This is a genomic window from Pseudomonas sp. IT-P218, from assembly GCF_949767605.1.
GTDB classification, from domain to species: Bacteria; Pseudomonadota; Gammaproteobacteria; order Pseudomonadales; family Pseudomonadaceae; genus Aquipseudomonas; species Aquipseudomonas putida_AE.
Genome location: NZ_CATKQQ010000044.1, coordinates 228,766 through 285,612, shown reverse-complemented (window position 1 = coordinate 285,612; position 56,847 = coordinate 228,766). Strand labels below are relative to the sequence as shown.

Sequence of the window (56,847 nt, the reverse complement as noted above, 5' to 3'; positions counted from 1 at the left end):
GCGCGACGGCCAGTACCGAGCTTGATCACGTCTTCGAGCATGCTGTTGAGGATGTAGGTTGTCCGTCCATCGACAATGCGCTCAGCCACGGCAGGCGTTTGCGCTGCCGATTGCTCGCCCGGCGCCTGGCCAGGTGTTGCATTGACCGTAAAGGCTTCGGCGGCAGGTGCGGCGATACCGTCGGTCGCGACAGCGCCTTTTGGCACGCTGGGCGGGTTGGCGACGAACAGCGTGTCGCCGTTGCGGCTTTCGATCTTGTCGATGATGTACGGGGTGATCTTGTAGCCGCCGTTGGCGAAGGTGCTCCAGCCCGTGGCGATTTCCATCGGCGTCAGGGTCGCGGTACCCAGGGCCAGGGACAGGTTGGGCGGCAGGTCCTGCTTGTTGAAGCCAAAGCGGCTGATGTAGTCGATGGTCTTGCCAACGCCCATCGCCTGTAGCAGGCGGATCGAAACCAGGTTGCGCGACTTGTAGAGCGCTTCGCGCAGGCGGATCGGGCCGAGGAAGGTGTTGGTATCGTTTTTCGGACGCCAGACCTTGTCCAGGTACTCGTCGACAAACACGATCGGTGCGTCGTTCACCAGGCTGGAGGCGGTGTAGCCGTTATCCAGTGCCGCGCTGTAGACGAACGGCTTGAAGCTCGAACCCGGCTGGCGCTTGGCCTGAAGGGCGCGGTTGTAGTTGCTCTGCTCAAAGGCGAAACCGCCGACCAGTGAGCGGATGGCGCCGTTTTGCGGGTCAAGGGAGACCAGTGCGCCCTGGGCCTGGGGGATCTGGCTGAATTTCAGCGAGTTGTCCGCCTGGCGCTGCACGCGAATCAGGTCGCCGACCTGGGCTACGTCCGACGGTTGTTTCGGATTGGCGCCCATGCTGTTGGTGTTCAGGAACGGGCGAGCCCATTTCATGCTGTCCCAGCCAACGTGTTCGCTGCCGGTGCGGGTCAGCACCTGCAGGCCGCTCTTGTCGACCTGGGTGACGATGGCCGGTTCAAGGCCGCTGATGGTGCGTTGCTTGGTCAGTTCGGTTGCCCACGCCTCGCGCGTCTTGCCCGGCAGGCGGGACTCGGGGCCCCGATAGCCATGACGCTGGTCATAGGTCATCAAGCCTTCGTGGACGGCGGTGTTGGCCATTTCCTGAAGGTTGCTCGGCACCGTGGTGGTAACGCGGAAACCTTCGGTGTATGCATCGCTGCCATAGCGACCGACCATTTCGGCGCGGGCCATCTCGGCGATGTAGGGCGCGTTCACTTCCGGCGTCGGCACGTGATAGCTGGCGTTCAGGGGCTCGTTGACGGCGGTGGTGTAGTCGGCTTCGCTGATCTTGCCCAGCTTGTACATGCGCCCCAGGATCCAGTCGCGACGCTCCTTGCTGCGGGCCGGATTGGCCAGCGGGTTGAAGCGTGAAGGAGCCTTGGGCAGGCCGGCGATCATCGCCATCTGCGCCAGGCTGATGTCGCGAATCGACTTGCCGTAATACACCTGCGCCGCCGCTTCGATGCCGTAGGCACGGTTGCCCAAATAGATCTTGTTGACGTAGAGCTCGAGGATTTCGTCCTTGGTCAGCTGTCGTTCGATCTGCAGGGCCAGGAGGATCTCGGTGGTTTTGCGCGAGAAGCTGCGTTCGCTGGTCAGGAAGAAGTTTTTTGCCACCTGCATGGTGATAGTGCTGCCGCCGGACTGGATATGGCCGCTTTTCACCAGTTGCGTGGCGGCACGCATCAGGCTGCTGGGATCGACGCCGTAATGGTTGGCGAAGTTGTCGTCTTCAGCACTTAGTAACGCATTAATGAAGTTGGGGGGAATGTCGGCGAAACGGATCGGTGTGCGGCGCATTTCGCCGAATTCTGCGATCAACTTGTTATCGCTGCTGTAGACCCGCAAAGGGATCTGCAACTGGATGCTTCTCAGTGCCTCTACGGACGGTAATCCGGGACTAAGGTAAAGAAACGCCCCACTCAGACCCAGAAGCAGTCCGCAGAATACGGCGACGATGGACCAACCGAAAAATTTCAGCAGACGAATCAAGGCTTTTGGACATCCAGGGTAAAAAATGAATTTGGCATCAGGGTTCAGGCTAAAGGCGAACGACCCGCGCTTGAGAAAAAGCGGAAAAAAACGCTGGGCATTATAAGCATTTTTCCGTCCATGGCGTTATTTGCGCTGCTGTCAAGACGGGTGGTTTGAACGCAACCCCCGTTATGGAGTCCGTAACACACGGAAAGTCATAGGGAAATTGGTAGTGCCAGGACTCTTCAATAAAAAGGCCAGGTCGCTCCTGGGCATCGATATCAGCTCGACATCGGTGAAGCTGCTGGAGCTGAGCCGGCAGGGCAATGGCTATCGTGTCGAAGCCTACGCGGTCGAGTCGTTACCCCCCAGTGTGGTCATCGAGAAAAATATCGCCGAGCTCGATGGCGTGGGCCAGGCCTTGACGCGTGTGCTGGCCAAGGCTCGCACCAGTCTCAAGGGCGTTGCCGTGGCCGTGGCCGGTTCGGCGGTGATCACCAAGACCATCGAGATGGATGCCGGCCTTTCCGACGACGAGATGGAAGACCAGCTGAAGATCGAGGCCGATCAGTACATTCCTTATCCGCTGGACGAAGTGGCCATCGATTTCGAAGTCCAGGGCGCGTCAGTGCGCAATCCTGAGCGGGTCAACGTGTTGCTGGCCGCCTGTCGCAAGGAAAACGTCGAAATCCGTGAGGCAGCCCTGGCCCTGGCGGGCCTGACTGCGCGCGTGGTCGACGTCGAGGCCTATGCCCTGGAGCGATCGTTCAGCTTGCTGAAGAGCCAGGGAGGGGGCTTGCAAGGGCGACTGGTGGCGGTGGTCGATGTTGGAGCAACCATGACCACCCTGAGCGTGCTGCATGACGGGCGGATCATCTACACCCGCGAGCAATTGTTTGGTGGCCGCCAGCTCACCGAGGACATTCAGCGCCGATACGGCCTGACCGTCGAGCAGGCCGGCCTGGCGAAGAAGCAGGGCGGTTTGCCGGACGATTATGTCAGCGTTGTGTTGCAGCCGTTTCGTGAGGCCCTGGTGCAGCAAGTGTCGCGTTCGTTGCAGTTCTTCTTTGCTTCGGGCCATTACACCGCGGTCGACCACATACTGCTGGTGGGCGGGACCGCGTCGGTGTCCGGTCTGGACCAGTTGATCGAGCAGCAATTGGGTACGCCGACCCGGGTGGCCAACCCGTTTGCCGACATGACCTTGAGCAGCAAGGTCAACGCCGCGGCCCTGGCCAGCGATGCGCCCGCGCTGATGATTGCCTGCGGGCTGGCCCTCAGGAGTTTCGACTGATGGCCCGGATCAATCTATTACCCTGGCGCGAAGAGCGGCGTGAGCAGCGGCGCAAGCGCTTTCTCCTGGTGTTGGTGGGTGTGCTGGTGGGATCGGCAGGTGCATTGCTCATGGCCAACCAGGTCATCAGCAGCGCTATCGAGCGGCAGATTGCGCGTAACGATTACATCGGCAAGCAGATCGCCGTGGTCGACGAGCGGATCAAGCAGATCAGTGATCTCAAGGCTCGTCGTCAGCAATTGGTCGAGCGTATGCGCATCATCCAGGATCTGCAGGGCAATCGCCCGATCAGCGGGCGGATTTTTGATCAGCTGGCGCGGACCTTGCCCGATGGCGTGTATTTCACTGAAGTCAAAATGGCCGGCAAGACATTGTCCATCACCGGTGCGGCGCAATCGAACAACCGTGTTTCAGACCTGATGCGTAACTTGGACCAGTCCGACTGGTTCGATGCGCCCAGCCTCACTGAAGTCAAGGCGACGACCGCGGGGCAAGTCGACCAGACCAACGTTTTTCAGTTGACCGTTCGTCAGACCCAGCCTGCGGCTGGGGAGGACAGCGAATGAGTCCGTCCGAATGGATCGAAGGGTTGCGCCGGATCGACATCAACGAGCTGGACAGCAGCAACATGGGTTCCTGGCCGCCCGCGATCAAATTCCTGATGGGCATTGTGGTCGCGATCCTTGTGCTGTCGATCGGCTACAACTTTTCCACGAGCGAGCTGGAACATCAGCTCGAACTCAAGCGCGAGGAGGAATCTACCCTCAAGGAGCAATTTGCCAGCAAATCCCACATGGCGGCGAATCTGCAGCTCTACACCCAGCAGATGAAGGAGATGGAAAACTCCTTCGGCGTACTGTTACGGCAACTGCCCAGCGACACCGAAGTCCCCGGCTTGCTGGAAGACATCACGCGAACGGGGCTGGGCAGTGGCCTGGAGTTCGAAGAGATCAAGCTGCTGCCGGAGGTCTCCCAGCCGTTCTACATCGAGTTGCCGATCCAGATCACGGTCACCGGCGCCTATCACGACCTGGCCACTTTCGTCAGTGGCGTGGCCGGATTGCCGCGTATCGTCACCCTGCATGATTTCGACCTGGCGCCGATCAATCCCGACGCCGGTCCGAAGTTACGCATGAGCATCCTGGCCAAGACCTACCGTTACAACGACAAGGGGCTGCAATGATGAGCCGGCTTCGTGGTTTTTCGTCGGTGATGTTGATGGTCGTATTGGCGGGCTGTGGCGGCGGCGATGATGTCAGTGACCTGGACGCCTACATGAACGAAATGCGCCTGCGGGCACCGGGCAAGATTGAACCAACGCCGACATTCCGGTCTTACCCCACATTCACCTATAACGCCGCCAACCTGCGCAGCCCGTTTTCCCGGCAGATCAAAGTCGATCTGGCACTCAAGCAGGGGGCGCGTTATGTCCAGCCGGACCCCAACCGGGTAAAGCAGTACCTCGAGGGCTTCAATATCGAGCAGTTTGAAATGGTCGGCACCCTCTCCAATGCCACGGGCTCCTTTGCCCTGTTGCGCGGCGCCGGTGGGGTGCATCGGCTGAAAGTCGGTGATTACCTGGGGCGTAACGATGGCCGGATTGTCGCCATCAGCGGTTCGCAAGTCGATGTGGTGGAAATCGTTCCCGACGGCGAAGGTGCCTGGCTGGAGCGACCGCGGACCCTACCTTTGAAAGAGCATTCATAGTGGAACCCGTACGATGAACAGGATTTTCTCCGCCCTCGGAGTATCGCTATGGATAGCGTTGCTGTCGCCGATGGTACAAGCGGCCACCCTCAAGACGCTGGATGTCGCCGCGTTGCCGGGAGATCGCGTCGAGTTGAAGCTGGTGTTCGACGAACCACCCCCGGCGCCCCGTGGCTACACCACGGAATCTCCCGCCAGGATTGCCCTGGATCTTCCCGGCGTGGTCAGTCAGCTGGCGAGCAAGACTCGCGACCTGGGCAATGGCAATGCCCGCAGCGCGACGGTGGTGGAGGCCAAGGACCGTGCGCGGCTGATCATCAATCTGAACCAGCTGAGCCCCTATGACTTCCGGGTCGAAGGCAACAACCTCTTTGTCGTGGTCGGGCAGGGTGGCAAAAGCCCGAGCCCGCGGGCGGCCGCTACCGCCGTCCCGGTTCCGGCGCCCAAGCGCGCGGTTGCGCCGGCGAGCAAGGCCATTCGTGCAGTGGATTTCCAGCGTGGTACCCAGGGCGAAGGCAATGTCGTGATCGATCTGTCGGACCCGTCCATTGCACCGGATATTCAGGAACGCGAAGGCAAGATCATTCTCGGATTTGCCAGAACCCGATTGCCCGAGCCATTGCGCGTACGCCTGGACGTCAAGGATTTCGCCACCCCGGTTCAGTTCGTCAATGCCAGTGCCAGCGGGGATAAGGCGACGATCACCATTGAACCCGGCGGCGCCTTCGATTACTCAACCTATCAGACCGACAACAAGCTGACCGTCAGCGTCCGCCCGATGACGGTCGACGACCTGCAAAAGCGCAACACCGACCGCAATGCCTACACCGGTGAAAAGCTCTCGCTGAATTTCCAGGACATCGACGTGCGCTCAGTGCTGCAACTGATCGCCGATTTCACCAACCTCAATCTGGTCGCCAGTGACACGGTGCAGGGGGGCATTACCCTGCGCCTGCAAAATGTACCCTGGGACCAGGCACTGGACCTGGTGCTGAAAACCAAGGGCCTGGACAAGCGCAAGGTGGGTAATGTGCTGCTCGTCGCGCCAGCCGACGAAATTGCGGCCCGTGAACGTCAGGAGCTGGAGTCGCAGAAGCAGATTGCCGACCTGGCGCCGCTGCGTCGGGAGCTTTTGCAGGTCAATTACGCCAAGGCGGCCGATATCGCCAAACTATTCCAGTCGGTGACCAGTGCCGAGGCGAAAGCCGACGAACGGGGATCGATCACCGTCGATGAGCGCACCAACAACATCATTGCCTACCAGACCCAGGACCGTCTCGACGAACTGCGGCGAATCGTTGCGCAGCTGGATATCCCGGTGCGTCAGGTGATGATCGAGGCGCGCATCGTCGAAGCCAACGTAGATTATGACAAGAGCCTCGGCGTGCGCTGGGGTGGCGCGATCAAGAAAGGCAACTGGAATGCCTCCGGGGTCGGTAACGGCGCCAACGACAGCAGCGCCAGCTCGCCGTTCGTCGACCTGGGGGTCGCCAACAACACTTCGGGCATTGGCATTGCCTTCATCACCGACAACGTCTTGCTGGACCTTGAATTGACGGCCATGGAAAAGACCGGTAACGGCGAAATCGTCTCGCAACCCAAGGTGGTCACCTCCGACAAGGAGACCGCGAAGATCCTCAAGGGCACCGAGATTCCCTACCAGGAAGCCAGCTCCAGCGGCGCAACCTCGGTCTCGTTCAAGGAGGCGTCGCTGTCGCTGGAGGTGACGCCGCAGATCACGCCGGACAACCGGATCATCATGGAGGTCAAGGTCACCAAGGATGAGCCGGACTACCTGAACAAGGTCCAGGATGTGCCGCCGATCAAGAAAAACGAGGTCAACGCCAAGGTCCTGGTCAACGATGGCGAGACCATCGTCATTGGCGGTGTTTTCTCAAATACTCAGAGCAAGGTTGTAGATAAGGTGCCATTTCTTGGCGATGTGCCGTATCTTGGCCGCCTTTTCCGGCGCGACGTGGTTTCGGAGAAAAAATCCGAGCTGTTGGTGTTTCTCACTCCGCGTATCATGAATAACCAGGCGATTGCTGTGAGTCGTTGATTCTGTGCGAAATTTGATACTTGTAGGACCGATGGGGGCTGGAAAAAGCACCATCGGCCGATTGCTGGCCAAAGAGTTGCGCTTGCCATTCAAAGATTCCGATAAGGAAATTGAATTACGCACGGGCGCCAATATCCCATGGATCTTCGACAAGGAAGGCGAACCGGGCTTTCGTGAGCGCGAGCAGGCAATGATCGCCGAGCTGTGCGATTACGACGGCGTGGTGCTGGCGACCGGCGGCGGGGCAGTCATGCGCGAAGCCAATCGTCGGGCGCTGCGCGCCGGCGGACGGGTGGTCTACCTGCATGCCTCTGTCGAGCAGCAGGTCGGCCGCACGTCCCGCGACCGCAATCGGCCATTGCTGCGCACGGCCGATCCGGCCAAGACCCTGAGGGATCTGTTGGCGATCCGTGACCCCCTGTATCGGGAAATTGCCGATCTGGTGGTGGAAACGGATGAACGACCGCCGCGAATGGTCGTGCTCGATATCCTGGAGCGTCTGCAGCAATTGCCGCCCCGTTAAAGCGCCGCCCGAAATGCGCTATCCTCGGCGTCCAGCCATGACCGCTCAAGGTTGTGGCGAACGGCCGACGAACGGCGTCACACAACAGTGGCCGTAGACATTCGTTAACTCAAGGCAGGTTGCCTGATTCCATCTTCACTGTGGGGACACATGCAGACACTCAAGGTCGATCTAGGCGAGCGCAGCTACCCGATTCATATTGGCGAAGGTTTGTTGGACCAGCCCGAGCTGCTGGCCCCGCATATTCGCGGACGGCAAGTGGCGATCATTTCCAATGAAACCGTCGCGCCGCTCTACCTCGAACGTCTGACCCGCAGCCTTGCGCAGTTCTCGGTGATTTCCGTGGTGCTGCCCGACGGCGAAGCCTTCAAGACCTGGGAAACCCTGCAGCTGATCTTCGATGGCCTGCTGACCGCGCGGCATGATCGACGCACCACGGTGATCGCCTTGGGTGGCGGCGTGATTGGCGACATGGCCGGTTTCGCGGCGGCTTGCTACCAGCGCGGTGTCGACTTCATCCAGGTTCCGACCACGCTGCTGTCGCAGGTCGACTCTTCGGTGGGTGGCAAGACCGGGATCAACCATCCGCTGGGCAAGAACATGGTCGGTGCCTTCTATCAGCCGAACGTCGTACTGATCGACACCGCCTCCCTCAATACCCTGCCGGCCCGCGAGCTGTCCGCCGGCCTGGCCGAAGTCATCAAGTACGGGCTGATTTGCGACGAGCCGTTCCTCACCTGGCTCGAAGAAAACGTCGACCGCCTGCGCAATCTGGATCAGCAAGCCCTGACCTATGCCATCGAGCGCTCCTGTGCGGCCAAGGCGGCCGTGGTCGGCGCCGACGAGAAGGAGACCGGCGTGCGGGCAACGCTCAACTTGGGTCACACCTTCGGTCACGCCATCGAAACCCATATGGGCTATGGTGTCTGGTTGCATGGAGAGGCAGTGGCTGCTGGCACTGTAATGGCTCTGGAAATGTCCGCGCGCCTGGGATGGATCACCGAACAGGAACGCGATCGCGGCATTCGCCTGTTCCAGCGCGCCGGCCTGCCGGTCATCCCGCCGGAAGAAATGACGGAAGCTGATTTTCTCGAACACATGGCAATTGACAAGAAAGTGATCGACGGTCGTTTGCGCCTGGTGCTGCTGCGCCACATGGGCGAAGCGGTGGTGACCGACGATTATCCGAAAGAGGTTCTACAGGCCACGCTGGGAGCGGATTACCGCGCCCTGGCTCAGCTTAAAGGTTAATAAGAACGCGATGACTAGTTTGCATGCCGACGAGGCTTTCCTCGGCCACTACCAGTTGAGTCATGACCCTTTTGCTCCACGGGTCCCTGGCTTCAAATTTTTCCCAGCCCAGCGCAAGCCGGTGCTGGGGCAGTTGCACCATCTGGCGCGGTATAGCCAGTTGCTATTGGTGGTTACAGGTCCACATGGCAGCGGCAAGACCCTGCTGCGTCAGGCCCTGGTGGCCAGCACCAACAAGCAGACCGTGCAGAGCGTGGTGGTTTCCGCCCGTGGTGCCGGTGATTCGGCTGGCCTGTTGCACCAGGTCGCCCAGGCACTGAACGTTGCCCAGGCCGAGATCGGTGCAATCCTCAAGCAGGTGGTGCAGCTGGCTCTCACCGGGCAGGAAGTCTATCTGCTGGTCGATGATGCCGAGCAGCTCGACGAGTCCGCGCTCGAAGCCTTGATGGCCCTGGCCGCGGGTGCGCCGGAAGGCCGTCCACATGTATTCCTGTTCGGCGAGTCGTCGATGATCGCCCAGCTCGAGGCTTTGCAACTCGAGGAAGAGCGCTTCCACGTCATCGAGCTGCAGCCTTACACCGAAGAGGAAACCCGCGAATACCTCGACCAGCGGCTCGAAGGCGCTGGCCGGGGTATCGAACTTTTCACCGCAAATCAGATCTCTGATATTCACGAAAGCTCCGAGGGTTGGCCTGGCAACATCAACCAGGTTGCCCGCGATGCGATGATCGAAGCCATGATTGCCAGCCGCTCCGCGGTAAAGCGTCCAAGTATGGGGTTCAATATGCCGAAGAAACACGTATTGGCGATTTCCGCCGTCGTTGTGGTCGCGGTAGCTGCCGCCTGGTTGATGCCGGGTCGCAGCAAAGCACCGACCACGGGGGCGCCTGCCAACGAACAGGCGCAACTGCCGCTCGGCCAGGGTTCGCCACAAGCGGGTGGTGCTCCGGCCGTTGAATTCGCCGGCAACACGCAGCCAACGCCATTGCCGTTGGTCGGCAATTCGCAACCGGTCATGCGTGAGCCGCTGGCCGAAGCGGCGGGTGGCATCACCGAGGGCGATGACGGCGTGCCGGTCGAGGGTTCCAGCGCGACACCGCCGACCGTGACCACCATTGCACCGCCAGCAGGCGTTCCGGCCGGTCCTGCGCCAACGCCAACCGCCAAGCCGGCGCCAGCGCCGACCCAGGTCGCTACCGCCAAGCCAGCGCCAGCACCGGCTGCCAAGCCTGCTCCGGCCCCAGCGCCGGCCAAGCCAGCCGCCGCTGCCGCCAAACCGGCCGAGAAACCAGCGACCGTCGCCAAGGCAGCCGGTGGCACCTGGTACGCAGGTCAAGCGCCGGGTAACTACGTGGTGCAGATCCTCGGCACCAGCTCCGAAACGGCCGCGCAAAGCTTCGTCAAGGAGCAGGGCGGCGAGTACCGTTACTTCAAGAAAGTCCTCAACGGCAAACCGCTCTACGTGATCACCTACGGCAGTTTCGCCAATCGTGATGCAGCCGTTTCCGCCATCAAGGCCTTGCCAGCGAAGGTTCAGGCTGGTAAACCTTGGCCACGCTCTGTCGCCAGCGTCCAACAGGAACTGGCAACAGCTCGCTGAAGATTCGGCGGCCTTACCCAGGCCGCCTCTCCAAGCACCTCAATATTTCTGCACGGCATGCCGCCTCTACAGGCCGCGTGCCTTGTGGTGTCTGCGTCACAGTAGTCTTTGAGTCGTTGCGGTCAAAATTAAAAAAGTTTTGACTAGCACAGCGGATCGCTTTAAACCTTTCGCAAATGCGACATAGATTTGCGACATTTCGTCGCCAAATTTGTGAGGCCAAGTGTCGGTGTGTACAATGACCTCCCTTTTGCCCCCGCAAAGCTGGCGTACGTTCGGCGCGGATGGTAAGTGGTTGAATTGAAAAGAAATTTGCCTCGACAAGAGGCAGCCTGGTGAGAAAGTGTCTATGAAAGCAGGTCTGTACCAACCAGATGAATTCAAGGATAACTGCGGTTTCGGCCTGATTGCCCATATGCAGGGCGAGCCCAGTCATACCCTTTTGCAAACGGCCATCGAGGCCCTGACCTGCATGACCCACCGCGGTGGGATTAATGCTGACGGCAAGACCGGTGACGGTTGCGGTCTGCTGATTCAAAAGCCGGACGTATTCCTGCGAGCCATCGCCCAGGAAACGTTCGGCGTCGAACTGCCCAAGCAATACGCGGTGGGCATGGTCTTCTTCAACCAGGACCCGGTCAAAGCCGAGGCTGCTCGCGAGAACATGAACCGCGAGATCCTGGCTGCCGGCCTGTCCCTCGTCGGCTGGCGCAAAGTGCCGATCGACACCAGCGTCCTCGGCCGCCTGGCCCTCGAGCGCCTGCCACAGATCGAGCAGGTGTACATCGGTGGCGAAGGCCTGAGCGACCAGGACATGGCCGTCAAGCTGTTCACCTCCCGTCGTCGTTCATCGGTGGCCAACGCCGCCGATACCGACCACTACGTCTGCAGCTTTTCGCACAAGACCATCATCTACAAAGGCCTGATGATGCCGGCGGATCTGACCGCCTTCTATCCAGACCTGAGCGATGAGCGCCTGCAAACTTCGATTTGCGTGTTCCACCAGCGCTTCTCCACCAACACCCTGCCGAAATGGCCGCTGGCTCAACCGTTCCGCTTCCTGGCGCACAACGGCGAAATCAACACCATCACCGGCAACCGCAACTGGGCCGTGGCCCGTCGCACCAAGTTCAGCAACGACCTGATGGACCTGGAAGAGCTCGGCCCGCTGGTCAACCGCGTCGGCTCCGACTCCTCGAGTATGGACAACATGCTGGAGCTGATGGTCACCGGTGGCATCGACCTGTTCCGTGGCGTGCGGATGATCATTCCGCCTGCGTGGCAGAACGTCGAGACGATGGACCCGGACCTGCGTGCGTTCTACGAATACAACTCGATGCACATGGAACCGTGGGACGGCCCGGCCGGCGTGGTAATGACCGACGGTCGCTACGCGGTGTGCCTGCTCGACCGTAACGGTCTGCGTCCGGCGCGTTGGGTCACCACCAAGAACGGTTTCATCACCCTGGCGTCGGAAATCGGTGTCTGGAACTACCAGCCTGAAGACGTGATCGCCAAGGGCCGCGTTGGCCCGGGCCAGATCTTTGCCGTGGACACCGAAACCGGTCAGATCCTCGACACCGATGCGATCGACAACCGCCTGAAGTCCCGTCATCCGTACAAGCAATGGCTGCGCAAGAATGCCCTGCGCATCCAGGCGACCATGGAGGACAACGACCACGGTTCGGCGTTCTACGACGTCGATCAGCTCAAGCAATACATGAAGATGTACCAGGTCACGTTCGAAGAGCGCGACCAAGTGCTGCGTCCACTGGGCGAGCAAGGCTACGAAGCCGTGGGCTCGATGGGCGACGATACGCCGATGGCCGTGCTGTCCCAGCGCGTGCGCACGCCGTACGACTATTTCCGCCAGCAGTTCGCGCAGGTGACCAACCCGCCGATCGACCCGCTGCGTGAAGCCATCGTCATGTCGCTGGAGATCTGCCTCGGTGCCGAGCGCAACATCTTCCAGGAGTCGCCGGAACACGCGTCGCGCGTGATCCTCAGCTCGCCGGTCATTTCCCCGGCCAAGTGGCGCTCGCTGATGAACCTCGATCGTCCGGGCTTCGAACGCCAGAAAATCGACCTCAACTACGACGAAAGCATCGGTCTGGAAGCTGCGATCCGCAACGTTGCCGATCAGGCTGAAGAAGCCGTGCGCGCCGGTCGTACGCAGATCGTCCTGAGTGACCGTCACATTGCCCCGGGCAAGTTGCCGATCCACGCCTCCCTGGCCACCGGTGCGGTACACCACCGCCTGACCGAGAAGGGCCTGCGTTGCGACTCCAACATCCTGGTGGAAACCGCAACCGCGCGTGACCCGCACCACTTCGCCGTGCTGATCGGTTTCGGCGCCTCTGCCGTTTATCCGTTCCTGGCGTATGAAGTGCTGGGCGACCTGATCCGTACCGGTGAAGTGCTGGGCGACCTCTACGAGGTGTTCAAGAACTACCGTAAAGGCATCACCAAGGGCCTGCTGAAGATCCTGTCGAAGATGGGTATCTCGACCATCACGTCGTACCGTGGCGCTCAACTGTTCGAAGCCATCGGCCTGTCCGAGGAAGTCTGCAACCTGAGCTTCAAGGGCGTACCGAGCCGCATCAAGGGTGCGCGTTTCGTCGATATCGAAGCCGAGCAGAAAGCCCTGGCCACCGAAGCCTGGAGCCCGCGCAAGCCGATCCAGCAGGGCGGCCTGCTGAAATTCGTCCACGGTGGCGAATATCACGCCTACAACCCGGACGTGGTCAACACCCTGCAAGCCGCTGTGCAGCAGGGCGACTACAGCAAGTTCAAGGAATACACATCGCTGGTGGACAACCGCCCGGTGTCGATGATCCGCGACCTGCTGAAAGTCAAAACCCTCGACACGCCATTGGATATCAGCGAGATCGAACCGCTGGAGTCGGTGCTCAAGCGCTTCGACTCCGCCGGTATCTCCCTGGGCGCCCTGTCGCCTGAAGCTCACGAAGCCCTGGCCGAAGCCATGAACCGCCTTGGTGCGCGTTCCAACTCCGGCGAAGGCGGCGAAGACCCGGCGCGCTACGGCACCATCAAGAGCTCGAAAATCAAGCAGGTTGCCACCGGCCGTTTCGGTGTGACTCCGGAATACCTGGTCAACGCTGAAGTGCTGCAGATCAAGGTCGCCCAGGGCGCCAAGCCAGGCGAGGGCGGTCAGCTGCCAGGGGGCAAGGTCAACGGTCTGATCGCCAAGCTGCGTTACGCAGTGCCGGGCGTGACCCTGATCTCGCCGCCACCGCACCACGACATCTACTCGATCGAAGACTTGTCGCAGCTGATTTTCGACTTGAAACAAGTCAACCCGAAGGCGCTGGTCTCGGTGAAGCTGGTAGCGGAAGCGGGCGTCGGCACCATCGCCGCCGGTGTGGCCAAGGCCTATGCGGACTTGATCACCATCTCCGGCTACGATGGCGGTACCGGTGCATCGCCGCTGACCTCGATCAAATACGCGGGCGCTCCGTGGGAACTCGGCCTGGCCGAAACCCACCAGACCCTGCGCGGCAACGACCTGCGCGGCAAAGTCCGGGTACAAACTGACGGCGGCCTGAAAACCGGCCTCGACGTGATCAAGGCGGCCATCCTCGGCGCTGAAAGCTTCGGCTTCGGCACCGCGCCGATGATCGCCCTGGGCTGCAAATACCTGCGCATCTGCCACCTGAACAACTGCGCCACCGGCGTCGCGACCCAGAACGAGAAGCTGCGCAAGGACCACTACATCGGTACCGTCGACATGGTGGTGAACTTCTTCACCTACGTCGCCGAAGAAACCCGTGAGTGGCTGGCCAAGCTGGGCGTGCGCTCCCTCGAAGAGTTGATCGGCCGTACCGATCTGCTGGAAGTCCTCGAAGGCCAGACCGCCAAGCAGCATCACCTCGACCTGACTCCGTTGCTGGGCAGCGACCACGTGCCGGCGGACAAGCCTCAGTTCTGCGGCGTGGAGCGCAACCCGCCGTTCGACAAGGGCCTGCTGGCCGAGAAAATGGTCGACATGGCCACCTCGGCGATCAACGACAAGAGCGGCGCCGAATTCGCCCTGGATATCTGCAACTGCGACCGTTCCATCGGCGCGCGGATCTCCGGTGACATCGCGCGCAAGCACGGCAACCAGGGCATGGCCAACGCGCCGATCACCTTCCGCTTCAAAGGCACGGCCGGTCAAAGCTTCGGTGTGTGGAACGCCGGCGGCCTGAACATGTACCTGGAAGGCGACGCCAACGACTACGTCGGCAAGGGCATGACCGGCGGCAAGCTGGTGATCGTTCCGCCGAAGGGCAGCATCTACAAGACCCAGGACAGTGCCATCATCGGCAACACCTGCCTGTACGGCGCCACCGGCGGCAAGCTGTTCGCCGCCGGTACCGCGGGTGAGCGTTTTGCCGTGCGTAACTCCGGTGCCCACACCGTCGTGGAAGGTACTGGCGATCACTGCTGCGAGTACATGACCGGTGGTTTCGTCTGCGTCCTGGGCAAGACCGGTTATAACTTCGGCTCTGGCATGACCGGCGGTTTCGCCTACGTGCTCGACCAGGACAACACCTTCGTTGACCGGGTCAACCACGAACTGGTGGAAATCCAGCGGATCAGCGGCGAGGCGATGGAAGCCTACCGTAGCCACCTGCAACGCGTGCTGAACGAGTACGTCGAGGAAACCGACAGCGAGTGGGGTCGTGAGCTCGCCGAGAACCTCGATGATTACGTGCGTCGTTTCTGGCTGGTCAAGCCCAAGGCTGCCAACCTGAAGTCGTTGCTTTCCAGCACCCGTGCCAACCCGCAGTGATATGCGCCTGAAGAGTTTGATGAGGTTTTAAAATGGCTGAACGTCTGAATAATGACTTCCAGTTCATCGAGGTCGGGCGCAAGGATCCGAAGAAGAAACTGTTGCGTCAACGCAAGAAAGAGTTCGTGGAAATCTACGAACCGTTCAAACCCCAGCAGTCGGCCGACCAGGCCCACCGCTGCCTGGGTTGCGGTAACCCGTATTGCGAATGGAAGTGCCCGGTGCACAACTTCATTCCCAACTGGCTGAAGCTGGTGGCCGAGGGCAACATCCTCCAGGCCGCCGAACTGTCGCACCAGACCAATACCCTGCCGGAAGTCTGCGGCCGGGTGTGCCCGCAGGACCGTCTGTGCGAGGGTGCCTGCACCCTCAACGACGGCTTCGGCGCGGTGACCATCGGTTCGGTCGAGAAGTACATCACCGACACCGCGTTCGCCATGGGCTGGCGCCCGGACATGTCCAAGGTCAAGCCGACCGGCAAGCGTGTCGCGATCATCGGTGCGGGCCCGGCGGGCCTGGGCTGTGCCGACGTGCTGGTGCGCGGCGGCGTGACCCCGGTGGTGTTCGACAAGAACCCGGAAATCGGCGGTCTGCTGACCTTCGGCATCCCCGAGTTCAAGCTGGAAAAGACCGTGCTGAGCAATCGCCGCGAAGTCTTCACTGGCATGGGCATCCAGTTCCGCCTCAACACCGAGGTGGGCAAGGACGTGACCATGGAGCAACTGCTCGAAGAATACGATGCCGTATTCATGGGCATGGGCACCTACACCTACATGAAGGGCGGCTTCGCCGGTGAAGACCTGCCGGGCGTGTACGACGCGCTGGACTTCCTGATCGCCAACGTCAACCGCAACCTGGGCTTTGAAAAGTCGCCGGAAGATTTCGTCGACATGAAAGGCAAGAAGGTCGTGGTACTGGGCGGTGGCGACACGGCGATGGACTGCAACCGAACCTCGATCCGCCAGGGCGCCAAATCGGTGACCTGCGCCTATCGTCGTGACGAAGCGAACATGCCGGGCTCGCGCAAAGAGGTGAAGAACGCCAAGGAAGAAGGCGTGAAATTCCTCTACAACCGCCAGCCGATCGCCATCGTTGGCGAAGACAAGGTCGAAGGCGTGAAAGTGGTCGAGACCCGTCTCGGCGAACCGGACGCCCGTGGCCGTCGCAGCCCCGAGCCGATCCCGGGCTCCGAAGAGATCATCCCGGCCGACGCCGTGGTCATCGCCTTCGGTTTCCGCCCAAGCCCGGCGCCGTGGTTCGAGCAGTTCAGCATCCAGACCGACAGCCAGGGCCGCGTCGTCGCCCCGGAACACGGTCAGTACAAGCACCAGACCAGCAACCCGAAAATCTTCGCCGGTGGCGATATGGTGCGCGGTTCCGACCTGGTGGTGACGGCGATCTTCGAAGGCCGTAATGCGGCTGAAGGGATTCTGGATTACCTGGGCGTCTGACCAACTTCCAATCCTGGAATGCAATACCTGTGGGAGCTGGCCTGCCGGCGATGCAGGCACCTCGGTTTATCTGACAAACCGAGGTGTCTGCATCGCCGGCAGGCCAGCTCCCACAGTGTTTTGGGGTGCTGCAAAGCCTGCATTTCAGCGCGACAAATTGACCCGATAGACAAAAGGCTGACCTGCATCCGTGCCTTTTACGTCCGGCTCTGAGAAAATGCCCGCACTTTTTTTCCGGATGCCGACATGACTGCCCTGAAGAACGACCGTTTCCTGCGCGCCCTGCTCAAGCAACCCGTAGACGTCACCCCCGTGTGGATGATGCGTCAGGCCGGTCGCTACCTGCCTGAATACCGCGCCAGCCGTGCCAAGGCCGGCGATTTCATGAGCCTGTGCATGAACCCGGCGTTCGCTTGCGAAGTCACGATGCAACCGCTCGACCGCTATCCGCAGCTGGACGCGGCGATCCTGTTCTCCGACATCCTGACCATTCCCGATGCCATGGGCCAAGGCCTGTACTTTGAAACCGGCGAAGGTCCGCGCTTCAGGAAAGTCGTCAGCACCTTGGCCGACATCGAGGCCCTGCCGATTCCTGATCCGCACAAGGACCTGGGCTATGTGATGGACGCGGTCAGCACCATCCGCCGCGAACTGAACGGCCGCGTGCCGCTGATCGGCTTCTCCGGCAGCCCGTGGACCCTGGCCACCTACATGGTCGAAGGCGGCTCGTCGAAAGACTACCGCAAGACCAAAACCATGCTCTACGACAACCCGCAAGCCTTGCACCTGCTGCTGGACAAGCTCGCGCAGACCGTCACCAGCTACCTCAACGGCCAGATCATGGCCGGTGCGCAAGCGGTGCAGATCTTCGACAGCTGGGGTGGCAGCCTCTCGGCGGCGGCGTACCAGGAATTCTCCCTGGCCTACATGAAGAAAATCGTCAGCGGCCTGATCCGCGAGCACGAAGGCCGCAAGGTGCCGGTCATCCTGTTCACCAAGAATGGTGGCCTGTGGCTGGAAAGCATCGCCGACGCTGGCGCGGATGCACTGGGCCTGGACTGGACCTGCGACATCGGCAGCGCCCGTGAACGTGTCGGCAGCAAAGTTGCCCTGCAAGGCAACATGGACCCAACCGTGCTTTACGCCAAGCCGGAAGCGATCCGCGCCGAAGTCGGACGCATCCTCGCCAGCTACGGCAAGGGCAGCGGCCATGTGTTCAATCTCGGCCATGGGATCACCCCGGAAGTCGATCCGGAACACGCCGGCGCCTTCCTGCGCGCGGTGCATGAGTTGTCGGCGCAGTATCACGAATAATTGCGTTCAAATTGTATATAGCCCGTCCGGCCTGGTGCCGGGCGGGCTTTTTTATACTAAGTTTTTCTCTCCAATCTAATGGTTGCCTCTTGTAAGATTTTTTTCATTTTGTGTCAGATAAACAATTAAATGGAAAAGTCCTCGTGTAAGTAGCGATTTTCCCTACATATAAATCGCTTTCATCCAAGTAGATTTACAGATCAGTGCTCACCATTGTTGAGCTCAATTGCATTTAACGGCGCAAGCAATACGCGCCCTGATCTTCGATAAGCAGTCTGGAATTTATTGGATGAAAAATACTAACTACAAGGGAAGTGCATCGGCCGCCTGCACTTCTTCAATGATCCTGTTATCGGCAATGTTGGCGTCACAAAGTGTTTCCGCGCATGGCTATCTGGAAGTACCGCCTTCCCGTGCACTGCTTTGCCAAAAAGGCGTGAATACCAATTGCGGTGGCGCCCAATACGAACCTCAAAGTGTCGGTGAAACCTTCAAGGGGTTTCCTTCGGGTGTTGGCGGCGCGCCTCTGCAAGGGCCGGTCGATGGCAAGATCCCGAGTGGCGGTCACTCGCTGTTCTCGGCTCTGGACGCCCAATCGGCCACCCGTTGGCAGATGACGGAAATCAAGGATCGCAACATCGATTTCCAGTGGCGCTACACGGCTGTGCACCCGGCCACCAAACATGAGTATTTCATCACCCGCAACGGCTGGAACCCGAACGAAGCACTCAAGCGGGCAACGTTCGAAAGCACGCCGTTCTGCACCATCGATGGCGGCAACCAGAGGCCGGAGTCGGGTGCCAAACACAACTGCAACATCCCCAAGGACAAAACCGGTCAACACGTCATCCTGGCGATCTGGACGGTCGGTGATACCGATGCAGCTTTTTATAATGCCGCGGATGTGAACATCCTGGCCGAGCCGGAACTTCCGGGCGGTTGGTCCTCCGTGGGCAGTATCGCGCCGTCAACCTCGTTGCTGGTCGGTGACAAGGTCAAGGCCCGCGCGTTCACCGCTAATGGCGAAAGCCCCGACTACAGCGTTGAAATCTCCATCAATAGTGCAGAGGAAGGCGCGCCAAACAACTGGTCGTTCAAGTTGGCAGAAGCCATCAACAAGGCTCATGCCCTTATCCGTGCGGGCGTCCGAGATGAAAACGGCACGATCGAACCGGTCAAGGGCAACAACAGCGTGTATGCGCAAAAAGACAGCGGCGTAATACGCTACGAAGTGCAGTTGAAGATGCAGGAAGATGCTGCGGCTCGACTGTCGGTCGCTTCCCGGCAAGCTGAGTATCTGTTGGAAAAAGGTGTGGCCAGGATCGATTTCAGTATCCTTTCCAATCGCAAGATGAACGTCGAAGCGACGCTGTTCGATGAGGGCAACAAGCCGGTAGGTTCCACTTCCGCGCAAGCGGACAGCGGTTCGTCCTGGCTGGCCATAGATGTTCGCAGCAACCCCGGCAAGCACACCCTGACGCTGGTCGGCACGACCCTGGATGGCCGGACCATCCGCCAGGATACCCAGGTGACCCAACTGACCGGTGAAGGCGCCGGTGCCGACTACGACTTCGTGTTCCCGGAAGGCCTCAGCGAGTACACCGCCGGTACCAAGGTGTTGCAGCCGAAGACTAATGAAGTCTTTGAGTGCAAGCCATTCCCCGCGTCCGGTTATTGCAAGCAGTACAGCCCGTCTGCCAATGGTTTCGAACCTGGTACTGGCATCGGTCCGCATTGGCACATGGCCTGGGACAAACTCTAAGTCCCTCGCAGTACTTCAGGTGACCTGAAAAGGTTGCCTGAAGCTTCACTTTTTTATCGAGTTGCGAATGACGGTTTCGGGTTATCGAACGGCTCGAGTGAGCCACTCGTGAAGAATTCGGGGAAGGTGATGAGCCGTCTTGGCCTGCTGGTCATGCCGCTGGGTTATGCAGCGCTGCTGATCTGGCAGGAGTGGCACTTTCGTGAGCGCCTCGCCTCGCCGCCTCTGCCGGTGGTGGCGCCAGCCTCTGTTCCCGCCCCTGTAGCGCTGGATGCTACTGCGGTGGCATCGGTGCTGGGGCTGACGCAAGGCACCTCATTGCTGGCCAGTGCCGAGCCGCTGACATTGCAGGCCAGTTTTATCCTCAGCAACGGTTTGTCCAAAGCGTTGCTCGCCGATGCCCAAGGCTCGCGTATGTACCTGGTGGGCGAACGCTTGCCCGGTGGCAGCGTCCTGCGTCGCGTCGAAGCCAATCAAGTTGTGCTGTGGAACAAGGGGCGGGAAGAGCGATTAACGCTGCAACCGCCTGTCGCGCGTTTCCTTCGCCGACTCGGGTCGCCAGGCGACAGCCAGGCTTCGGCTATTTCTACGCGTTATCTACGCCCGGTTTCCGGGCCGTCAGAGTGATCAACATCATGAACTGTTTCATTGGCGTGCAGGCCTTGCGCTCCATGCTTGTACTTGTCGTTCTGGCGAGCTTGGCCTTGTCGGGTACGTCGCAGGCGGCGCAAGAAAAGTGGCAGCTGGCGATGAACAACGCCGAGCTGCGCGACATCGTCGAAGAGATCTCCGGCATTTTGGGAACCACCGTGGTGCTTGATCCCAGGGTCTCCGGACGCATCACCGTCATGTCTCAACAAGCCCTTGATCGCGAAGGCGTCCGCCGCTTGTTCTACGGGGTGCTCGACGCCCACAACTTCACGGTGATCGATGAAGGTGACCGGATCCTGATCACGCCAGTAACCGAAGCCAGGACGCGCGCCGGCACCAGCCCTGCAAAAAACGCAACGCCCTCGCAATTTGTCACCCGGGTGATCGAGCTCAATAACAGCAGTGCCGCCGACATCGCCGGGCTGGTCCGGCCATTGGTCTCGGCCAACGGTTATGTCGGGCCATCCGTGTCGGCCAATGCGGTAGTGGTCACGGAGACGGCGGCCAACGCGCATCGCATCGTCCAGGTCATCCGCCAACTGGACTCCGGACAAGGCAACATGCACGCGGTGGTGCAATTGCGCCACGCCCGGGCCAGTGACGTGGCCCCCGTGATGGAAGCTTCCCTGGTCAAGCGCACTGCCGAGAGCGCGATCCAGGTATTGGCCGACAGCAGAACCAACCGCCTGATCCTGATTGGCCCGTCAGCCGTTCGCCAACGCTTGGCCGAGTTGGCACGCGGTCTCGATGTTCCTGCCACGGCGACTGCGGACAATGCCCGGGTGATCCGCCTGCGTCACAGCGATGCCAAGCAATTGGCGGAAATTCTGGAAAGCATGGGACAAGGCCGAAAAGCGCCTCCAGCCCTTGGCAGCAGCAAGGACACAGCGCCTGGCACGGCCTTCATGATCAAGGCCGACGAAAGCCAGAATGCGCTGGTGCTGATCGCCGAGCCGGAGCAGGTCAGGACCATCGAAAGCATCGTGCGCCAGTTGGACCAGCCGCGCGCGCAGGTACTGATCCATGCCGCCATCGTCGAGATTTCCGGGGACATCGCCGAGGCCGTTGGCGTGCAATGGGGCTTTAGTACGGGGGATGCGAAAGGCTTCATCAATTTTCCCGGCACCGATATCCCGATTGTTGGCGGCCTGAATTTCGACGAGAAAAAATCCGCACCCGAAGGCGCGATTTTGCGCCTGGGCAGTGATCGTTTTGGCGCGTTGATTTCGGCCCTGGCCAGCAACACACACAGCAACCTGCTTTCTACACCAAGCCTGTTGACCCTGGACAACCAGGAAGCGCACATCATCGTCGGCCAGAACGTCCCGTTCAAGACCGGCTCCTACGCCACCAACAGCAACGGTGCGGACAATCCGTTCACCACCGTCGAACGCAAGGACGTGGGCATCAGCCTGAAGATCAAGCCTTACATCAACGAAGGCTCGACGCTGCGGCTGGAGGTCGAGCAGGAAGTGTCGGACATCGCACCCTCGGTATCAGGCATCGACTCTTCGGACCTGATCACCAACAAGCGCGCCCTCAAGAGCACCATCCTGGCCGACGATGGCGAAATCATCGTGATTGGCGGGTTGATCAGGGACAGCGTCAGGACCCAGAAAAGCGGGGTGCCGCTGCTGCGGGATATTCCCTACCTGGGCGCTCTGTTTCGCTGGAACCGGGACACCCAGAGCAAAAGCAATCTCATGGTGTTCCTGCGGCCCACGATCGTGCGCAGCAAGGAAGACCTGAGCGGCATCAGCCAGCAACGTTACAACGCGCTGCGTGATTTGAGCCAGTCGGGGGCGCTGGATAACAACTCGTTGCTGCTGCCGGCGGATTCACGTCAGCTGTTCGAACCGGTTTCCGATGCGCCGATGTTCGACCTGCGCAAGCCGGCGCCGAACACGCCATGACCCAACTGCCCTTTGGTTTCGCCCGTCGGTTCGGTGTGCTGCTGGAGTGCGAAGGCGGCGAGTCGAGCCTTGCGGTGCGGGCCGATACGCCGCTCACCGCTTTGGCGGAAGCCCGCCGGGTATGTGCTCGCGAGCTGCCGCTGCGGGTGCTGGCCTCCGAGGTATTTGCCACACGCCTGGCGGCCGCCTACCGCGAGGGCCAGAGTGCCGCCGAGCAGGTGGCCCAAGGGCTCGACGAAGAGCTTGACCTGCTCAGCCTGGTGGACAAGGTGCCGCAAACCGCTGATCTGCTGGAACAGCAGGGCGACGCGCCGATCATCCGCTTGATCAATGCGCTGCTCAGCGAGGCAATGCGCGAGCACGCTTCCGATGTGCATCTGGAAACCTTCGAGCAGTACCTGTCGGTGCGCATGCGGGTCGACGGACAATTACGGGAAATGCTCCGGCCTCGACGCGAATTGGCGACGCTGCTGGTGTCGCGCATCAAGGTCATGGCGCGCCTGGATATCGCTGAAAAACGCGTGCCCCAGGATGGCCGGATGGCCTTGCGCCTGGCCGGGCATGAAGTCGATGTGCGGGTCTCGACCCTGCCCTCGGCACACGGCGAACGGGTGGTACTGCGCTTGCTCGACAAACAGGCCGGGCGCCTTGAGTTGTCGCGCCTGGGCATGCCGGAGGACATCCTGCGGGACCTGCGTCACTTGCTGGGCAAACCCCACGGCATTCTGCTGGTGACCGGGCCCACCGGCTCCGGCAAGACCACCAGCCTGTACGCCGCTCTCAACAGTCTGAACGACCAGACCCGCAACATCCTCACGGTCGAAGATCCCATTGAGTACCACCTGCCGGGCGTGGGGCAGATGCCGGTCAACCCGAAAGTCGACATGACCTTTGCCCGGGGCTTGCGGGCGATCCTGCGCCAGGATCCGGACGTGGTGATGGTCGGCGAAATCCGGGACCGCGAGACCGCTGAAATTGCCGTGCAGGCTTCCCTGACCGGTCACCTGGTGCTCTCGACGCTGCACACCAACAGTGCGGTCGGCGCGGTGACGCGCCTGGTAGACATGGGGGTCGATGCCTACCTGCTGGCTTCGTCGCTGGTGGGGGTTTTGGCCCAGCGATTACTGCGCACCTTATGCCCTCATTGCAAGGCGCCTTATAGCGCGGATGCGACTGCCTGCCAGCGTCTGGGGCTGGGCGCGGAGCCGTTGCAACTGTTCCGCGCCGTGGGCTGTGAGCAGTGTCAGCACGGTTATCGCGGGCGCGTTGGCATCTATGAACTGATCAGCGTGACCCCGGCATTGGCCGCGCTGATTCACCAGGGCGCCAGTGAACAGGCCATGGCCAACGAGGCGCGCCAGATGTCGCGCAGTCTGTTCCAGGACGGTCGCCAACGGGTGCTGGACGGGCTGACCAGTCTCGACGAGCTGCTGCGCGTGACTCGGGAGGACTAGTCAGTGCCGACATTCGAGTACCGCGCCGAGGACGATCAGGGCAGGCGGCGCAAGGGGCGGCTGGAGGCCGACAATCCCCGGCATGCGCGGCAACTGTTGCGTGAGCGCGGGTTGTGGCCGCGCGACATCAAGGAAATCCGCGTCGCTGCTGGCGACAACAGGCCTGGACGGTTGAGCGCCGCCGATCTGGCACTGCTGACGCTGCAGTTGTCCACGCTGGTGCAGGCCGGTTTGCCCCTGGAAGAGTCCCTTGAGGCCGTGGCTAAACAGAGTGCCAAGCGCCGGGTTGCCAGTTTGCTCTCAGCGGTCAGGAGCCGGGTCATGGAAGGTCATGCCCTGGCCACTGCATTGGAGCAGTTTCCCAAGGCGTTCCCCGAACTGTTCCGCGCCACCGTGGCCGCCGGCGAGCGTTCCGGTCATCTGGGACATGTACTGGAGCAATTGGCCGCGTATACCCAGGCCCGCCAGGCCTCACGGCAAAAAATCCAGATGGCGCTGGTGTACCCGTTGATCCTGATGTTGGCAAGCGTAGTCATCGTTGGCTTTCTGCTCGGCTACGTGGTGCCGGACGTGGTGAAGATTTTCGTCGACAGTGGCCAGGCGTTGCCGTGGTTGACTCGGGCGTTGATCCGCACCAGTGACGGCTTGCGCCACCATGGCCTGTTGTTGATCGTCGCGCTGGCGCTGTTGATCGCCCTCTGGCGCTGGAGTTTGAGGCAACGGGCCTGGCGCCTGCGCTGGCATCGCCTGGCGTTGAACCTGCCGGTCTGTGGCGACGTGCTGCGCGCGATGGAAGCCGCACGATTTGCCAGCACCCTGGCCATCCTCGGCAAAAGCGCCGTGCCCCTGGTCGATGCACTGGAAATCGCCGCTGCGGTGATCGGCAACCTGACCATCCGCGCGCGCATGGCCGATGTCGCCCGCTCGGTCCGCGAGGGTGGAACCCTGACCCATGGCCTGGAATTGAGCGGCGACATCCCGCCGATGATGCTGCACATGATCGCCAGTGGTGAACGGGCGGGCGAACTCGATCGCATGCTGGCCCGTGCCGCCGAACAACAGGAAAGCAGTCTGGCAGCGCGTATCGCCCTGGTGGTGAGCCTTTTCGAGCCGGCCATGCTCGTGCTGATGGGCGGCGTCGTGCTGCTGATCGTCCTGGCCATTCTGCTTCCGATTCTCAGCCTCAACCAATTGGTGAATTGACCCATGAATGCTCTGCGTCACAGAACGTCCCAGCACGGTTTTACCCTGATCGAGATCATGGTGGTGGTGGTCATCATCGGCATCCTGGGGGCCATCGTGGTGCCGCAGTTTATGAGCCGTCCCGATCAGGCCAAGGTCACCGCCGCCAGAGTCGATCTACAGGCCATCGGCACCGCCCTGGAAATGTATCGCCTCGACAACTTCCACTACCCCTCCACGCAACAAGGGCTGGAGGCCTTGAGCAAACGTCCTTCCGGGGTGCCGACGCCGCGGAGCTGGAACCCGCAGGGTTACCTGAAAAGCTTGCCCGTTGACCCGTGGGGCACGCCCTATCAGTACCTCAATCCCGGCGTGAAATCGGACGATGGCGGCTATGACCTGTATTCCCTTGGCTCCGATGGCGTAGCGGGTGGCGAGGGGCACGCGGCGGAAATCGGCAACTGGGGTGGTTGAAGCATGCCACGCCGATGTCGGGGATTTACCTTGCTGGAAATGATGATCGTGATCGTCGTGATCGGCGTGCTGGTGGGCATGGTGAGTCTGGCTGCTGGCGTTAACCCGGCTCAGCAAGCCAGGCAGGAAGCGGGTGCGCTTGCTGGTTTCATCCGCCAACTGCGTGAACAGGCAGTGCTCGAGGGGCGGGAATACGGTGTGCGACTGAGCGTCGAAGGATACCGGGCAATGCGCCTCGATGGGCGTGGCTGGGAGCCGCTGGCAGCCTTCTACCGATGGCCCGACGGCTTGCGCCTGAGCCTTGAGCAGGAGGGATATTCCATGAGCCTGGGCGCTGATGCCGGTCAACCCCAGATTCAGATGTACAGCAGCGATGAAACCAGCACCTTCTCCCTGACGTTTGCTGGCAAAGACAGAGTCTGGGCGAGCCTGTCCAGCGATGGCGTCGGCGAGGTCATGATCGATGACTGAGCCATCGCGCATGGGTGGCTTCACCTTGCTTGAAGTCATGGTGGCCCTGGCGATTTTCGCGACCCTGGCCACCGCCGTGCTGTCCGCCAGCCAATACGTGGTGAGACAGGCGGGCGCTGCCGAGGAACGCCTTCTCGCGGCCTGGGTGGCGGACAACCAACTGAACGAGTTGCGCCTGCAATCGTCCCCGGTGATTTCACAGTCCCAACGGGTGGTGAGCATGGGAGATCGCGACTGGGTTGTACGTCAATCCGTACGTATGGCGAGTGATCCGCATGGGTTGGCGGTCGAGGTCGAGGTCGGCCTTGCCGGTCGTGACCACAGCCTGTTCCGCGCCACCGGCTGGATGGCCAATCGGCATGAATGAGCAGGGCGGATTCACCCTGCTGGAACTGGTTATTGCCATTGCGATTTTCGCATTGCTGGGGCTGGCCAGCTGGACGCTGTTCGACAGCGTGGTGCGCGTGCAGCAGGGCACCCAGAGCCACGAACGAGAACTCAGAAAGCTGCAACGCGCCGTGGCAGTGATCGAACGCGACCTGCTGCACATCGCCCAACAGCCTGTGGTGCCTGACCCGACGCAGCTGCAACTGGTGCGCAGCAATTGGCGTAATCCACTGGACTTGCCACGCAGTGAGCGCCAGGTGCTGACCTATCGACTCGACAACGGCGTGCTGTGGCGCGACAGCCGGGCAGAAGGGGCGCAGAGCGTACAGCGACAAAAACTGCTGGACGATGTTCGAGACCTGCGTTGGCGCCTGTACGACAGTCAGGTCGGCTGGCGCGGTGATTGGCCGACCGGGCCGAACCAGAAGGCGCCCCTGGCGGTGGAAATGCAGGTGTCGGCAGGGCGTTTCGAAGCGATACGCCGAGTGCTGTCATTGCCGGGGTCATTTCCATGAGGGCCAATCAACGCGGCGTTGCATTGATCAGTGTGTTGCTGGTCATGAGCCTGGCGCTGTTGATCATCGGCGGCATGCTGCGCAGCCATCGCGCGTTACTGCAAAGCACCGGGCAACAGCTGCAGCAGATGCACCTGCGGCAACTTGGCGTCGCCGGGGAAGCCTGGGGCCTGGGCTTGCTCAAGGCCCAGCAAAAAGATAGCGACCCGATTGCCCAGCCATCCAGCGCTTTCGCTATTGAAGACGCGCAGATCCTTGTCGATATCGAGGACCTGGCCGGGCGCTTCAACGTCAATGCCCTGTTGATTCAGGGCCAGATCGACCAAGTCACGCTCAATCGCTGGATGCGTTTGCTGGTGCTGCTCGAACTGCCGCCGCTGCAACTGGAGCAAGTGGGGGCGTTGCGCGAGCTCAGCCAATTGCGACTGCTTCCGGGTGTCGACGGTGAGTTGTTGAGTCGCCTGGCGCCCTGGGTCGCGCTGTTGCCGGTAGAGGCCGCGACGAACATCAACACGGCACCGGCGCTGGTGTTGCGCACGCTCGACGGTATCGAGCCTGCAACGGCCGAAGCCCTGGTACGCCAGCGTTCCACGGCAGGCTGGCCAAACGTTCAAGCGTTTACCCAGGACCCGCTGTTATCCGGCTTGGGCTTGAGCAGCCATGGCCTGGGCGTTGACAGCCGCTGGTACCGGATCACCGTGCAAGTGACCCAGGGCCAGGGCCATCTGCGTCTGGCCACCGATGTCGAACGCGACCCGAAGACGCGACAACTGCACATCCTGCAACGGCGTGTCCTACCCTCGACCCTCAACGAGATACCGCAATGAAAACCTGGCTTTACCTGACGGCCGAAGGCTTGGCCCTGCCCACGCTCGCCTGGCCTTGTTGCCTATGGACCTCGACCGGCGAACGGCAGCTCTTGCCCTTGGACCAAGCGGCACAGGCACTGGTTGGGCAGGAGGTCGATGTGTTGCTGCCCATGGAGCTGTGCAGTTGGTTAATCAGTGATCCATGGCCGTCCAGGCGCCAGCCTGATGCCCAAGCCATCGCCTTCGCCGTCGAAGAGCAACTGAGCGAAGCCCTGGAAAAGCTGCACCTGAGCACCGGTGCGCGCGATGCACAAGGTCGCTACCCGGTGATGGTGATCGACCGCGAACGATTCGCCGACGTGCTCGCGCTGCTTGCCGGAGTGGGTGTTGTAGTGCGATCCGTGTTTGTCGATGCCGATGTGTTGCCCCGTGACCAGGCGCTCGGTATCCGCTGGTTTGGCCGCTGGTTGCTCGGGGGCGGCTTGCCGGCTCGCCTGACCTTGTCGGATGAGGATTTGCTGGCGCTCAAGCCGGGCTTGCCCATGGACGTGCAGTGGCGCGATGAGCGTCAGGACTGCCCTGATATCGATCAATGGCTGGCCTCGGTGCATGGACAGGCAATCAATCTGTTGCACGGTGATTTCGCTGCGCGTCGCAAGCGCCTGCCCTGGCGGCTCGGCGGACTGGTCGTACTGGCGCTGTTGCTGCTCGACTGGGGCGCCAGCGCGGCACGTATCGGTTTTCTCGAAAACCAGACCCGTCAGCTTTACAGCCGCAACGAGCAGCAATTCAAGGCGTTTTACCCGGACCAGACCCGCATCGTTGACCTGGGGTTACAACTCAAGGCCTTGCAAAGCCCGAATGCGGCCTCCCAGGATGGTCATATCGCCGGACTGGTCAAGCTCGTCGAGCAAGTCATCGGTGCCAGCAACGTCGATGTCCAGCGCATTGAGTTTCGCGAAAGCGATGGTTGGAAAGTCCAGCTGACCGCCAACAGCTTTACCGAACTGGAGTTACTGCGCGAGCGTGGCCGTCAGCAAGGTTTGCCTGTGCGACTCGACAGCGCGAGCAAGGAAGGCGATCGGGTGCGGGCGACCCTGACCCTGGAGCAAGGCGCATGACTCTGAATGGATTGATCCCATGGCTGGCGCTCCCGCAGCGCTGGCAACGCCTGTCGCTGCGCGAGCGTCGGCTGTCGCTGATGTTGGGGGTGTTTGTCTTTGGCGTCGCGGCATTCAGCCTGGTCTGGCAACCGACGCAGCAGCGCCTTGCGACTGCCGAGCGTCAGTACCATCAGCAACTGGCACTGGCGGCGCAACTGCAGCTGGCGCGTCCGCGCAGCACACGCGAACCTGTCACCCAGCCGCTGTCGCTGCACGTCAGTGAAAGCGCCACCGAGGCGGGGCTGGAACTGCATCAGGTCAACACCGACGGCGATCAGTTGCGCCTCAGTCTCAGCGGTGATGCCAAGGCCTTGCTGGCCTGGCTGGACCGCATCGAACGCAATGGCACCGTGTTGCAATCCTTGACCCTGGAAAAGCGCAACACGGTGCTGGAGGCGCGGATGGTACTCAGATAGTCGCGCCGGCTCCCGGCAGCGGTGGCAACTTCGCCAGTTTCAACGCCACCAGCAACGCCACCACCAGCAGCCCACCAATGAACAGACCGATGCCATTCCAGCCGCCCAGGTGCCAGAACACGCCGCCCGCCGTACCGGCAATGCTACCCCCGGCGTAGTAGCAGAACAGGTACAAGGACGATGCCTGGCCCTTGGCCTTGATGGCACGGCGGCCGATCCAGCTGCTGGCGACCGAGTGGGCGCCGAAGAAACCGAACGTGAAGATCAGCATGCCGATGATCACCAGCGGCAATGGTGTGAACATCGTCAGGGCGAGACCGCCGAGCATCAGTGCGATCGTGCTCCAGAGCACTTTGCGACGGCCGAGCCGGTCGGCCAGCGAGCCGATTTTCGCCGAGCTGTAGATACCCGAGAGGTACACCACCGAGAGCAGTCCGACGAAGGCCTGTTCCATGTGATAGGGCTCGGCCAGCAGGCGGTAGCCGACGTAGTTGAACAAGGTGACGAACGCCCCCATCAGCACAAAGGCTTCGAGGAACAGCAGCGGCAGGCCGGCGTCGCGAAAGTGCATGGTGAAACCGTCGACCAGGCTACGCGGGTGCAGTGAGCGGGGGCGGAAGTTGCGTGATTCGGGGAGGATTTTCCAGAACACCGCTGCCGCCATCAGCGCCAGGCCGCCGATCACCAGCATTGCCGTGTGCCAGCTGACGAAGTCGATCAGTACGCCGGTGATAAGACGCCCGCTCATCCCGCCAATGGCATTGCCGCCGATGTACAGGCCCATGGCGAGGCCGATGTGCTGCGGGTGAATCTCTTCGCTCAAATAGGTCATCGCCACCGCTGCCAGCCCGCTCAACGACAAACCGATCAGCGCGCGCATGACCAGCACGCCGTGCCAGCTCGGCATCATCGCGCTGGCCATGGTGCACAGTGCGGCGGCGAACAGTGCCGCCACCATCACCGGTTTGCGGCCGATGCGGTCGGATATGGGGCCCGTGATCAGCAGGCCGATGGCAAGCATGCCTGTGGCCACCGAGAGGATCAGGCTGCTCTGCGCCGCGTTGATGGAATATTCGTGGGACAACAGCGGCATCATCGGCTGCACGCAGTAGAGCAGGGCGAAGGTGGCGAAGCCGCCGCAGAACAGCGCCAGTACCGTGCGCATGAACGCAGGCGTGCCTTTTTCAATGTAGATCTCCGCCAGCTCGGCGACGACTTCGCCCTGTGCGGTGGGTGGGACTTCATGGGCGAGTGGAGCAACAGCAGTTTTCACGGTGGACCTCGGAGGAGCGCAGCCGGTCAGGCAATGAAAAAAGCATATAGCCGGCTAATGATTCAATCCAATATATTGTTCGACCTGTTTGATAGCTTTAACGACCTAATGGGGTATTCATGGAATTGCGTCATCTGCGCTACTTCATCGCCGTCGCCGAAGAACTGCACTTCGGCCGCGCCGCGCAGGTGCTTGGCATCTCGCAACCGCCGCTGAGCCAGCAGATTCAGGCGTTGGAGCAGGAAGTCGGCGCACGCTTGTTCGAACGTACCAATCGTCGGGTCGAGCTGAGCGAGGCTGGTCGGCTGTTCCTGGAAGAGGCGCGGTTGGTGCTGGCGCAAGTGGACAAGGCGGCGGATGTCGCGCGGCGGGCACAGCTGGGCGAGTTGGGTGAACTGAAAATCGGCTTCACCTCTTCGGCACCGTTCAACTCGACCATTCCCCAGGCGATTTTTTCATTTCGCCAGCGTTTTCCGGCAGTGCACCTGAACCTACGGGAAATGAGTAGTACCCAGGTGGCCGATGCGCTGGTGGATGAGTCGATCGAAGTCGGCATCATGCGCCCGCTCGGGCTGCCCGATTCGCTCAGTGTGGTCGAGCTGATGCGCGAACCGCTGGTCGCCGTTCTCAGCGCCAAGCACCCATTGGTAGAGGGCAGCGAGGAGGGCTTGTTTCTGTCAGCCCTGGCGCTTGAGCCCTTTGTGTTTTTTCCGCGCAGCTACGGCAGCGGCCTGTACGCGCAACTGCTAAGCCTGGCCCGGGACGCCGGTTTCAGCCCGCACTTCGCCCAGGAGGCCGGCGAGGCGATGACCATCATCGGGCTGGTAGCGGCGGGGCTTGGTGTTTCGGTGCTGCCGGCGTCTTACCAGCGCATGCGCATCGACGGCGTGGTCTATCGGCCGCTGCTCGATCCAGCGGCGGTGTCGGCGGTGTGGCTGGTGCAGCGCAAGGATCAGAAATCGCCGATGGCTCGGGCGTTTGTTGAACTGCTCACACGCAAGGTTGAACCGCTGTAGGAGCGAGCTTGCTCGCGATGAACCAAAGCACACTGCGTGCACCCAGGAACCCCAAGTCATCGTTAACGACCATCGCGAGCAAGCTCGCTCCCACAGGCTCAGATTTTTCGCCGCTGCTCGTGGGACATTTCTGAACTATCCCGGAGAGGCTACAGCGCCTTGCGGCGTTACCTACAACTACTCCAGAATCGGCCGGCTTGTGCGTTTTGAGGGCCATCGGTAGCTTGAACCGGGTCACTGATTGTCAGTGATCGGGTTTAGTAGCCCTTAGCAAATCGAAGTGCACATGCGCTCCTGATAGGCAGGTATGTCCATACCTGCCCTTGACGGTAGCTGTGCGCAGGGCGCCTTCGGGCGCGCCGGTTTTCGCTTTGCCCGGTCTACTAACCTGCGTACAGCTGCCACCCTTTCATCAGTAGCGATTCGGTGTGGCCCCCACTGTCAGGACGCTGAATCATGACCAATAGCTCAAACCCACCGGATTCCGACCCAGACACTCCACACCAACCCAGCAATATCTTCCTCATCGCCCCCGAAATCGACAACCACACCCTGCTGGAGTACGCCTGCGTTTCACTGGCATCAGCCAATGTCATGGCGAGCGACTTCGCGAGGAGCCTGAACGCCACGCAGAGCCACACACTGCTGGGGATTCAGCAATCGATCATGCTGGGGGAACTGGCGGTGAATCGGGTCCTGGATAATCTCGATCCACCCTGAAAAAACCATATTGCACGTTAGAAAAGATCGCAGCCTGCGGCAGCTCCTACAGGTGTACACCATTCCCTGTAGGAGCTGCCGCAGGCTGCGATCTTTTGATTTTGCTTACGCCCAGCGCTTGAAAATCAACGAAGTATTCACCCCGCCAAACGCAAAATTATTGTTCATCACATACTGGTTGCTCATCTGCCGAAACTCGCCACGCAGGTAGTCCAGCTTGCCGCAGTGCGGGTCGACCTCATCAAGGTTCAGGGTGTGTGCATACAGATCGCGGTTCATCATTTCGATGCTGAACCAGGACTCCAGTGCGCCACAGGCGCCAAGGGTGTGGCCGAGGAAGCTCTTTTGCGAGCTGATCGGCATGTGTTCGCCGAACAGGTTGCTGGTGGCGAGGGTTTCGGCGATGTCGCCCTGTTCGGTGGCCGTGCCGTGACCGTTGACGTAGCCGATGTCGGCAGGGCTCAAGCCCGCGTCTTCCAGGGCCAGCTCCATGGCCCGGCGCATGGTGACTTGCTCCGGGCGGGTGGTGTGTTGGCCGTCGGCATTGCTGCCGAAGCCGACGAGTTCGGCATGGATACGGGCACCCCGCGCCAGGGCGTGTTCCAGTTCTTCGAGCACCAGCATGCCGCCGCCTTCACCGATCACCAGGCCGTCGCGCCCTTTGTCGTAGGGGCGTGGGGTGGTGTGCGGGGCGCTGTTTTTCAGGCTGGTGGCGTAGAGCGCGTCGAAGACCATGGCTTCGGTGGGGCACAGTTCTTCGGCGCCGCCGGCGAGCATCAGCGGCAGGCGGCCGAACTTGATGGCTTCGTAGGCATAGCCGATGCCCTGGCTGCCGCTGGTGCAAGCGCTGGAGGTGGGGATCAGGCGGCCGGTGAGGCCGAAGAAAATGCTGATGTTGGCCGCCGTGGTGTGCGGCATCATGCGCACGTAGGAATTGGCGTTCAGGCCTTCGGCCACCGAGTTGAGCAGCATGTTGCCGAATGCCTTGATCTCGTCGGTGCTGCCGGTCGAGGAACCGCAGGCGACGCCCATGCGCCCGTCCTTGATCGATTCGTCACCGAGCAGTCCGGCGTCGGCCAGCGCCTGTTCCGCCGCGCCGACGGCCAGCCGTGAAACACGGCCCATGCTGCGCAGTTGTTTGCGCGTCCAGTGGCTCGGCACCTTGAAGTCATCGATGGGCCCGGCCAGGCGCGTATTGAGTTCGGTGAAGCGGTCCCATTCATCCATTCGACGAATGCCGCTGCGGTTGGCCGCGAAGTGGCCAGCGATGGTTTCCCAGTCGCTGCCCAGGGAGGTGATGCCGGCCATGCCGGTGACGACGACGCGCTTCATCAGCACAGGCCTCCATTGACGGCCAGAACCTGCCGGGTGATGTACGAGGCTTCCGCCGACATCAGGAAATTCACCGCGCCGGCCACCTCTTCAGCGGTGCCCATGCGCCCTGCGGGGATCATTTTCATCAGTTCATCCACCGGCACGTTTTCATCGAGCATGGCTGTGTCGATCAGGCCGGGTGCGACACAGTTGACGGTGATCTTGCGCTTGCCCAGCTCGATCGCCAATGCTTTCGCCGCGCCGATCAAGCCAGCCTTGGAGGCGCTGTAGTTGACCTGGCCGCGATTGCCGATCAAGCCCGACACCGACGTGATGCAGACAATCCGCCCGGCGGCGCGACGACGAATCATCGGCATCATCACCGGGTGCAGCACGTTGTAGAAACCGTCGAGGTTGGTACGCATCACCACATCCCAATCATCCTCGCTCAGCGCCGGAAAAGCACCATCACGCGTCAGCCCGGCGTTGAGCACCACGCCGTAATAGGCGCCATGGGTTTCGACGTCGGCTTCAAGCTTGGCCTTGCAACCGGCGCGGTCGGACACGTCGAATTGCAGGATGCGCACAGTGCGACCCAGGGCCTCGATCTCGCCTTGCACGGCTTGGGCGTCCGCCAGGCCACTGCGGCAATGCAGCACGATGTCATGCCCGGCCCGTGCCAGGCGCAGGGCGATGGCGCGGCCGATGCCACGGCTGGAACCGGTGACCAGTATGGATTCAGTCATGACTGGACTCCTTCGGATTCATGAAGATATTGAGCCGCCTGAGGCGGGCGATACACGTTCAGCCGGGCGCTGGCATGAATGCCGGGTGCGTTGATGTGGCACTCGAACACGCCCATGCCGTTGTCGTCTTCCAGCGAACGGATGCCGTGCAGGGTCAGCTCGGTGCCGGCGGGGAAACGGTCGACGTTGCATTCGAACTTGCGCGAACCGAGCAAAAAGCCCAGCTCCACGGCATCGCCGCGCTGGCGCGCATGGCAACCGGCGAAGGCCGCGACGCTCTGGGCCATCAGCTCGATACCGACCCAGGCGGGCAGGCTGCCGTCGGGCAGGTTGAACAGGCCGTCGGGCTTGACCCTGAGGCGGGTATGAATCTGTTCTTCATCGAATGCCAGGATCTGCTCGATGAGGATCATGTCGCCAGCATGGGGCAGCAGTTCGGCGAGCGGCCAGTCAATCATGGGGCGTCTCCGATAATCAGGCTGACGTTGTTGCCACCGAAGGCGAAGGAATTGCTCATCAGGTAGCGAGGTCCAGTGGACGCCAGGCGATCGGCGGGAGTCACCCATTTCAGGGCCGGCAGTTGCGGGTCGGGCTGGCCGTCCCAGACATGCGGCGCCAGACGGTGCTCGCGGTTGTCGCTGCTCAGGCTCAACCAGCAGAACGCGGCTTCCAGCGCGCCGGCCGCGCCAAGGGTATGACCGGTCATGGGTTTGCTCGAAGAACAGGGCACGCCGGCCGGGAACAACGCCGCCACCGCGTGGCTTTCCATGGCGTCGTTGTGTTGGGTGGCCGTGCCATGCAGGTTAAGGTAGGCGATCTGCTCAGGCTCAAGTCCGGCCCGGCTCAACGCCTTGCGCATCGCCTGCTGGGCGCCACGGCCGGTGGGTTCCGGGGCGGAAATGTGGTGCGCATCGGAACTGGCGCCACTGCCCAACAGGGCAATCGGCTGGGTGTCGCCAGGCTGTTTGCTCATCAGGAACAGCACGGCTGCTTCGCCGATATTGATGCCGTTGCGGTTCACCGAAAACGGATTGCAGCGTTGCCCGGACACCGCTTCGAGTGCCGAGAAGCCGTTGAGGGTCAGCTTGCACAGGGTGTCGACACCTCCGCACAGCACCACGTCGCAGATGCCCAGGTCGAGCAGGCGCTGGGCACTCATCAACGCGCGTGCGCTGGAGGTGCAGGCGGTGGAGATCACATAGGCCGGGCCGCTCAATTGCAGCCAGTCGGCGAGAAAATTCGCCGGCGCGCCGAGTTCCTGTTGCTGGTAGTCGTAGTCGGCGGGGAATTGCTGTTCGCGCACGTAACGCGCCAGGCCCTGGCTGGCTTCGTCGATGCCCGAAGTGCTGGTGCCCAGCACGATACCGATGCGCTCGCGGCCGTAAGTCTGGATGGCCTGGTCGATGTCGTGGCGAATCTGCAGCGCGGCCTCCATCAGCAGTTGATTGTTGCGGCTGCGTTGGCAGCGCAGTTCTTCGGGAATAGCCACGAGCTCGCCCGTGACTGCACCGACCGGTAATGACCGCTCCCCCACCCAGCCGGCCTCGCTGCGCATGCCGGAGCAATCGCCGGCAAACAGGTTGCGGGCGACTTCGTGCTTATCGTGGCCCAGGGCGCAGACGACCCCGAGGGCATTGAGGTAGGCCGTCATGGCGTGTCACCGCTCAGGGACGTGATTTGATATTTCGGGCCTTTGGGCAGGTTCAATTCGAAGCTCAATGGTTGTGAATAACGGACATCCCAGCGCTCTGGCAGCGAGCGTTGTGCGCCATGTTGCCACGCGTCCGGGTAGTTGCCAGACAGCTCATCCCTGGGGGTCAGCGCAAACAGCAGTGCGGCGAACAGCTCCCGGGCTTCCGGGTTCGGCGGCAACAGGCCATCGGCGTGCCAATGGCCGTCGATCAGTTTCTGACGGGCCTGGGGAATGCCCAGCAGGTCCATCATCGACCAGCGTATCGCCGGGCCTTCACGCTGGATGACCAATACCCAGTCCTGGCGCTGTTCGGCCTGCAGGCGCTGGATGTGCAATTGCAACGGCAACGCCACGCTCGGGGTCTGCTCGGGCAGCGGCGCCTGGCTGGCGCAGGCACTCAGCAGCAGGAGGCAACCGAGCAGCAGGCATCGAATCATCAGACGCACCCTTCAACGGGCTGGCGCACCATGTTGCTCATGTCGCATCCCTTGCACAGAGTTCTGACAACATCCGCAGCCGGCGTTTCGGTTCAGCGACGAATGGATTGCGCTCGTCCCAGGCATAACCGGCGAGGATCGAGCTGATCATGCGGCGGATTTCCGGATTGCCATCCGGGTAGTAGATCACGTCCTGGAAAGTCCCGGCGTACCAGCCCTCGACGTAGCAGCGGAACGTATCGACCCCGCGCTTGAGCGGTTCGGCGAATTCACGCTGCCAGTCCACGGACTCGCCTTGCAGCTGGCGGTGCAGGACGCTTGCGGCCATGCTCGCCGAGCGCATGGCGATGGTCACGCCGGAGGAAAACACCGGGTCGAGAAATTCCGCGGCATTGCCCAGCAAGGCGAAACCGCGACCGTGCAAGGTTTTGACGTTGGCCGAGTAACCGCCGATGGTATTTGCCTTCGTATCCCACACGGCGTTGTCCAGTACCCCGGCCAGGCTGGGAGTCTCGGCAATGAAACCGCGCAGACAATCGTCGAGGTTATCGCTGCGACCCTCGAAATGCTCCGCAGCGGCCACCACGCCGACCGAGCAGCGGCCATTGCTGAACGGAATGGTCCAGAACCAGACGTCACGCTGGGTGGGATGGGTGGTGATGAGGATCTTGGTGCGATCGAAGTTCGGGTGGTCGATATGGTCTTCGACATGGGTGAACACCGCCTGGCGCACCGGGAAATTCGACGGTGCTTCAAGGTCGAGCAGGCGCGGCAGGACACGGCCGTAACCGCTGGCGTCGAGCATGAAGTCAGCCTCGATGCGGTACTCGCTGCCGTCTTCGCGCCGTACGCCGAGCAACGGCTTGGGCTGTTCGATATCGACGCTGACGATGGTTTCGCCATAGCGGATTTCCACGCCCTGCAGCGCTGCCTGGTCAGCCAGCAGTTTGTCGAAATCGGCGCGCTGGACCTGGAAAGTCGTGGGTTTGCCCTGGGTGAAGGTGTCGCCGAAATCGAAGGTGCTGTAGCGCTCGCCCCAGGCAAACGCCGCGCCGGTTTTCAACTGGAAACCCGCCGCATTGACGGCGTCGAGCATGCCCGCTTCCTCGACGAAATCCAGGCAGTGGGACAACAGGCTTTCGCCGATGGAAAACCGCGGGAAATGCTGGCGTTCGATCACCAGTACGTCATGCCCCTTGCGCTTGAGCAGCGCGGCGGCGATGGCCCCTGAGGGACCCGCGCCGATGACCACGATCTGACGACGTTGCGTTTCAACGATTGGCATGGGGGCTCCTTGCCTGGGCGGCAGCTATCAATGGGATCCGGTGCATGCCGGCCAATGCCGGCAGCAGGGTCGCGACCAGGCCCATCAGCATTAGCGCAAAGTACAGCGCCGGGCTGATGAGCTGTTGTTGCAGCAGCAGGTTGAGAAAGACGATTTCGCTCAAGCCGCGAATGTTCAGCAATACGCTTTCGCGCCAGCGACTGGCGCCCTGGAACGAGGCGCCGGCCCAGCCAAGGCCGAGCCAGTTGCCCAGCAGCTTGCTGGCGATCGGCAACAGCAGCAGGGCCGCCAGCTGCACCCAGCCGAGGCTGTCCATGGCGCTGTGCACGTTGATCTGCACGATACCGAAGGTGAGTATCAGCGGAATGGCGATGTACGTCTGCAGGCGGTTCATCCAGATCGCCGACAATGGCAGCACCAGCGGCGCCTTGAGCGCCGCCATGACCAGTACATAGCCGATGCCGAAAATCAGCGCATTGAGCTTGTAGTGTTCGGCGACCACCAGCAAGGCGAAAAAGCCCAGGCTGTAGAGCCAGGTTTGCCGCAGGCCCAACAACCGCAGCAGCACGGGCAGGCAGGCGCCGGCCAGGGGCAGCAACAGGCTGCTCAGGTGCAGGCTGCCCTGGGCGATGGCGAACAGGGTCCAGCAGGCCAGGTCGATGATGATCGCGGTCTGCACCAGTCGCCGGGTGGCGCTGTGCGGGTAATTAATATGCCGCAGGTACAGGTATAACACCGGGATCGCGGTGATGGCGAACAGCAGCCCGACCGCCAGCGAACTGATCCAGGATTGCGGCGGCAACAGCCAGATGGCCGTGGCCAGGCCGCACGAGAACGGAATGCAGAAACTCGGCAGGGCGATTTTCAAGCTCTGGCGGTCCAGTTGCAGATCGATCACATCGCTGAGGATATAGCCCAGCAGCAGGGCGAAACTCAGGCTGTAGAGGTTCTTCAGCCAGCCAGGTGATACCAGTGCTGCGCCGCTCAGTTGCCATTGTGGTTCGATCCAGAAGTACATCAGCAGGGGCAAGCCGAGGGTTGCCAGCAGCAACTGGCTGACGATGGGGATCAGGCCGAAATGGCGCCCGACCCGGGTCGCTACGGCGAACAGTACCAGGGCCATCGCCCAGAACAGCCCGATCATCATTGAGTTGGCTCCGTGAGGCTGGCGGCGTGCACCTGGCGACCGGCCCAGGGCGCGAGCAGGAAGCTGAAAATCAGCCCCAGGCTCACCGACAGGCCGAAGTTGCTCACCGCTGGCGTGCTCGATACCGCCAGCAGGCCGAACGACAGCCAGGTGGTCAGCGCGGCCAGCAAGGTGCCCAGCAGGCTCACGGCGGCGCCGCCAACCTGTTCGCGCATGAGGATGGCGTAGTCGACGCTGATCGCCGTCACCAGCAGCAGGCCGAACAGGCTGAACAGGGTCAACGGCTGCCCCAGCCAGCCGAGGCTGGCCAGGCTGCACAAGGCCGCCAGCAAGGGCAGGGAGACGATGCGCAGTGCGCCACCAAGACCGAACGGCAGGATCAGCACCAGCACGATCAGCACGCAGGAGGCGAGTTTCAGTTCGGCGGCGCTGATCTGGGTGGCGGCGAACACGCTGTTCAACTCGCCCAGTCGGTCCACCAGTTTCACGCCTGGCAAATCCTCGGCCTGTACCCGCAACAGGGCAGGATTGTTCAGGCCCTGCAAGCTGACCATCGCTGCCACGCCGTCAGCGGACGGCCCCAGCCACAATAGGCGATACGGCTCGGCCAAGGGACCGGCCAGCGCGCTGTCGATGTCTTCGACGGGCAGCGCCTGCAATTGGCTCAACTCCGCCTGCAGCGCCTGAGCCGGGACGCCGACATCGAGCAACGGCTGCCAGAAAGCCGGCAATTTGCTCAATGCCTCGCGAACCTTGCGTTGTTCGCTGGGCGGGCTGACCAGTTGATTGAGTGACAGGTAGCCCTGGAGTTTCTCCAGGCCAACCAACTGATCCAGGCGTTCACTCAGGGCGCCCTGGCGTTCGAGTAATTGCTGTTGGTCGGCCGCCTGCACCAGGAAGAACTGGCTGGTGGGTTGATAGCCGGTGATTCGCGCAATGGTCTGCGCTTCGTCGGTCAACTGCTGCGGCGCGCCGACCCACTGGCGGATGTCGTTTTTAGTCTGGAGCTGCACCAGGCCGCCGGCACAAAAAGCGATCAGCAATGCCAGCAATACCGGCGTGCTCAAATACCGCAGTAACGCTTCGCGGCAGCCCAGTAAATATTCGCAAAGCCGCAGTGGCCATTGCGCCGGGCGCAGCTCGGCACCCTTGAGCAGCGCCGGCAGCAGGCACACCGCGGACAAATAGGCACCCAGCAGGCCTGCCGCCGAAAACACGGCGATCTGGGTCAAGGCCGGAAAGGGCGTCCAGGCCAGGGCCAGGTAGCCGATGGCGCTGGTGACCAGGCTCAGGGTCAGGCCCGGCAAGGTCAGGCGCAGCGCCGGCCAGCTGTGCCAGGGTTTCAGGCTCCAGCTCTTGGACAAATAATGCAGGGGGTAATCGACGGCGACACCGATCAGGCTCGAACCCAGTACCAGCGTCATCACATGCATGTGGCCGAACAGTGCCACGCAGGCCACCGCGCCGAACAGCATGCCCACCAGCACCGGAACGAACGCCAGCAGGACACGCCAGCGGCGGAAGGCCAGCAACAGCAACAACAGGATCCCGACGGTGGCACCGCCCCCGACCCAGGTCATCTCCCGGGACGCCTGGCGCTGGCCGTTGGCTGCGTACAACAAGCCACTGGCGGCGAGCAGTTGCACGTCGGCCCGGGCGGCTTCATCGCGGCTGTGCTGGAGCAGGTCGGCCACTTGCAGCGGCAGGTTCATGTCGAAGGCGTTGCCGGTGGCCCGCGCCCGCAACAGCACCCAGTGCTTGCCATCGGCCTCGGCGATCAAGGCGCCACTGCCAATGTCCAGTTGCACGGCACCGTGCTGTGGCTGGCTGTTCTGGATGCGCCCGGTCAGGCCCAGCCAGTCATCCTGGCTCGGCACCAGGCTGAAGCCGGTGAAGGGGTCGAATAGCGCCTGCACCCGTTGCTGGATAAAGGCGTCGGGGTGCTCGATCAATTGCTCGCGATCATCGGCCGCGAGCATGGCCAGTCGGCCTTGCAGCAGTTGCGTGCGCAACGCCGGCAAGTCGGCTTGCAGGTTCCATTGGACCTTTTCGAACAGGCCGCTGGCTTGCCACTGATCCCCCAGCGTTTGCGCCATGGCGATGGCTTGCTGCCTATCGCTATGGCCAACCAGCACCAGCATTTCTCGGTTCAGCGGCTCCTGCATGCGTTGTTCGGCGCGCAATTCCAGCGCATCCGGCGCGGTGCCGGGCACCAGTTCCATCAGGTTGGCCGACAGTGGGGCGCCGTTGCGCCATTGCCAGCCGGCGAGCGCCAGCACTGCCACCAGCAGGATCAGGAACAGCCACGGCAGCCTGCGTTCACTCGGCAAAGTCATGCTGCTCCGTGTCGCTCAAGGGTTGCGCGCTGGTGCTGTCCTGCATGCGCAACAGGGTGCTGTCGCCCTGGGTTTCCAGCAACTCGATGCTGTGCACCAGTTCGCCGCCGGTGATGTTGATCTGGTTGAACACCTGCTTGAGCAGCATCGAGCGCGGCGTCAATGTCAGTGTCCAGTTCTGCGCGTCGCCCGCGAGAGACAGCTCGAAGTCCCGTTGCAGCCCGCTGCTGTCGCCTTGCAGGACGGCCAGGAACAAGCGGTTCTGCTCGGCGCCGGCACTCTTGCCCGGCAGCATCTGCCAGCCGCTGGCGTCACGCCGGGCAATGCCTGCGGCGTTGATGCGGTAGTCCTGTTGCAACGGCGTTTTCAGCAGCCACAACAGGCCAAGATTTTTCGCCAGGACGAAAGTGCCCTTGCTGGTCAGTGGCTGGGGCAGGGCGCGCAGGTGTTTTTCCTGGATGAAGTTGCCGTGGATCACCTCGGGCCTGGCCAGTTGCTCGCTGAGTTGCTGCAGGTCGAAGGCGTTGGCCAGCCCTGGAATGCCCAGCAACACGCAAAACACTGTAGGAGCGAGCTTGCTCGCGAAAAACCTGAGAGCACCGCGGAGTGTCAGGTGCCCAGCGTCACCGTTAACGACCATCGCGGGCAAGCCCGCTCCTACAGGGGACACAATCATGGCAGAGCCCTCGCTACGGCATCGGTGAACACCTTGGGCGAGGCCAATTGCATTTCGCGATTGCTCATGTCGACGGCGACCTGCACGGACACGGCGCGGGTCAGGCGTTCGCCGGTTTCCAGGTCACTGATCAGGTAGTTGATCTTCAACCGGTTCTCCCATTCCACCAGATTGGCGCGCACGTTGAGCTTCTGCCCGAACTCCGCACCGCGTACGTAGCGCAATTGCAGGTCGATCACCGGCCACGCATAACCCGACTCGGACATCGCCGTGTAGTTGTGGCCGATCTTGTCGAGCAATGCGCAGCGGGCGATTTCCAGGTATTTGACGTAATGACCGTGCCAGACGACGTTCATCCGGTCGACGTCGAAGAACGGCACGACGATTTGTGTATCGGTGTGAAGCACTCCCTTGCTACGCATGCAGCCTCCAGTGTTGTGCGGCGATTCGTTGCAGACACAGGCGCAATTCGCCTTCCAGCGCGCGGTCTTCGATGACCGGCGGAAAATCCTTGGCCAGTGCTTCGTGCATGGCCGCCAGGGCCGGTGGCAGCGGCCGTGCATCCTCGGCCTGGGCGCGCAGCCACACGCCCTGGTTGGCGGCCAGCAAGGTCGCGGCGGCGACCTGCTCGGTCAGCTCCAGCACGCGGATCGCATCACGGGCCGCGATGGTGCCCATGCTCACCTTGTCCTGGTTATGGCACTCGGTGGAGCGCGAGAACACGCTGGCGGGCATGGTGTTTTTCAGTGCTTCGGCGGTCCAAGCGCTGGTGCCGATCTGCACGGCCTTGAAGCCGTGGTTGAGCATGGCGCGGTCGGCCGTGGCGCCGGACAGGTTGCTTGGCAAACCGTGGTTGTAGCGCTCATCCACCAACAGGGCGAGTTGTCGATCGAGCAGGTCGGCGACGTTGGCCACGAGGTTTTTCAGGCTGTCCATGGCGAACGCGATGTGCCCGCCGTAGAAGTGCCCGCCATGCAGCACGCGCTCGGCCTCGGCATCGATGATCGGGTTGTCGTTGGCGCTGTTGAGCTCGATTTCAATGAACGAGCGCAGCCAGTTCAGGCTGTCGGCCAGCACGCCGAGTACATGGGGCGCGCAACGCAGCGAGTAGCGGTCCTGCAGGCGATGCAGCGGCGCGGTCGGTGCGTCGATGGCCAGGTCCTTGCGCAGCCACGCGGCGACTTGCATCTGCCCCGGGTGCGGCTTGGCGGCGAACAGGCGCTCGTCGAAATGCTCCGGGTTGCCTTGCAGCGCCACCACGTTCAGCGCGGTGATGCGCGTGGCCAGTTGCAGCAGGTAATCGGCGCGGGCGTAGGCCAGGCAGGCGAGCCCGGTCATCACCGCGGTGCCATTCATCAGCGCCAGGGCTTCCTTGGGCCGCAACACCAGCGGCTGCCAGCCGAGTTCGCGGTGTACATCGGCGGATTGCCGGCGCTCGCTGCGATAGATCACTTCACGCTCGCCGGACAGTGTGGCGGCGACGTACGACAGCGGCGTCAGATCGCCGCTGGCGCCCACCGAACCTTCTTCCGGAATCAGCGGCAGAATGTCGTGTTCAAGGAACGCCTGCAGGCGTTCCAGCAGTTCCACGCGCACCCCGGACACACCCTGGCAAAGCGACTGCAAACGGGCCGCCAGCACCGCGCGGGTGGCCTGCGCGTCCAGCAGCTTGCCCAGGCCGCAGCCGTGGAAGGTGTACAGATGACGCGGCAAGGCCTCGACGTGATGCAGCGGTACCGCGACCACGCAGGAATCACCGTAGCCGGTGGTCACGCCGTAGATCACGCCTTCCTTGTCCAGCAGGGAATCGAGGAACTGCGCGCCTTTGGCGATGCGCTGGCGGAACGGCGGGTCGCCCTGCAATTGCGCCGGCGCCTGGCGGTTGGCCAGGGCCAGCACATCGTCGATGCGCAAAGGGCGTTCGCCGAAGATTACAGGCTCAAGCGTTGGCGTCGTCATCGGTCTTCCAGAAAGGGTAAAAGTTGAACCATTGCTGAGGCGCTTCGAGGCAATAGTGACTCAGGCGCTCGGCATAGCGGGAGGCCCACTGATGAATGACCTGTTCACGGTCGCTGCGTTTCCAGGCGATCGCGTCAGCGAAGGGCTCGAGGGTCAGTCGATAGTCGCCATCGGGCTTCTTCAGGCACAGCAGCAGGTTGACCGGGCATTTCAGCAGCCCGGCCAGCAGCCACGGCCCTTGCGGGAATTTTGCCGGGTGACCCAGGAAGTCCACCGTCACACTACGCCCGCCGTGCAGCGGCACGCGGTCGCCGGCAATCGCCAGCCATTCGCCGCGTTCCAGGCGTTCGTGCAGTTGCAGCATAATCACCGGGTCCAGCTCACTGACCTGGATCAGCCGCAGATTGGTCGCACCGGCTTCGCCCAGCAAGCGATTGAAGCGTTCGGCATGCTTGGTGTGCACCAGCACGTTCATGGTGACACGTTCGCCGATCTCCGCCAGGGCGCGGCAGACTTCGAGATTGCCCAGGTGAGCGCCCACGAGCATTTGCCCGCGAGTGCCGCGCAGCTGGTTGCGCAGCAGCGCCGGGTCGATGATTTCGATCTGCTCGATGCTCAGCTTGCCGTTCCACACGTCGAGCTTGTCGAGCAGGGAGTCGGCGAAAGCCATGAACTGGCCGAACACTCGCCAATGGCTCGGGCGCAGTTCGTCGCGACCGCTCCAGTCGGCGAGCCGTTGCTGGTACTGCCAGGCACTGTGGCGGGCACTGCGGCCGAACAGGAAAAAGTACAGGACGATGCCGTACAGCAACGGGCTCAGCAGTCGACGACCCAGCAGTTTGGCGGCGACGGCGGTGAATTTCATCAGCCAGAAGCTGCCGCGTTCCTCGCGATCGGCCCAGTGCTCCTTGTTGACGCTCATGGGCGCCACCGTCGCCAGAGAATCACCGGCGAGCGCAATAACATGCCGAAGAACAACCGGGTGTGCATGCTCGAAATCAGCACGTTGTCGTGGAACATGCGGAAATGTGAAACACCGTCCATCGGGTAATGCACCCTGGTTTGCAGCCATAACATCGGCAGTCCGCGCCAGGCCAGGCGGACCAGGATGTCCGAGTCGAAGTCCATGCGCTTGCCGATCTTCGCCGATTCGATCAGCGCCAGCACCGGCGGCAAGGGATAGACGCGATAGCCGCACATGGAATCGCGAATCTGCAACGACAGGGTGTTGATCCAGACCATGACGTGGGTCAGGTAGCGGGCGTACAAACGACCCTTCGGCACGCTGTCATCGTAGAGCGGATAGCCACAGACTACGGCTTCGGGATGGGCGCGGGAGCGTTCGATAAAACGTTGCACATCCTGCAGGTCGTGCTGGCCGTCGGCATCCACCTGCAAGGCGTGGCTGAAACCCAGGCGCGAGGCTTCGCGAAAACCGGTCATGACCGCTCCGCCCTTGCCCTGGTTGGCGGCGAGGCGGACCAGATGCACGTTGTCGCGCAACGCCAATTGATCGAGCACCCTGGCGCAGGCCGGGCTGCTGGCGTCGTCCACCAGAATGCACTGCAGGTGGCTGGCGAGCAGCGCATCGACCACGGTGGTGATCGCGGTTTCGTGGTTGTAGACCGGCACCACGGCGCAGGGATTATGCATGCGCCGCCACCAGCAGGATCCGCCCGCTGGAGCAGGTGGCGGTTTCGTTGCGATAGGCGAAATACAGTTTGCCGCGGCTCGGGTCGAAGCGCAGGTGCAACTGGACTTCATCGCCGGGACGGATCAGTTGCTGGAACTTGAGCACTTCCATGCCGGCGAATGTCTCCGGCAGGTTCATCAGCTGTTGGCCCAGATGCATTGCCCACTCCACCTGCACCACACCGGGCAGCACCGGCGCGGTAGGGAAGTGCCCGCTGAAATAGGCAAGGTCCGGGGGTACAGCCAGTTGCAGGCTCCACTCACCGTCGGCTTCGACCTGTTCGAGCACCACAGGTGCCTTGGGGCGCGGCGCCAGCAGCAGGGCTTCGACGTCGGCCTGGGGCAGTTTGCCCTGGGCGTTGAGCGGCAGTTGTTGCAGCAGGCGCCAGCGCCTTGGCAAGGCCAGGGTTTCGCAATGCAGGCTCAGGTGTTGCCGCAATTGTTCCGTGAGTGTGCGTCGTCCTTGATTGCGCAGTACATGCAGGCCCGCGTCAGTCAGGACCACCAGCGCGCCCAACGAGGCGCGGTTTTCCTGAACGACACCCAGGCGCGCTTCGGCCACCCAGTCGTGGGCCATCAGCGCCTGCTCCAGCATCGGCAGCGAGATCCGTTTCTCTTCCAGCTTGACGATCCGATCCAGGCGTCCGAGCAGTTCGAAGCGGCCGTCAGCCGCAATTCGCGCGGCATCGGCCGTGTGCTCGATATGGCCGTCAGGCAAGTAGGGCGAGGTGATGAGCAAGGCCCCCTGGTCGTCCTGGCTCAACTGAACGTTGGCAAAGGGCTGCCACAGGGACTGACCCTGGCGCCAGGCGATGCCGCCCGTTTCCGAACTGCCGAAAATTTCCGTCGGCCATTGGTGAAGGCGTTGTTGCAGGCGCTGCGCGGCCTCGGCTGGCAGTGCGCCACCGGAGGAAAATACCCGACGCACCGCGCTCAGCGCTGCCCAGTCGAGGTTGTCGCCCATGCGCTTGAGCAGGGCCGGGCTGGCCACCCAGGCGAAGGCCGGGTACTCGCGACTGGCGCGCTGCAGGTCTTCCGGGAAGGCCAGTTGCCTGCGCACGAACGGGCGCCCCGCGCACAGTGGCCACAGTACCCGGAACAGCAGGCCATAGATGTGCTGGGTGGCGACGCTGCCAATGATGCAAGCCGAACCCAGGTCGGCGCCCCACAGCTGTTCCAGGGCCTCAACTTCATTGACCAGTTGGCCCAGGTTTTTTTCGATGCGCTTGGGTTCGCCGCTGGAGCCGGAGGTGCACAGGCTCAGCGAGCAGCCTTCAAGGTCGAGGGCGGCGGCGCCAAGGGGGGAATCCTGGTAATCGCCCAGGTGTGCATCGTCCGGCTGATCGGTGAGCCATACATCCACTTCGCCGGACCAGCGCTGGCGGGTCTGCGGTTGCAGGTCGGCCGGCAGCAGCACGCCTACCCCGGCACGCCATGCGCCCAACAGGGCAATCGCCAGGTCGGCGGCGTCTTCAAGATGCACGGCAATGCGCCGCACACCGCGGTTTTGCAGGCTGGCGGCCAGGCGCAGGGCCTGCTCGCGCAATTGTGTGTGATCGAGCTGCGGTTCGGCCGTCACGGCACGCTCCGGCTCGGCCTTGAGCAGCAGGTGCTCAAGTTTTATCCAGTTCATGGGCGGCCTCGTACCCGTTGTCGTATCAGCCATTCAATGGCAAACATCAGGCCTATCAATCCGTAGGAGATCAGGCCGGTGTACAGCATCCACCAGCTCAGCGGCGCCCACAGTGTCAGGGCTGCAGCGCAGATCCCGTTGCACAGGAAAAAGACGCACCAGGCGATGGTCACCTGGCGGGTATAGCGGATGGCCTTGACCGGCAAATGCGCTTCGCGCAGGCGGGCCAGGCGTTCAACCATCGGCGGGCCGTATTTCAGGCTCAGCCCGAACAGTCCCAGCATGAACCCGCTGATCAGTACCGGATACCAACGCAGCAGCGACGGACTGTCGAACAGCGCCAGCAACAGGCAGAACAGGATGGCCACGCATGCCATCCACAAGCTGCCTGGTCGTCGCTTGCCGGTCAGCGCGCGGGCCAGCCACAGGCTGCCCAGCAGCAGCCCGAACTGCCACGGCGCGAAATGCTCCATGCCGAAATACACCGCAAAAGGGTATAGCAGGCCCGCCAGCAGCAGGCTGAGGCCGATCAGTCGACTCATGCGGCCGGTTGAACCAGACGGTAGACCGCCTCGACCACGTCGCTGACGGTACGCACCGATTTGAATTCTTCGGCCGCGATCTTCTTGCCGGTCTGGCGCTTGATGTGATCGATCAGGTCGACCGCATCGATGCTGTCGATTTCCAGGTCCTGATACAGGTTGGATTCGAGGCTCACCCGTTCGGGGTCCAGTTCGAACAGCTCGACCAAGGCATCGCGCAGGGTTATGAAAATGTCGTCACGAGTTTGCATGGTCCGGTCTCAAGCTGCCTGTTTTGCGGTGACGAAGGCCGCAAGGCTCGCCACGTTACTGAAGTGATTGCGCGTGTCCTTGGCGTCGGCATCGATCTTGATGCCGTATTTTTTCTGGATGGCCAGGCCGAGTTCCAGGGCATCCACCGAGTCCAGGCCCAGGCCTTCGCCGAACAGCGTCTGCTCGTCGCCGATGTCGTCGGCGCTGATGTCTTCGAGGCCGAGGGCGTCGATGATCAGGGTTTTTATTTCCAGCACCAGGTTATGAGTCTGCAGATCGCTCATCTTTGGCGAGCTCCTTAGTAAAATAGGTGTGCAAGTAATCGTTGAGCTTGCGCGAGGCCTGAGGGGCAGGGCCTAGCGCTGCGAAAGTCTGGGGATCCATATCGGCCCCGACGCGAATACTGAAGTGTACGCGGCGCTTGGGGATCCGATACCAGGGTTCGGCCTTGGTCAGTGTGGTCGGGCTGACCTTGATCACCACGGGGGTGAGGATTTTCGCACCCCGCAGGGCAATTGCCGCGCCCCCCCGATGAAAGGCGGGTGCCTGGCCCGGCTGGGTGCGGGTGCCTTCGGGAAAGATGATCAGGGGCTGGCCTTGTTTGAGCGCATCGGCGGCGGCATCGAGCATGTCCATGCTGCCGTCGTTGCTGATGTATTCGGTGCGACGCAGGGGGGTGCGAGTGAACGGGTTATCCCAAAGGCTTTGCTTGACCACGCAGTTGGCGTGGGGGACCAGCCCGATCAGGAACACCACATCGATCAGCGATGGATGATTGGCGATGATCATCTGGCCCGGTCGCCCGAGTTTGTCCGCACCTTGAATCTCGTAGGTCAGCACGCCAGTGCGGGCCATGAACCGGACGAACAACCAGAAGCAGCGGCTGACGGTTTGTCGCGCGCGCAACCGGTGGGTCCGGGCATCACCCGGCAGGCAGGCCAGCAGCGGGAAAACCACCAGGCGCAGGCACAGGCCGCCCAGCCCGAACAGGGCAAAGCTCGCGGCCGTGGCCAGCAGCCGCCAATAATAGGCATCGCGGTTTTTTTCAGTCACAGGCTGCGTTGCCAGGTCCATACACGATTTTTCCAGGCATGTTGGCAGGTGGTTTGCGGGCCGAGCAGCGTGCACAACAGATTCAACGCGTGAGGCCAGCGAGCTTTGGACAACGCATCCGTGGCGCTGTTCAGGGTCAACTGCCAGTCATTGCCCGGGGTAATCAGCAGGCCGACGGCATAGGGGAAGGGCACATCGTCGATCCAGGTCGAATAGGCCTGCGGTGGCTGCTCTTCGGTGATCACCAGCAATACCGCGGGTGCGCCTTCAGCCAGCAGGGCCGCGGCCTCCAGCATGCCGTGCTCCAGGCCGTCGCCAGCGGCGGCCAGGGCAGTCATTTCGCTGGTTTCACCGCGCATGATCGACCACAGGCCGATGATCGCGTTATGCACTGACAGGCTGAACTGGGTCGGCGACAGCGGCTGGTCGACGGCCAGGTCGCTGAGAATATCGAAGGTCCGTGGGGTTTCGCCGTGACGGGAAACAAAGACCAATGGCAGGTCCTGACGACCTTCGGCCAATGGCCAGCCGACACTGAAGGCCATCCGCGCCAGACGGCTGAGCCGCCGACGCTGCATGGCCGGCAGGAACGAGACATCGGGTGCGGCATCGCTGCCCGGCAACATCGAGGGTTGCCGGCACCAGGCCTGCCAGTCATCCACGCTTTCAAGCCCCGGGGCCCAAGCGCGCCACTGGGCGATGTTGAAATTGATCACAGACATTCAATCCCGCCCTTGCAGGCTTCCTGACGCGGTGAGTGACGCATTGGCACGGCACACCCTACGTGGCGCTTGGCGCCGAGTGGTGCGCATTATCCCGGTGCGGCGAACCTGTAGCAAATGCTGGTTACATTTTGCCCAGTGGGATTTACCGGTCAGTTCGCAAAAACTGAACGATTGGCAATCATTCACGTTTTCATGGGCCGTCTGTCGGCTTTGAACTCGGTTCAATGAGGCGCCAGCGGCTTTTTCAGCAGGAAAAGGCTGATGACCGTGTAGTCCCTGTGTTTGTGAGGTAGCGAAGCCATGCCGTGGACCACTACACTCGGTCATTCTTTGATACACGGAGGTTTTGCAATGCGGCGCGTGGTGTTCAATCAGAAAGGTGGCGTGGGCAAATCCAGTATTGCCTGCAATCTGGCGGCGGTCAGCGCCAGCGAGGGTTATCGCACCTTGTTGGTCGATCTCGATGCCCAGGCCAACTCCACTCAGTACCTGACCGGCCTCACCGGTGACGATATCCCGATGGGTATAGCCGATTTCTTCAAGCAGACCCTGTCCTCCGGGCCTTTCTCCAGGAAGAACCAGGTCGACATCTACGAAACCCCATTCGAAAACCTTCATGTCGTGACCGCTACTGCCGAATTGGCGGACCTGCAGCCAAAGCTTGAGGCCAAGCACAAGATCAACAAGCTGCGAAAATTGCTTGAAGAGCTGGACGAGGATTACGACCGGATTTACCTCGATACCCCTCCTGCTTTGAATTTCTATGCTGTTTCAGCATTGATTGCCGCCGATCGTGTGCTAATTCCTTTCGATTGCGACAGTTTCTCGCGTCAGGCGCTATACGGTGTGCTGGCGGAAATCGAAGAGCTCAAGGAAGACCATAACGAAGGGCTGGAAGTCGAGGGCATCGTCGTCAACCAGTTCCAGGCCCGCGCCAGCCTGCCACAGCAAATTCTCGATGAGCTGATCGCCGAGGGCCTGCCGGTGCTGCCGGTGTACCTGGCCAGCTCGGTGCGTATGCGCGAATCCCACCAGGCGAATACGCCGCTGATCCATCTCGATCCGCGGCACAAGTTGACTCAGCAGTTTGTCGAACTGCACAACCTGCTGGAAAACACCTGAAGATCAAAAGATCGCAGCCTGCGGCAGCTCCTACAGAGATCGTTTCAACACTGATTTCTATGTAGGAGCTGCCGCAGGCTGCGATCTTTTATGGCGGTCTCAGATCCCCTGGCTACGCAACCAGCTCATCAGCTGCGGTAGCGGGAACGCCCCGCTCTGACGCGCCACTTCCCGACCGTTCTTGAACAGAATCAGGCTCGGAATCGAGCGTATGCCTAACTGTGCCGACAATTGCTGGTTCGCCTCGCTGTCCAGCTTGGCCAGGCGACACTTGCCCGCCAATTGCCCCGCCGCCTGCTCGAACACCGGCGCAAACGACTTGCACGGCCCGCACCAGTCAGCCCACACATCCACCAGCAGCGGCAGATCGCCCTTGATCTGACTGGCGTAATCGCCTTGCTTGAGTTCGAAAGGCTTGTTCAGCAGGAGTTCGGCCTTGCAGCGTCCGCATTTCGGATGGTCGTTGAGGCGCTCCGCCGGAATACGGTTCAGGCCGTTGCAGTGGGGGCAGGGGATGAGGAGTGGGTCGGTCATGAGGGAGGTCCTGTTGAGAAGCCGATCACTGCTATTTGGAGACGTTTGCTCATATTTTCAATTGTGCGGTGTCGCTCGATAAAACTAGGCTGAGTCGTACTAAGCGAGACCACTGGTCTGGTTTGGGTTATCGCATATTGCGATATTTTCAGTCTGTGATTAACTCACCATTGCGAAATGCGATAAGGATGTTGCATGCGAGTGTTTTCCGAAAAACGAATCTGGGATGCCAAGGAAAAGTGGCCGCAGGCGGCCAGTGCACTGGACCAGTGGTATCGAACGGTAAAGCGCGTCACGCCAAATGATTTTGCAGCAATGAAGTCTTCATTTCCCGCAACCGACAAGGTTGGTGAGCTTCATGTTTTCGATATTGGTGGTAACAAATTACGGCTGATCGCCTACGTTCGATATCGGCATCAAAAAATCTACATCAAGCATGTGCTGGATCACCGCGAATATGACCGCGGTAAATGGAAGGAGGGTAGGGTATGAGCATTCTGATAAAAAACGCAGCGGAGCACTGGGAGTTTGTAGCGCCATTGCTACGCAAACCCAAAAACGAAGACGACTATGACACGCTGGTGCAGGCACTCGACGAGTTACTCGAGATGACCGGAGTTGACGAGTCGCATCCTCTGATGAGTCTGGTGGACATCATCGGTGACTGGATTGAGGAATGGGATCACAAGCATCACCCAATGCCCCAAGCCACAGGTGCTGAAGTGCTTGGATACATGATGCGCGAACATGGTTTGACTCAAAGCGACCTGCCAGGCGTCGGGCCTCAGTCGGTCGTTTCCGAGATCCTGAGCGGCAAGCGCCAGCTCAACCTGCGGCAGATCCGCTGGTTGGCCGAGCGCTTCAATGTGCCGGTGGACGTCTTTATCTGACGCGTCTCACGACGAACAACTGATCTCCAGATGCTTGCCCCACTCCGGCGGCCGTTCGGCGTAGCTTTCCATCCCCGGCTGTTCCTCGAACGGCTTGCTCAGCACGGCGTGCAGTCGGCGAACCTCCGAGTAGTCGCCACTTTCCGCCGCATCGATAGCCTTCTGCGCCAGGTAGTTGCGCAGGATGTACAGCGGATTCACGGCATGCATCCGCTTGCGACGCTCCTCCTGATCCACCTCGCCTTCTCGGGCCACGCGCGCGACATAGAGCTCGCCCCAGGCATCGAAACCCTTGAGGTCGACGAAGTCATCGCGCAAACGGGAGATAGCCGCTTCGGGTGAGTCTTCACCCAGGCGCCGGAAGAACAGGCTGTAATCGACGCCGCTGTTCTGCATCAATTGCAGCAGATGCTCCAGCAGCTTCTGGTCGTCGTCCTCGGCGGTGGTCAGGCCCAGGCGGCGGCGCATCAGGTCCAGGTAATGGGCCTGGAACAGCGGCAGGTACAGGCCCAAGGTTTCGCGCAGCGCTTCGACGCTGATGAACGGAGTCAGGGCCTGGGCCAGGGCGCTGAGGTTCCACTGGCCGATCGGCACCTGGTTGCTGAACGAATAGCGACCCTGATCATCGGAGTGGTTGCAGATGAAATTGGCGTCGAAGTCATCGAGGAAGGCGAACGGGCCGAAATCGAACGTGATACCGAGGATCGACATGTTGTCGGTGTTCATCACCCCGTGGCAGAAGCCATAAGCCTGCCACTTGGCGATCAGTTCGGCGTTGCGCTCGACGATTTCACGGAACATCGCCAGGTACGGTTCCGGTTGTTCCAGGCACTCGGGAAAGTGCATGGCCAGAACATGCTCACCCAGCACTTTCTGCTGCTCGGGGCGTTTGGTGTAGTAGAAATATTCGAAATGCCCAAAGCGCACATGGCTCGGTGCCAGGCGCAGGACCATGGCCGCGCGCTCCTGTTTTTCCCGCCAGACCGGGGTGTCGGAGCCGATCACGCACAGCGCCCGGGTGGTCGGGATGTTCAGGGCATGCAAGGCTTCGGAGGCGAGGAACTCGCGGATAGAGGAGCGCAGCACCGCGCGGCCATCGCCCATGCGCGAAAAGGGCGTCTGGCCGGCGCCCTTGAGGTGCAGGTCCCAATGCTCGCCTGCCTCGTTGTACACCTCGCCCAGCAACAGGCCGCGACCATCGCCCAGTTGCGGGTTGTAGGAGCCGAACTGATGACCGGAATAGACCATCGCCCTGGGAATCGCGTCGGCCCAGAGTTTGTGGCCGCTGAACAGCTCGGCGAACTCTGGGGTCTCGGCCACTGCGGGGTCGAGGTCGAGTAGGGCCATGGCAGCCGGGCTCGCGACTACCAAGCGTGGGTTGTCGATAGGTTCGGGCAGCACGTGGGCGGAAAACGCATCGCCCAGGCGGTCGAAGCGGTTGTCGAAGGTCAGTTCGTCGAGGGCTTTCAAGGGCCGGCTCCAGCAGAATGTCCGAGCATTCTGCTGGGGATTGGCCGGTTAGTCGAGTTTGGCGGCGGGCGGTTCCTGCGCCGGTTTGCCGTCGACCATTGGCACGATGGTTTTCGTTTCCGGTTCGATCGGCACCAGTTTATATTCCTGGCCGTGAAGGTTCTTGAGGTAGACCTCCATCTGGCGGAACGAGATGTTGATGTGCTGCTTCTTGAACTCGCGGTTGATGAAGCGGTTGACCTCATCGAGCACCGGGTTGCGGTCGCCCAGGTCGCGCACATGCATGCGCAGTTCGTGGTCGAGGGTGCTCTCGCCGAAGTTCAGGAAGTACACGTGCGGCTCGGGTTCCTTGAGCACCCGCGGGTTTTCCCGTGCGGCTTTCAACAGCAGTTCTTTCACCAGGTCGAGGTCCGAGCCGTAGTCGACCCCGAGCTTGAGGGTGACTCGGGTGATGGTATCGGTCAGCGACCAGTTGATCAGTTGCCCGGTAATGAACGTCTTGTTCGGGACGATGATGTCCTTGCGGTCGAAGTCGGTGATGGTGGTGGCGCGGATGCGGATTTTGCTCACCGTACCCGACAGGTTGCCGATGGTGATGGTGTCGCCAATGCGCACCGGGCGTTCGAACAGGATCATGATGCCGGAGATGAAGTTGGCGAAGATCTCCTGCATGCCGAAGCCAAGGCCTACCGACAGTGCCGCGACCAGCCATTGCAGCTTGTCCCAGCTCACGCCGAGGGTCGACAGGGTCGAGACGAAGCCGATGCCGGCGATCACATAGGACAGCAGCGTGGTGGTGGCGTAGGCGCTGCCCTGGGCCAGGTTCAGCTTCGACAGCACGAACACTTCCAGCAGACCCGGCAAGTTACGCGCCAGGGCAAAGGTGATGCCGATGATGATCAGCGCGCCGAGCATGTCGCCGATGCTGATGGGCACCATGCTCATGTTGGCTCCGGTGCCGCTGGTGTATTCGTAGAGGGTGACGTTGTCCAGGTACGAGAACACCGTGATCAGGTCGGCCCAGACCCAGTAGAGCGCGGCGATGAAGCCGCCCAGCAGCGCCAGGCGGATCAGGCGCAGGGACTGTTCGTTGACCTTCTCGATGTCCATCGTCGGTTCTTCGATGACCGCTTCGCCATCGCCGGCTTCCTTCGCCGCCTGGCGTTTGGCCAGGGCGCGCTGGTAGGCCAGGCGGCGTGCCGCCACGCTCAGGCCGCGCACGAAAGTCGCTTCGATCACCAGCCAGAACATCAGCAGGTAAAGGGTGTTGATCAGCCGGTCACTGAGTTTCAGCGCGGTGTAGTAGTAGCCAAAGCACACGGCCACGAACAGCGCGATGGGCAACGCGGTAAACCCGATGCCCAGGACCTTGCGGAACAGCGAGGCGTTCTCGTGGGTCGGGCTGCTGATCAGCAAGCGGCTGAGCAGCCAGGTCATCAGTGCGTAGCAGATCAGCACCACCGGCATGCCGAGCACGTCATCGGCCAAAGCCGCTGGTTGCAGCTCGGCAACCGCCACCACGGTGACCAGCGCCATCACCACCATGCCAAGGCGACGAACCCAGCCGCGGAGGAATTCGACCTGGGGTTTTTCCCAGCGGAAATGCAGTTCCGCTACGCCACCTGGCGCCAGGATGCGGTAGGCGGTGTAGAACACCAGCCAGGCCCCGGCCATTTGCAGCAACGCCGCGCCCATGCTCGCGTTCTGCCCGCGGGCGTCGATTTGCAGGGCCAGGCCACACAGGGCGAGGCCCAGCGACACCGGCATCGCCAACAGGATGTTGATCAGAATGGCCTGGGGCGTGTGCCACTGGCTGTCGCGCTTGAAGTGGCCGATGTCCTGGTGAACCTTGTTGAGGCGCGCATACAGCTGCTTGCGTCGCCACAGCAGTGCGCCAATCAGCAACGCCAGCGGCAGGAACAGCAGGGGGCGCTGGGTCAGGCCGTCGACCAGTTCACTCAGGCTTGAGGCCCAGGGCAGGGTGTCGACCTGACGGTTCAGGCGTTCCGGCACAGCCCGCATCCACTCCAGATCCAGCGGCTTGTTGCTGGGAATCCAGAACATCTGCTCATCGAGGGTCGCGCGCAGGCTCTGCGCCGTGCTGAGCAGTTGCTTCTGGTTCAGTTGCAGGGTAATGGATTCGTTGAGCACCGCGCTCAGTTCGCGGTTCAGCCGCTCCAGCAGGTCGGCGCGGGTGGTGGCCAGTTCCAGCAGGCTCTTGCGCAGCTGCGGCGTGACTTGCTCCGGCGGCTGGGTCGACAGCAGGTTGTCGACGTAGGCGGCCGGGTTGCTGAGCAATTCCCGTTGCTGGCTGACTTCGAACTGATACAGGCGAATGTCGGCGATCTGGTCCGCCAGGTCACGGTCGACCCGAAGGCGCGGCAAGGCCTGTTTCTGTTTGTAGAGAATCTTGGAGAGCAGCAGGCTGCCCTTGAGCACGTTGATCTGTTCGTCCAGGGCGGAATCGCTCTGGGTCAGGCTGTCCAGTTGTTGCTTGGTCTGCAGGTTTTTCTGGGTGACTTCGTTGAGGCGGTCGGTGCTTTTGAGCAGGTAGTCCGAGAGCTTCAGGTTGGCCGTGCTTTCGATGGCCAGCAGGCTGCTGCCGCCGGCCTTCTGGGCTTCGATCGATTGCTGGGTGACCGTTTCCTGGGACTGCGCGAGGCGCTTCTGGTTGATCAGGTTTTGCAGCTCTTGAATTTCCTGGTCCAGGCGATCTGATTTTTCCGAAAGCAGATCATGCTGGCTGTTGCCCAGGTCTTGCAGCTGAGTGTTGCCCGCCAGTTCCTGGCGGCGCAGCGGGATCAGGGCGTTCAAGGCCGCGAGCTCGGCATTGAGCTGGTCCCGTTGCTCGCCGCTCAGGGTCTTGCCGGCGTCTTTGCCGGCCTTGAGGATGTTGTTGATCTGCTGGATGCGCGTCTGGCTGGCGGAAATTTCCGCCTGTGCGCGTTCGGGGCGAGTCTGGGCGGTGATGATCAGGCTGTTGGCGTCGCCCAGGGCTTTTTGCAGATCGCTTTGCTGGGTTGCCCGTTCGGTGAGCATTTGCTCAAGCTGCTGGATCGACTCCTTGGCAAAGCGTTGCGCCACCGGCACCACGCTGCTGGCCTTCAGGCGGGCCAGTTCACGCTGGTTCTCGAT

The 56,847-nt window shown here is 61.7% G+C and carries 52 protein-coding genes (2 of these 52 cut by a window edge); 28 read left to right on the top strand and 24 right to left on the bottom strand.

Annotated features, from left to right (window positions below; translation table 11 throughout):
- Window positions 1-2,024, bottom strand: partial view of a penicillin-binding protein 1A gene (locus tag ACM6I6_RS21665; protein ID WP_406592755.1) — the 5' portion only. The gene continues 418 nt to the left of window position 1, outside the view; 2,024 of the gene's 2,442 nt are visible here — the first part of the coding sequence; it begins with the start codon at window positions 2,022-2,024; its stop codon lies beyond the left edge, outside the window.
- 214 nt (window positions 2,025-2,238) lie between these two features.
- Here ACM6I6_RS21665 and ACM6I6_RS21660 point away from each other — a divergent pair, with 214 nt between their 5' ends.
- The 23 genes from ACM6I6_RS21660 (at window position 2,239) to gspM (ending at window position 29,197) form a co-directional block, all read left to right on the top strand.
- Window positions 2,239-3,300, top strand: a complete 1,062-nt coding sequence (locus ACM6I6_RS21660; protein ID WP_274076098.1) for a pilus assembly protein PilM — start codon at window positions 2,239-2,241, stop codon at window positions 3,298-3,300.
- Window positions 3,300-3,866, top strand: coding sequence for a PilN domain-containing protein (locus tag ACM6I6_RS21655; protein ID WP_414920689.1), 567 nt, complete (start codon window positions 3,300-3,302; stop codon window positions 3,864-3,866). Before ACM6I6_RS21660 ends, ACM6I6_RS21655 begins: the two co-directional genes overlap by 1 nt.
- Window positions 3,863-4,483, top strand: a complete 621-nt coding sequence (locus tag ACM6I6_RS21650; RefSeq protein WP_414920688.1) for a type 4a pilus biogenesis protein PilO — start codon at window positions 3,863-3,865, stop codon at window positions 4,481-4,483. Before ACM6I6_RS21655 ends, ACM6I6_RS21650 begins: the two co-directional genes overlap by 4 nt.
- Window positions 4,483-5,007: a pilus assembly protein PilP gene (locus tag ACM6I6_RS21645; protein ID WP_414920687.1), complete on the top strand. Its 525-nt coding sequence runs from the start codon at window positions 4,483-4,485 to the stop codon at window positions 5,005-5,007. The genes ACM6I6_RS21650 and ACM6I6_RS21645 overlap by 1 nt, the downstream gene beginning before the upstream one ends.
- A 13-nt stretch (window positions 5,008-5,020) precedes the next feature.
- Complete coding sequence (pilQ, locus tag ACM6I6_RS21640) at window positions 5,021-7,066, top strand: type IV pilus secretin PilQ (RefSeq protein WP_414920686.1); 2,046 nt, start codon at window positions 5,021-5,023, stop codon at window positions 7,064-7,066.
- A gap of 4 nt (window positions 7,067-7,070) precedes the next feature.
- Entirely contained in the window at window positions 7,071-7,589 is a 519-nt protein-coding gene (gene aroK / locus ACM6I6_RS21635) for a shikimate kinase AroK (RefSeq protein ID WP_032831512.1), read from the top strand.
- Between the two features lie 150 nt (window positions 7,590-7,739).
- Window positions 7,740-8,840 (top strand): 3-dehydroquinate synthase, encoded by a 1,101-nt coding sequence (gene aroB / locus ACM6I6_RS21630; RefSeq protein WP_274076093.1) that lies wholly within the window; start codon window positions 7,740-7,742, stop codon window positions 8,838-8,840.
- 10 nt (window positions 8,841-8,850) lie between these two features.
- Window positions 8,851-10,440, top strand: coding sequence for an SPOR domain-containing protein (locus tag ACM6I6_RS21625; RefSeq protein WP_406592753.1), 1,590 nt, complete (start codon window positions 8,851-8,853; stop codon window positions 10,438-10,440).
- Between the two features lie 349 nt (window positions 10,441-10,789).
- On the top strand, window positions 10,790-15,235 hold the full coding sequence (gltB, locus tag ACM6I6_RS21620) for a glutamate synthase large subunit (protein ID WP_323606483.1): 4,446 nt from the start codon (window positions 10,790-10,792) through the stop codon (window positions 15,233-15,235).
- Between the two features lie 32 nt (window positions 15,236-15,267).
- Window positions 15,268-16,686: an FAD-dependent oxidoreductase gene (locus tag ACM6I6_RS21615; protein ID WP_414920685.1), complete on the top strand. Its 1,419-nt coding sequence runs from the start codon at window positions 15,268-15,270 to the stop codon at window positions 16,684-16,686.
- Window positions 16,687-16,932: 246 nt separating this feature from the next.
- Window positions 16,933-18,000, top strand: a complete 1,068-nt coding sequence (gene hemE, locus ACM6I6_RS21610) for a uroporphyrinogen decarboxylase (protein WP_274076089.1) — start codon at window positions 16,933-16,935, stop codon at window positions 17,998-18,000.
- 289 nt (window positions 18,001-18,289) lie between these two features.
- Window positions 18,290-19,762 (top strand): N-acetylglucosamine-binding protein GbpA, encoded by a 1,473-nt coding sequence (gene gbpA, locus ACM6I6_RS21605; protein WP_414920730.1) that lies wholly within the window; start codon window positions 18,290-18,292, stop codon window positions 19,760-19,762.
- A 129-nt stretch (window positions 19,763-19,891) separates the two neighbouring features.
- Window positions 19,892-20,389: a type II secretion system protein N gene (locus ACM6I6_RS21600; protein ID WP_323606480.1), complete on the top strand. Its 498-nt coding sequence runs from the start codon at window positions 19,892-19,894 to the stop codon at window positions 20,387-20,389.
- Window positions 20,390-20,397: 8 nt separating this feature from the next.
- The gene (gspD, locus tag ACM6I6_RS21595) at window positions 20,398-22,326 is read left to right on the top strand and encodes a type II secretion system secretin GspD (RefSeq protein WP_414920684.1); all 1,929 of its coding nucleotides are present in this window, start codon (window positions 20,398-20,400) and stop codon (window positions 22,324-22,326) included.
- Window positions 22,323-23,780 carry a type II secretion system ATPase GspE gene (gspE, locus tag ACM6I6_RS21590; RefSeq protein ID WP_323606478.1) on the top strand — a complete coding sequence of 486 codons (1,458 nt, stop codon included), beginning with the start codon at window positions 22,323-22,325 and terminating at the stop codon, window positions 23,778-23,780. The genes gspD and gspE overlap by 4 nt, the downstream gene beginning before the upstream one ends.
- 3 nt (window positions 23,781-23,783) lie before the next feature.
- On the top strand, window positions 23,784-24,983 hold the full coding sequence (gene gspF, locus ACM6I6_RS21585; protein ID WP_414920683.1) for a type II secretion system inner membrane protein GspF: 1,200 nt from the start codon (window positions 23,784-23,786) through the stop codon (window positions 24,981-24,983).
- 3 nt (window positions 24,984-24,986) lie between these two features.
- The gene (gene gspG / locus ACM6I6_RS21580) at window positions 24,987-25,436 is read left to right on the top strand and encodes a type II secretion system major pseudopilin GspG (RefSeq protein ID WP_414920682.1); all 450 of its coding nucleotides are present in this window, start codon (window positions 24,987-24,989) and stop codon (window positions 25,434-25,436) included.
- A gap of 3 nt (window positions 25,437-25,439) precedes the next feature.
- A complete protein-coding gene (gene gspH / locus ACM6I6_RS21575) occupies window positions 25,440-25,907 on the top strand; it encodes a type II secretion system minor pseudopilin GspH (RefSeq protein WP_414920681.1) in 468 nt (155 codons plus the stop codon).
- A complete protein-coding gene (gspI, locus tag ACM6I6_RS21570) occupies window positions 25,900-26,274 on the top strand; it encodes a type II secretion system minor pseudopilin GspI (protein WP_274076082.1) in 375 nt (124 codons plus the stop codon). The genes gspH and gspI overlap by 8 nt, the downstream gene beginning before the upstream one ends.
- Entirely contained in the window at window positions 26,267-26,809 is a 543-nt protein-coding gene (locus tag ACM6I6_RS21565) for a type II secretion system protein GspJ (protein WP_323626156.1), read from the top strand. Before gspI ends, ACM6I6_RS21565 begins: the two co-directional genes overlap by 8 nt.
- Window positions 26,806-27,636 carry a type II secretion system protein GspK gene (locus ACM6I6_RS21560; RefSeq protein ID WP_414920680.1) on the top strand — a complete coding sequence of 277 codons (831 nt, stop codon included), beginning with the start codon at window positions 26,806-26,808 and terminating at the stop codon, window positions 27,634-27,636. Before ACM6I6_RS21565 ends, ACM6I6_RS21560 begins: the two co-directional genes overlap by 4 nt.
- Complete coding sequence (gene gspL / locus ACM6I6_RS21555; RefSeq protein ID WP_323606474.1) at window positions 27,633-28,739, top strand: type II secretion system protein GspL; 1,107 nt, start codon at window positions 27,633-27,635, stop codon at window positions 28,737-28,739. Before ACM6I6_RS21560 ends, gspL begins: the two co-directional genes overlap by 4 nt.
- On the top strand, window positions 28,736-29,197 hold the full coding sequence (gene gspM, locus ACM6I6_RS21550; RefSeq protein WP_414920679.1) for a type II secretion system protein GspM: 462 nt from the start codon (window positions 28,736-28,738) through the stop codon (window positions 29,195-29,197). The genes gspL and gspM overlap by 4 nt, the downstream gene beginning before the upstream one ends.
- On the opposite strand, the gene ACM6I6_RS21545 is transcribed toward gspM, so the two are convergent.
- Window positions 29,190-30,470 carry an MFS transporter gene (locus ACM6I6_RS21545; RefSeq protein WP_323606472.1) on the bottom strand — a complete coding sequence of 427 codons (1,281 nt, stop codon included), beginning with the start codon at window positions 30,468-30,470 and terminating at the stop codon, window positions 29,190-29,192. The genes gspM and ACM6I6_RS21545 overlap by 8 nt on opposite strands.
- Window positions 30,471-30,589: 119 nt before the next feature.
- Between ACM6I6_RS21545 and ACM6I6_RS21540 the strand changes: the two genes are divergently transcribed.
- Together ACM6I6_RS21540 and ACM6I6_RS21535 are read left to right on the top strand one after the other, a co-directional pair.
- On the top strand, window positions 30,590-31,486 hold the full coding sequence (locus tag ACM6I6_RS21540; protein ID WP_323606471.1) for a LysR family transcriptional regulator: 897 nt from the start codon (window positions 30,590-30,592) through the stop codon (window positions 31,484-31,486).
- 456 nt (window positions 31,487-31,942) lie between these two features.
- Entirely contained in the window at window positions 31,943-32,206 is a 264-nt protein-coding gene (locus ACM6I6_RS21535) for a DUF6124 family protein (RefSeq protein ID WP_274076075.1), read from the top strand.
- A 105-nt stretch (window positions 32,207-32,311) separates the two neighbouring features.
- Here ACM6I6_RS21535 and ACM6I6_RS21530 read toward each other — a convergent pair whose 3' ends face one another.
- From ACM6I6_RS21530 to ACM6I6_RS21440, 19 genes are read right to left on the bottom strand one after another with little or no spacing between them, the layout of a single operon-like run.
- On the bottom strand, window positions 32,312-33,538 hold the full coding sequence (locus ACM6I6_RS21530; protein WP_414920678.1) for a beta-ketoacyl-ACP synthase: 1,227 nt from the start codon (window positions 33,536-33,538) through the stop codon (window positions 32,312-32,314).
- A complete protein-coding gene (fabG, locus tag ACM6I6_RS21525) occupies window positions 33,538-34,266 on the bottom strand; it encodes a 3-oxoacyl-ACP reductase FabG (RefSeq protein ID WP_274076073.1) in 729 nt (242 codons plus the stop codon). The genes ACM6I6_RS21530 and fabG overlap by 1 nt, the downstream gene beginning before the upstream one ends.
- On the bottom strand, window positions 34,263-34,724 hold the full coding sequence (locus ACM6I6_RS21520; protein WP_274076072.1) for a hotdog family protein: 462 nt from the start codon (window positions 34,722-34,724) through the stop codon (window positions 34,263-34,265). The genes fabG and ACM6I6_RS21520 overlap by 4 nt, the downstream gene beginning before the upstream one ends.
- On the bottom strand, window positions 34,721-35,917 hold the full coding sequence (locus tag ACM6I6_RS21515) for a beta-ketoacyl-[acyl-carrier-protein] synthase family protein (protein ID WP_274076071.1): 1,197 nt from the start codon (window positions 35,915-35,917) through the stop codon (window positions 34,721-34,723). Before ACM6I6_RS21515 ends, ACM6I6_RS21520 begins: the two co-directional genes overlap by 4 nt.
- Window positions 35,914-36,396 (bottom strand): hypothetical protein, encoded by a 483-nt coding sequence (locus ACM6I6_RS21510; protein ID WP_274076070.1) that lies wholly within the window; start codon window positions 36,394-36,396, stop codon window positions 35,914-35,916. Before ACM6I6_RS21510 ends, ACM6I6_RS21515 begins: the two co-directional genes overlap by 4 nt.
- 37 nt (window positions 36,397-36,433) lie before the next feature.
- Window positions 36,434-37,681: an NAD(P)/FAD-dependent oxidoreductase gene (locus ACM6I6_RS21505; protein WP_414920677.1), complete on the bottom strand. Its 1,248-nt coding sequence runs from the start codon at window positions 37,679-37,681 to the stop codon at window positions 36,434-36,436.
- Window positions 37,668-38,828, bottom strand: coding sequence for a sodium:proton antiporter (locus ACM6I6_RS21500; RefSeq protein ID WP_414920676.1), 1,161 nt, complete (start codon window positions 38,826-38,828; stop codon window positions 37,668-37,670). The genes ACM6I6_RS21505 and ACM6I6_RS21500 overlap by 14 nt, the downstream gene beginning before the upstream one ends.
- Complete coding sequence (locus tag ACM6I6_RS21495) at window positions 38,825-41,164, bottom strand: hypothetical protein (protein ID WP_323606463.1); 2,340 nt, start codon at window positions 41,162-41,164, stop codon at window positions 38,825-38,827. Before ACM6I6_RS21495 ends, ACM6I6_RS21500 begins: the two co-directional genes overlap by 4 nt.
- Window positions 41,148-41,840: an outer membrane lipoprotein carrier protein LolA gene (locus ACM6I6_RS21490; RefSeq protein WP_414920675.1), complete on the bottom strand. Its 693-nt coding sequence runs from the start codon at window positions 41,838-41,840 to the stop codon at window positions 41,148-41,150. Before ACM6I6_RS21490 ends, ACM6I6_RS21495 begins: the two co-directional genes overlap by 17 nt.
- Window positions 41,837-42,262: an acyl-CoA thioesterase gene (locus ACM6I6_RS21485; protein WP_274076065.1), complete on the bottom strand. Its 426-nt coding sequence runs from the start codon at window positions 42,260-42,262 to the stop codon at window positions 41,837-41,839. Before ACM6I6_RS21485 ends, ACM6I6_RS21490 begins: the two co-directional genes overlap by 4 nt.
- Entirely contained in the window at window positions 42,255-43,799 is a 1,545-nt protein-coding gene (locus ACM6I6_RS21480) for an HAL/PAL/TAL family ammonia-lyase (protein WP_414920674.1), read from the bottom strand. The genes ACM6I6_RS21485 and ACM6I6_RS21480 overlap by 8 nt, the downstream gene beginning before the upstream one ends.
- A complete protein-coding gene (locus ACM6I6_RS21475) occupies window positions 43,780-44,721 on the bottom strand; it encodes a glycosyl transferase (RefSeq protein WP_274076063.1) in 942 nt (313 codons plus the stop codon). The genes ACM6I6_RS21480 and ACM6I6_RS21475 overlap by 20 nt, the downstream gene beginning before the upstream one ends.
- Window positions 44,718-45,452 carry a glycosyltransferase family 2 protein gene (locus tag ACM6I6_RS21470; protein ID WP_414920673.1) on the bottom strand — a complete coding sequence of 245 codons (735 nt, stop codon included), beginning with the start codon at window positions 45,450-45,452 and terminating at the stop codon, window positions 44,718-44,720. Before ACM6I6_RS21470 ends, ACM6I6_RS21475 begins: the two co-directional genes overlap by 4 nt.
- Window positions 45,445-47,124, bottom strand: a complete 1,680-nt coding sequence (locus ACM6I6_RS21465) for an AMP-binding protein (protein ID WP_323606459.1) — start codon at window positions 47,122-47,124, stop codon at window positions 45,445-45,447. The genes ACM6I6_RS21470 and ACM6I6_RS21465 overlap by 8 nt, the downstream gene beginning before the upstream one ends.
- Complete coding sequence (locus tag ACM6I6_RS21460) at window positions 47,121-47,666, bottom strand: hypothetical protein (protein ID WP_274076060.1); 546 nt, start codon at window positions 47,664-47,666, stop codon at window positions 47,121-47,123. Before ACM6I6_RS21460 ends, ACM6I6_RS21465 begins: the two co-directional genes overlap by 4 nt.
- Window positions 47,663-47,917 (bottom strand): acyl carrier protein, encoded by a 255-nt coding sequence (locus ACM6I6_RS21455; RefSeq protein WP_046819912.1) that lies wholly within the window; start codon window positions 47,915-47,917, stop codon window positions 47,663-47,665. Before ACM6I6_RS21455 ends, ACM6I6_RS21460 begins: the two co-directional genes overlap by 4 nt.
- A 9-nt stretch (window positions 47,918-47,926) precedes the next feature.
- Window positions 47,927-48,202, bottom strand: a complete 276-nt coding sequence (locus ACM6I6_RS21450) for a phosphopantetheine-binding protein (protein WP_274076059.1) — start codon at window positions 48,200-48,202, stop codon at window positions 47,927-47,929.
- A complete protein-coding gene (locus ACM6I6_RS21445) occupies window positions 48,180-48,992 on the bottom strand; it encodes a lysophospholipid acyltransferase family protein (RefSeq protein WP_274076058.1) in 813 nt (270 codons plus the stop codon). Before ACM6I6_RS21445 ends, ACM6I6_RS21450 begins: the two co-directional genes overlap by 23 nt.
- Window positions 48,968-49,693 (bottom strand): beta-ketoacyl synthase chain length factor, encoded by a 726-nt coding sequence (locus ACM6I6_RS21440; protein ID WP_274076057.1) that lies wholly within the window; start codon window positions 49,691-49,693, stop codon window positions 48,968-48,970. The genes ACM6I6_RS21445 and ACM6I6_RS21440 overlap by 25 nt, the downstream gene beginning before the upstream one ends.
- A 354-nt stretch (window positions 49,694-50,047) precedes the next feature.
- Here ACM6I6_RS21440 and ACM6I6_RS21435 point away from each other — a divergent pair, with 354 nt between their 5' ends.
- Window positions 50,048-50,818 (top strand): ParA family protein, encoded by a 771-nt coding sequence (locus ACM6I6_RS21435; RefSeq protein ID WP_274076056.1) that lies wholly within the window; start codon window positions 50,048-50,050, stop codon window positions 50,816-50,818.
- A gap of 99 nt (window positions 50,819-50,917) precedes the next feature.
- Here the strand turns inward: ACM6I6_RS21435 and trxC are convergent, their stop codons facing one another.
- Window positions 50,918-51,352, bottom strand: a complete 435-nt coding sequence (gene trxC, locus ACM6I6_RS21430; protein WP_323626713.1) for a thioredoxin TrxC — start codon at window positions 51,350-51,352, stop codon at window positions 50,918-50,920.
- A gap of 195 nt (window positions 51,353-51,547) precedes the next feature.
- Between trxC and ACM6I6_RS21425 the strand changes: the two genes are divergently transcribed.
- Window positions 51,548-51,844, top strand: a complete 297-nt coding sequence (locus ACM6I6_RS21425) for a type II toxin-antitoxin system HigB family toxin (protein WP_274076054.1) — start codon at window positions 51,548-51,550, stop codon at window positions 51,842-51,844.
- Window positions 51,841-52,242: a helix-turn-helix domain-containing protein gene (locus ACM6I6_RS21420; RefSeq protein WP_274076053.1), complete on the top strand. Its 402-nt coding sequence runs from the start codon at window positions 51,841-51,843 to the stop codon at window positions 52,240-52,242. Before ACM6I6_RS21425 ends, ACM6I6_RS21420 begins: the two co-directional genes overlap by 4 nt.
- Before the next feature lie 6 nt (window positions 52,243-52,248).
- Here ACM6I6_RS21420 and selO read toward each other — a convergent pair whose 3' ends face one another.
- On the bottom strand, window positions 52,249-53,712 hold the full coding sequence (gene selO / locus ACM6I6_RS21415; RefSeq protein WP_323606456.1) for a protein adenylyltransferase SelO: 1,464 nt from the start codon (window positions 53,710-53,712) through the stop codon (window positions 52,249-52,251).
- Window positions 53,713-53,760: 48 nt separating this feature from the next.
- On the bottom strand, window positions 53,761-56,847 hold the 3' portion of the coding sequence (gene mscK / locus ACM6I6_RS21410; RefSeq protein WP_408599561.1) for a mechanosensitive channel MscK. Its footprint extends 264 nt past the window's final position; 3,087 of the gene's 3,351 nt are visible here — the last part of the coding sequence; its start codon lies beyond the right edge, outside the window; the stop codon is at window positions 53,761-53,763.

Excerpts from the sequence above, each read along its gene's own strand:
- ACM6I6_RS21600 (WP_323606480.1), top strand. The coding sequence starts at position 19,892 with ATGAGCCGTCTTGGCCTGCTGGTCATGCCGCTGGGTTATGCAGCGCTG.
- gspD (WP_414920684.1), top strand. The coding sequence starts at position 20,398 with ATGAACTGTTTCATTGGCGTGCAGGCCTTGCGCTCCATGCTTGTACTT.
- ACM6I6_RS21515 (WP_274076071.1), bottom strand. The coding sequence starts at position 35,917 with ATGACGGCCTACCTCAATGCCCTCGGGGTCGTCTGCGCCCTGGGCCAC.
- gspL (WP_323606474.1), top strand. The coding sequence starts at position 27,633 with ATGAAAACCTGGCTTTACCTGACGGCCGAAGGCTTGGCCCTGCCCACG.
- ACM6I6_RS21465 (WP_323606459.1), bottom strand. The coding sequence starts at position 47,124 with ATGAACTGGATAAAACTTGAGCACCTGCTGCTCAAGGCCGAGCCGGAG.
- ACM6I6_RS21470 (WP_414920673.1), bottom strand. The coding sequence starts at position 45,452 with ATGCATAATCCCTGCGCCGTGGTGCCGGTCTACAACCACGAAACCGCG.
- ACM6I6_RS21435 (WP_274076056.1), top strand. The coding sequence starts at position 50,048 with ATGCGGCGCGTGGTGTTCAATCAGAAAGGTGGCGTGGGCAAATCCAGT.
- aroB (WP_274076093.1), top strand. The coding sequence starts at position 7,740 with ATGCAGACACTCAAGGTCGATCTAGGCGAGCGCAGCTACCCGATTCAT.
- gbpA (WP_414920730.1), top strand. The coding sequence starts at position 18,290 with ATGAAAAATACTAACTACAAGGGAAGTGCATCGGCCGCCTGCACTTCT.
- ACM6I6_RS21625 (WP_406592753.1), top strand. The coding sequence starts at position 8,851 with ATGACTAGTTTGCATGCCGACGAGGCTTTCCTCGGCCACTACCAGTTG.
- ACM6I6_RS21455 (WP_046819912.1), bottom strand. The coding sequence starts at position 47,917 with ATGCAAACTCGTGACGACATTTTCATAACCCTGCGCGATGCCTTGGTC.
- ACM6I6_RS21655 (WP_414920689.1), top strand. The coding sequence starts at position 3,300 with ATGGCCCGGATCAATCTATTACCCTGGCGCGAAGAGCGGCGTGAGCAG.
- ACM6I6_RS21645 (WP_414920687.1), top strand. The coding sequence starts at position 4,483 with ATGAGCCGGCTTCGTGGTTTTTCGTCGGTGATGTTGATGGTCGTATTG.
- pilQ (WP_414920686.1), top strand. The coding sequence starts at position 5,021 with ATGAACAGGATTTTCTCCGCCCTCGGAGTATCGCTATGGATAGCGTTG.
- gltB (WP_323606483.1), top strand. The coding sequence starts at position 10,790 with ATGAAAGCAGGTCTGTACCAACCAGATGAATTCAAGGATAACTGCGGT.
- gspE (WP_323606478.1), top strand. The coding sequence starts at position 22,323 with ATGACCCAACTGCCCTTTGGTTTCGCCCGTCGGTTCGGTGTGCTGCTG.
- ACM6I6_RS21505 (WP_414920677.1), bottom strand. The coding sequence starts at position 37,681 with ATGCCAATCGTTGAAACGCAACGTCGTCAGATCGTGGTCATCGGCGCG.
- ACM6I6_RS21565 (WP_323626156.1), top strand. The coding sequence starts at position 26,267 with ATGAATGAGCAGGGCGGATTCACCCTGCTGGAACTGGTTATTGCCATT.
- ACM6I6_RS21510 (WP_274076070.1), bottom strand. The coding sequence starts at position 36,396 with ATGATTCGATGCCTGCTGCTCGGTTGCCTCCTGCTGCTGAGTGCCTGC.
- ACM6I6_RS21650 (WP_414920688.1), top strand. The coding sequence starts at position 3,863 with ATGAGTCCGTCCGAATGGATCGAAGGGTTGCGCCGGATCGACATCAAC.
- gspG (WP_414920682.1), top strand. The coding sequence starts at position 24,987 with ATGAATGCTCTGCGTCACAGAACGTCCCAGCACGGTTTTACCCTGATC.
- ACM6I6_RS21540 (WP_323606471.1), top strand. The coding sequence starts at position 30,590 with ATGGAATTGCGTCATCTGCGCTACTTCATCGCCGTCGCCGAAGAACTG.
- ACM6I6_RS21500 (WP_414920676.1), bottom strand. The coding sequence starts at position 38,828 with ATGATGATCGGGCTGTTCTGGGCGATGGCCCTGGTACTGTTCGCCGTA.
- ACM6I6_RS21495 (WP_323606463.1), bottom strand. The coding sequence starts at position 41,164 with ATGACTTTGCCGAGTGAACGCAGGCTGCCGTGGCTGTTCCTGATCCTG.
- gspM (WP_414920679.1), top strand. The coding sequence starts at position 28,736 with ATGACTCTGAATGGATTGATCCCATGGCTGGCGCTCCCGCAGCGCTGG.
- ACM6I6_RS21490 (WP_414920675.1), bottom strand. The coding sequence starts at position 41,840 with ATGATTGTGTCCCCTGTAGGAGCGGGCTTGCCCGCGATGGTCGTTAAC.
- hemE (WP_274076089.1), top strand. The coding sequence starts at position 16,933 with ATGACTGCCCTGAAGAACGACCGTTTCCTGCGCGCCCTGCTCAAGCAA.
- ACM6I6_RS21530 (WP_414920678.1), bottom strand. The coding sequence starts at position 33,538 with ATGAAGCGCGTCGTCGTCACCGGCATGGCCGGCATCACCTCCCTGGGC.
- ACM6I6_RS21420 (WP_274076053.1), top strand. The coding sequence starts at position 51,841 with ATGAGCATTCTGATAAAAAACGCAGCGGAGCACTGGGAGTTTGTAGCG.
- fabG (WP_274076073.1), bottom strand. The coding sequence starts at position 34,266 with ATGACTGAATCCATACTGGTCACCGGTTCCAGCCGTGGCATCGGCCGC.
- ACM6I6_RS21450 (WP_274076059.1), bottom strand. The coding sequence starts at position 48,202 with ATGAGCGATCTGCAGACTCATAACCTGGTGCTGGAAATAAAAACCCTG.
- ACM6I6_RS21485 (WP_274076065.1), bottom strand. The coding sequence starts at position 42,262 with ATGCGTAGCAAGGGAGTGCTTCACACCGATACACAAATCGTCGTGCCG.
- ACM6I6_RS21560 (WP_414920680.1), top strand. The coding sequence starts at position 26,806 with ATGAGGGCCAATCAACGCGGCGTTGCATTGATCAGTGTGTTGCTGGTC.
- trxC (WP_323626713.1), bottom strand. The coding sequence starts at position 51,352 with ATGACCGACCCACTCCTCATCCCCTGCCCCCACTGCAACGGCCTGAAC.
- ACM6I6_RS21520 (WP_274076072.1), bottom strand. The coding sequence starts at position 34,724 with ATGATTGACTGGCCGCTCGCCGAACTGCTGCCCCATGCTGGCGACATG.
- ACM6I6_RS21475 (WP_274076063.1), bottom strand. The coding sequence starts at position 44,721 with ATGAGCGTCAACAAGGAGCACTGGGCCGATCGCGAGGAACGCGGCAGC.
- ACM6I6_RS21440 (WP_274076057.1), bottom strand. The coding sequence starts at position 49,693 with ATGTCTGTGATCAATTTCAACATCGCCCAGTGGCGCGCTTGGGCCCCG.
- ACM6I6_RS21615 (WP_414920685.1), top strand. The coding sequence starts at position 15,268 with ATGGCTGAACGTCTGAATAATGACTTCCAGTTCATCGAGGTCGGGCGC.
- gspH (WP_414920681.1), top strand. The coding sequence starts at position 25,440 with ATGCCACGCCGATGTCGGGGATTTACCTTGCTGGAAATGATGATCGTG.
- ACM6I6_RS21445 (WP_274076058.1), bottom strand. The coding sequence starts at position 48,992 with ATGGACCTGGCAACGCAGCCTGTGACTGAAAAAAACCGCGATGCCTAT.
- ACM6I6_RS21480 (WP_414920674.1), bottom strand. The coding sequence starts at position 43,799 with ATGACGACGCCAACGCTTGAGCCTGTAATCTTCGGCGAACGCCCTTTG.
- ACM6I6_RS21425 (WP_274076054.1), top strand. The coding sequence starts at position 51,548 with ATGCGAGTGTTTTCCGAAAAACGAATCTGGGATGCCAAGGAAAAGTGG.
- gspI (WP_274076082.1), top strand. The coding sequence starts at position 25,900 with ATGACTGAGCCATCGCGCATGGGTGGCTTCACCTTGCTTGAAGTCATG.
- ACM6I6_RS21535 (WP_274076075.1), top strand. The coding sequence starts at position 31,943 with ATGACCAATAGCTCAAACCCACCGGATTCCGACCCAGACACTCCACAC.
- ACM6I6_RS21460 (WP_274076060.1), bottom strand. The coding sequence starts at position 47,666 with ATGAGTCGACTGATCGGCCTCAGCCTGCTGCTGGCGGGCCTGCTATAC.